This window comes from Janthinobacterium pasteuri (genome assembly GCF_051380775.1).
Lineage (GTDB): Bacteria > Pseudomonadota > Gammaproteobacteria > Burkholderiales > Burkholderiaceae_D > Janthinobacterium.
Genome location: NZ_JBNYXS010000029.1, coordinates 1 through 56,864 on the forward strand (window position 1 = coordinate 1; position 56,864 = coordinate 56,864).

A 56,864-nucleotide genomic window follows, 5' to 3' on the forward strand; every position below is an offset into this window, starting at 1 on the left:
ACGCTGGCTCAGTGCGGTGAACTGGGCGATGAAGGTTTTCCACTGGGCTGGCTGCATGGAAGACTCCCGTTTGTCTACTATGTACCGTCAGACAGCAGGGCCCCAGGAAAATTCTCGCAATTCCCCTACTTATCGGGGACAGAGCCAAAGAAAAAGCGGCTGCGACAAAATAACAACGTTGGTGCATTCGCCATGAAATGCGGTTGACGCGCTGCAGCATACGGTGCAGAATCAGCTTCCGCAGGGAAGATCAACCATCAAATAGAAAGGAAACCCATGTTCGAGCAGGCTGGCAGCAAGTCGACTTAGCACTAGCCCCGCGCATGACGCTCGGGGTCATCGGCAGCAATGCCGATCCCGAGCCGGTGTCCTTCAAACCCCGGTGAGGAAACTCGCCGGGGTTTTTTGTTTTGGACGACCGGGTTGAAAGGAAACACCATGAAAATCAAAGTGAAAGCCACGCCCAAGCCGCGCAATCCGCTGGTGGCGGCCGCCAGGTTGCGCGGCGGCGCCGGTGCGCACCAGTCGGAGGCATCGCCGCGCGCGGCGCGCCGGGCCGGCAAGCACCGCCTGCAGCAATGGCTGGCGGGCCGGCTCAAACCTGACGATTAGCGAGCCGGTAGCTCGACGATGAAGTTCGGGTTGAATTGCGGATTTTGCGGCGTGCCGCCGCGCGTCTTGTAACCGCAGGGATTGGATACGACGCGGCACGGGCCGATACGGTAGTCGCGTGAAGCATGGATGTGGCCATGCACCCACAGGTCCGCCTGCGCGACCAGCTCGTCCAGGCGCGAGGCATAGGCGGGCGAACACCCTTCGTTGCCATAGGCATCATCGACCGAGAGCAGCGACGGCGCCATGTGGCTGATGACGACGGTCGCGCCATCGAAAGGCTGCGCCAGTTCGCGCGCCAGCCAGGCTTTTTGCTGCGCGTGGAACATGGCCGTATCGGCCGCGCGCAGCTTGCGAAAGCCCATGTTGGCCAGGCGAATGCGCTTGTAGTCGTTCATGACGGCTTCCGCGTCGCGCATGGCCGACTGGCGCGTATCGTCGCCCAGCAGGCGGAAATCCGTCCACAGAGTCGCGCCCAGGAAGCGCACGGCGTTGCCAGCCTGATCGGTGATGACGTGGCGATCGGCGTCGAGAAAATGCACGTTGTCCGTGGCGGCGCAGGCGCTGCGCAGCTCCTGGCGCACCTTGTCCAGATGGTGGCCATAGCCTTCGTGGTTGCCATGCACGTACAGCACCGGCAGTCCCGCAAACGTGCTGGCGGCCCAGGCGACGGCGCGGGGGCCCGTGTCGATGTCGCCGGCCAGGATGACGGCGTCGGGACGGCTGAGTGCGAGGTCGCCCTGTGGCGCGTCGTCGCGCCATAACTCATGGTGCAGGTCCGACAAAATCAGTAAACGCATGCGGTGTCCAGGCGATTCGAGAGTACGCCATCGTACCTGAAAACCCTCACTCTTCCTCCAGCGCGGCGAAGCTGTGCGCCAGGTAGTCGATCAGCGCGCGCACGGCCGGCAGCAGGCCGCGCCGTGAAGGAAACATGGCGTGGATGATTTCACGCATCAGCATGGCGCGCGTGACGCAGGCTGGCGCCGTGCCGATCGACACGTATGCCGTGCTGGCTGAAGTGATGGGCACCTGGAACCGCGCCGACGCGATGGAGTTCGCGGACATCATGACTGACCATATCGTGGCGCCGTACCGCGCGCTGATCGAAAACTATGACAAGGCGCAGGGCGTGCAAAAGCATGGCCGCGAAACCAAGCTGGAGATGCTGGAGTCGGCTGCCAGGGCGTGATCGTCACTGCGCCGCTACGGCGCTTCGTAGCTGTGGCGTATCGCCGTCAGTACGCCGCGCTGTTCCAGGTGCGTGATGGCGGCGTTCAGGCGCGCCAGGTCGGCGGCGCTGGTCGTGCGCGTATTGAGCATCAGATGCACGGGGGCGCGCAGGGCCAGGAAGGGCAGGGCGGTCAGGGGGACGCCCTGCAGGCGCGCTTCGTGGCGCACGGCCAGCACGTCGCCCAGCAGCAGGTCGGCGCGGCCCGCGTCGAGCATGCGCACGCCTTGCTGGAAGCTGCCGAACGTATTCAGGCGGCCTGCCTTTTCCAGCGCCGGCCGGATCGCCGCGTACTGCGCGCCATACCAGCCCACTTTGGGCGCCAGCAAGGTCGACTTGCCGCGCGCGAGCTGCTCGAAGCTGCCGATCTGACGATGGTCGGCGGGCGAGCCCGATTTGCTGAAGAGTCCCACTGCTTCGTCGCGATACGAGATGGAAAAGCGGGCATAGGACCGGCGTTCCGGTGTATCGGAGGCGGCCAGCATCAGGTCCAGTCCCCCTTTCTGAAACAGCAACTGGCGCCGCGCGGTGGGCAGTTCCGGCAGGGTGACCAGGGTACAGCGGGCTTCCTTGAAAATGGCTTTCAGCAACTCCAGGTCCAGGCCCGTATAGCGGCCCTGGGCATCGCGGTAGACATACGGCGGCCACTGCTCGAGCGCCATCGTCATGCGGCAGGCCACGGCGGGCAGGGCAGATAGGCCGAGCACTGCCGCAAACAGGAAATGGCGCATGCGCATACGGGGGTTCCTGGAGTTTAAACGTGATATTCAATTTGCCAGAATGGCCATGGAAGTCAAGGGCTGCGGCTGCTGAAGGCCGGTCTGGAGCACATTTCCTGGAATTTTGCACGTTTCCCCCCTTGCCCCATTGGTTTTGCCTCCGGTACGGTGAACACCGTGCAGTGTAATCGGCTATAGTGGCGCGGTGCCACCACTGCCCCGCAAAGGAAGACCGCTTGACTGCCCCGCTCGAGATCGCCGCCAATGTACTGATGACTGCCTCCATCATTCTGGCCGGACGCAATAATATTCATTCCTGGTGGATCGGCATTGTCGGCTGCGTGCTGTTTGCCGTACTGTTTTTCCAGGTTAATCTGTATGCCGACGTGATGCTGCAGCTGTTTTTCATCGTCACCTGCGTCATCGGCTGGCTGCAATGGCGGCGCGGCGCCGGCGGCAAGCCGTTGCCGATCACGCGCACGGGCTGGCGCAGCCTGGCCTGGGTAGTGCCGGCCGGCATCGCCTGCGTGGTCATCTACGGCATGTTGCTGCACCGCTTTACGAATGCCTACGCGCCCTTCATCGATTCGGCAGTGTTGGTATTTAGCATCATCGCGCAATTCTTGCTGATGAGCCGGCGCATCGAAACCTGGGTCTTTTGGCTGCTGGTCAACACGGTGGCCGTGCCGCTCTACTACAGCCGCGGCCTGCACCTGACGGCCGTGCTGTATGCGGCCTACTGGGTCAACGCCCTGATTTCCTGGTACTGGTGGGGCGTGCAGGCGCGCCGCGCGGCGCTGGCGCCCGTGGCGATGGCCGACGCCTGATATTGCCAAACCCCAAATCCTTAGATTCAAATCATATATACAATCAATTTTTAATTCGTTCACGCCATAAAGACACCGAGATATAGTGGCCTTTCCCCGCTTACCGGTGTCTTTTATGTTGCGCTTTAGTCTTTCTGCCTATTTTTACGCCGCCCGGCACCAGCTGACCATGCAATGCATGGCGCAGTCGATGCCGATGCGTGCCCGTCCACGCATCCCGTAAGTCATTCCCATCCGTTTCATTGTCGTTTGCCCGCTGGCCTACCCGGTCCGCGTGCCCCAGCTCGGCCTTTTTTATCTGAAAAAGGCTGCAATCCCAATAAGAGGAAACCATGTTCAAACCACTCGCCATCAGTCTCGCCATCGCCGCCGCCTTTCCCGCTTTCCCCACGCTTGCCCACGCCGAGGAGGAACTGCTGCGCGTCAACGTCACCGGATCGAATATCCGCGTCAGCGAAAAGGAGGGCGCCAGCGCCGTGCAGGTCATCACCGCCAAGGAATTGAAAGCCAGCGGCAAGACCAGCGTCTCGGAGGTGCTGCGCGCCATTTCCGCCAACAGCGGCAATAGCTACAACGAACAATATACGGGCAGTTTCTCGGCCGGCACCTCGGGCCTGTCGCTGCGCGGGATCGGCCAGCAAAATACCCTGATCCTGGTGAATGGCCGCCGCGTGGCCAGCTATGCCACGGCGCAGGATTTGCAGCAAACCTTCGTTGACCTGAACAGCCTGCCGATGGCGGCCGTGCAGCGCATCGAAGTGCTCAAGGATGGCGCCTCGTCCGTGTATGGCTCGGACGCCGTGGCTGGCGTGGTCAACATCATCCTGTACAAGGAATTCACGGGTACGGACATCACGGCGCAATGGGGGGGGTCGACGCAAGGCACGGGCCAGCATGAAAAGAGCGCGGCGCTGCAAACGGGTTTCGGCAAGCTAGAAGAAGATGGCTACAGCGTGGTCTTCTCGGTCGACGCGCAGCAGCGCGACAAGCTGCAGCAAAGTGACGTGGCATGGCTGCGCGATGCCGATTACCGCAAGCAGCAGCGCGGCAGCCTGGGCTGGACCGCCACGAATTATGCCGGCAACGATCCCACGCAGACCCTCGGTGGCGTGCGTGGCCCGCTGCAACTGGTGTCGTACAAGGATATCAATCCTGATCGCAGTGGCCAGGTGCAGGCCTACAATCCGGCGCCATATAAAACGCTGATCCCGGGCATCCAGCGCATTCATTCTTCGCTGCGCGGCACCCTCAAGCTGAACGCGGACACGCAAGCCTATGTCGACCTGCTGCACAGTTATTCGCGCGCCGACCAGACCTTCAGCGCGCCACTGACGGTGAATAACGCCACGCGGGTGTGGAACAACAGCACCAAGCTGCTCGACACCATCCCCGTGGTGCTGCCCGTGGGCCACCCGAACAATCCAGGCACGACACCCTTGCCGTTTACGGCCACCCTGTTCGACCTGGGGCCGCGCCTGAAGCAGGACCGCGTCACCTTCTACCGCGCGCTGGCCGGCGCCAAGGGTACCTGGGCGGGCTGGGACTGGGACACGGCCGTTGCCCATTCCAGCAGCAAACTGGAAGAAACGGTGCAGAACTTCGTCAACCGCTATGCATTCCAGAAAGTGCTGGCCGAGGGCAGCTACAATTTCTTTGACCAGTCGCAAAACAGCGAAGCGGTGCGCAACCGCCTGCGCCTGTCGACCCTGCGCCCGGCCGAATCGACGCTCGACACGCTCGACTTCTCGGCGGCCAAGGATATCCTGGACTTGCCGGCGGGCCCGTTGGGCTTTGCCGCCGGCTTTCAATGGCGCCGCGAAAAGATGGATTCGCAAACCTCGACGGCCGTGCTGTCGGGCACGGAACTGCGCCCCGCACTCAATATCATCGACGGCTCGCGCAATGTGTCGGCCCTGTTTGCCGAATTCAATGTGCCCGTGGTGAAGGACCTGTCCGTCAACGTGGCGGGCCGCGCCGACCATTACAGCGACTTTGGCAATGCGTTTTCGCCCAAAGCCAGCGCCCGCTATCAGGCGGCGCCGTGGTTGCTGCTGCGTGGCACCGTTTCACGCGCCTTCCGTGCGCCGTCGCTGCCGGAAATCACCGACAGCACGGCCGTCAGCTATACCAGCGTGATCGATGCCCGCGATCCCTTGACGCCAACGCAGTCGCGCGGCGTGACGGTCATGACCATCGCCAATCCGCACCTGCGTCCCGAGCGCTCGAACAACCTGAACCTGGGCGTGGTGGTGTCGCCCACCAGCAGTTCGAGCATCGGCCTCGATTACTACCGCATCAAGCAAGATGGCGTGATCGGCACGGCCAGCGCCACCACCATTCTGAAGAATGAAAACACGGCGCCGCAACAGATCACGCGTGGTGCCGATGGACGCATCACGACCCTGTATCGCCAGTTCCGCAATCAGGGTCAGCGCGAAGTGTCGGGCATCGATATCGACCTGCGCCAGCGCTTTGCCGATAAGGACTGGGGCAAGCTGACGCTGGCCGGCCAGCTGAGCCGGGTGCTGCGCTTTGCCGAACCGCTGTCCGACGGCGCGCCCCTCACCGATGGCGCCGGCACCAATTATTTCGGCTCCATCCCGACATGGCGCGGCGTCACCTCGGCCACCTGGGAGCAGGGCAAGTGGTCGTCCACGCTCACATGGAATTACGTGGGCAGCTATGCGCAAAACACACATCTGGATGAATCCGTGGCCGCCTTCAGCACCTTCGACGTGACCAGCAGCTGGCAGGTGACACCAAAGGCGAACCTCACTTTCATCGTGCAAAACCTGGCCAACAAGCGCGCGCCCTGGGACTATGCCTCCACCGGCTTTGATTTTACCCAGGCCGATCCCCGTGGACGCTTTGCATCGCTCAAGCTGAACTACAAGTTCTGAGCGCGCGTCACAGGTAGCGTTAGCCGCCGCCCGCCGCCTGCCGCTGTCCTGTCTGCTCCTGCAGGCGCTGGCGGTAGGCGCTGGGCGTGATGCCCATGCGCTCGCGAAAGGCGGTGGCGAAGTTGCCCGCGTTGTGAAAACCGATCAGCAGGGCGATATCCTGCACGTCGATGTCCGTCTGCTGCAGCAATTCCACACCGCGGGCGATGCGCGCTTCGCGGATGAAGGCGAAGACCGTCATGCCCGTTTGCTCGCGGAACATCAGGGTCAGCTTTTCGCGGTAAGTGCCCACGCTGCGGGCGATGTCGGACAGGTTGGGCAGGCTGCCCAGATTGTCGACAATGAGCTGTTTGACCGCATTGACGAACACCAGGTCGGGATGCTGCAGCTTGTCGCTGGCCGACGTCGTTGTGGGCAAGGTACTGTTGCTTTTACGCATCAAACCCAGGTGGATATGGATGCGCGCGGCCAGTTCTTCCGGCGTGAACGGCTTCGAAATGTAGTCGACGCCGCCCACTTGCAAGCCCATGATGCGTTCTTCGGCAGCATCGGCGGCGCTGAGAAAAATCACGGGTATCTGTTCCGTTTCGGGATTGGCCTTGAGCAAACGGCATGCCGTGTAGCCATCCATCTCGGGCATGCGCACATCGAGCAGGATCAGGTCGGGATGCGTGGCCAGTGCCAGCTGGTAGCCCTGATAACCGTTGAAGGCGATGCTGAAACGGTAGGGTTGTTCGCTGAGCAGCCCTATCAACAGGCGCTGCTCGAACGCGGAATCATCCACGATCAAGATGTTTTTTTTGACGGTTTCACAGGTCAGTGGCATGGCAGGGGAGACTTAATTAAATAGCAAGTTGTGGCTCATTATGCCTCGCTTTTTCTTTTTTTTCAGCTTTTCTCGTATTTTAAAAGATGTTTCTCCGCAAGAAGAAGCGGCGATTTCCCAGATCGCTAATAATTAATTCATGCATTGATTTTAAGCAATGTCGATTATTAAAAAATCTGCTTTGCCAATGCGGCAAAAAAGCTGAAGGCCCCCGCTTCCTGGCTCTTGGCGCTGATATTTTGTTGTCCTGGTTTGCGTGCCCCAAAAAACGCCGGCAATACCGTGACTATCCTCGATGCCCTTCATATTGGCGGGCGCATTAATGATGTTTTATCATCAGGAGGTATCATGTTGCGAGCTATTTTCCCCCGCCTGATAGTTGCCGCCAGCGTCGCCGTTGCCAGCACGGCACTCGTGCCTGGCGTCGCCGACGCGGCCGTGTATCTGAACGGCAGCAACACCGCAACCTTTGACGTCACCTTGAAAGTCGTCGCTAATTGCACCATCCTGGCGGGCAATCTCGACTTCGGTCAAAGTCAGGGTGTACTGGCTACTGCCGTTAACGTCAATACGACGGTGAATGTCACCTGCACCAATACCACGCTGTATAACGTGGGCCTGACGGCGGGCACGGGCACGGGGTCGACCGGCACCACGCGCTACCTGAGCGGCACCGGCGGCAACCTGGACAAGGTCCAGTTCAATCTTTACCAGACGGCTGGCAGCACCTTGTGGGGCGATATCCAGGGCACGAATACCGTCGCTGGCACCGGCAACGGTTCATCGCAGCCGATCACGGTGTACGGCAATATTCCGCCGCAAACGACTCCGGCGCCCGATACCTACAAGTCGACTATCACGGCCACTGTTTACTTTTAAGCCAGGCGCTGCGTGAAGGCCGGTTTGACTTCCCTGATGAAAAGCGTGCTGGCGCTGCTGGCCTGCTGCGCGGCGGGCGTGCAGGGCGCCAATCTGCAGATTTCGCCGGTGACGCTGACCCTGCGCGCAGCACAGAGCGCGGTCGCGATCAACCTGCAAAACCTGGGCGACCAGCCCATGTATGGGCAGGTGCGGGTGTTCGCCTGGGATCAGCGTGATGGCGAGGAAACGCTGGCGCCGACGCAGGAATTGGTGGCCAGTCCGCCGATCGTGGAAATCGCCGCCAACAGCCGGCAGACCATCCGCCTGGTGCGTGCCCAGGCTGGCTCCATCGCGCAGGAAAAGACGTATCGCGTACTCATCGATGAAGTCAGCCGCGAAGATGACCCGGGCCGCAGCGGCGTCGATATCCGCCTGCGCTACTCGGTGCCTGTGTTCGTGTTGCCGGCCGGTGCACCCGGCAAGGAAATGCTCGACTGGCAAGTCTTTCGCGAGCAGGGCGCATGGATGTTGCGTATCAAGAACAGCGGCAACCTCCATGCGCAGATCGGTGCGATGACATTCACGAATCAGGCGGGCAAGGAGTTTGTCATCAGCAAGGGGCTGTTTGGCTATGTCCTGGCGGCACGCATGCGCGTATGGCGCTTGCCCGTTGCCAGGGAGGCTGAACTGGATGGGCCGTTGAGCATTGCGGTGCATGTGAATGCAAAGGCGATCGTGGCCACGAATTCGACACCTTGAACATGGCCACCATGGCGGGCAAGCTTGTCGCGCGCCTTCGGCATGGGCGCAACCGGCTTAAACCATGAGACGCGAACTGAGCTGGCGGACTTGCTGGACCCTGCTGCTGCTGGCCATGGCGGCGCTGGCCAGGGCCGATGGATCGGCTGCCGTGACGGGCGCCGACCCGGGGCCGGCCAGCTTGCCCGGCGATCCGATGGCACCGAATGAACTGTATCTGGAGGTAACCGTGAATGCTGTATCAACCGGGCTGATCTTGCGTTTTACCCAGGTGGGTAAAGGCTTGCGCAGCAGCGTGGCAAACTTGCAGCAGCTTGGGCTGGACCCGGCGCGCCTGGGCGCGCCCGCTTTGGCCGATGTGGCGCTCGAGGCGATTCCGGGACTCAGCTATGAATATGATGCGACGCGCCAGAGCGTGTCGCTGCAGGTCGCGGACGACTTGCGCTCACCGTACCGCATCAATGCACGCCTGGCGGCGCAGACGCCGCCGTCGCGCGTCACACCTGGCGCCGTCCTCAATTACGAAGCCTATGCGGAACTGGGGCAGACGCGGCGCGTTGCCATCTTCAACGATTTGCGCTATTTCAATGACAGCGGCGTCTTCAGCAGTACCGGCACCGTGAACCTGGGGTCGGACCAGCGCAAGTACATGCGCTTTGACACCTTCTGGAGCCGCGCCGACCCCGATACCCTGCAAACGTGGCAAGTGGGCGACCTGATTTCCTCTTCGCTCAGCTGGAGCCGCGCCGTGCGCGTCGGCGGTGTGCAGTGGCGCAAGAATTTCCAGCTACGCCCCGACCTGCTGACCTTTCCCGTCGCCTCCGTCGATGGCACGGCGCTGGTGCCTTCGTCGCTGAGCCTGTACGTCAATGGTGTGCAGCAATATGCTGCCAGCGTGCCCAGCGGTCCGTTTGTGCTGAACCAGGTGGCTGGCATCAATGGCGCCGGGCAAGCCACCGTCATCACGCGCGATGCTCTCGGGCGTAGCGTGACGACCGTGCTGCCCTTGTATGTCGATACACGCATGCTGGCCAGCGGCTTGAGTGATTACTCGGTCGAGGCGGGTGCCGTGCGGCGCGACTATGGCCGCCGCTTGTTCGGTTACGAACGGCAACTGGTCGCCAGCGCTTCCGGCCGCCATGGCGTCAGCGACAACTTCACTCTCGAAGGCCACGCGGAACTGGCCGCCGGCCTGTATCAGGCGGGGGCGGGCGCGCTGCTGCGGCTGGGCCAGGCCGGCGTGCTGAGCGGCTCGCTGTCGGCCAGCGCCGGCCAGTACCGCGGCGCGCAGCTGGGTGCCGGCTACCAGTACATGGGGCCGCGCTTCAGCGTCGATGTGCAAAGCGTGCGCGCCAGCGCCGGTTTTGGCGACCTGGCCTCGCGCGATGGCAGTGCCGTGGTGCGCGCGGCGGATAGATTCACCGTCAGCTTGCCATTGCCGGCAGGAAGCAGCATCAGCAGCAGTTATATCAGTTACCGCACGCCCGGCGCGCCACCGTCGAAGCTGGCCACGATGGGCTTTTCGGCCCCCCTGTTTCACGGCCTGTTCTTCAACGCCAGCCTGTTCCAGGACTTGCGGCAACGCGAGAAGCGGGGGTTTTACTTCGGCCTGAGCATGGCCTTCGACAACAATCTGGCCATCAGCACGAGCAGCAGCCGGCAAAACGGCGAGAGCGGCCGTAGCATCAGCGCGCAGCGCGCGGCGGACTTTGGCGGCGGCTTCGGCTGGGGCTTGCAGGCGGGCACGGCGGGCGGCAATGCCTACCGGCAGGCGCAACTCGAGTACCTGGGCAATGACGGCCGCCTCAGCGCGCGCACGCAAAGCAGCAGCATGGGCAATGCTTCCTCGCTGGGCGCGGCCGGTGCGCTGGTGCTGATGGATGGCCATGTCGAGACGGCGCGCCAGGTGGGTAACGGCTTTGCGCTGGTGTCCACGGGCGGCGTGGGCAATATTCCTGTGTTGCATGAGAACCGTCAGATCGGCGTGACGGGCAGGAGCGGCTATCTGCTCGTGCCGAATTTGAATCCCTATGGCAATAACCAGATCAGCATCGCCACGGAGGAACTCGATGTCGACGCGCGCGTCCCCGTGACAAATATCAATGTCGTGCCGCAACAGCTGGCCGGCGTGCTGGCCGCCTTTCCCATCGAACGCTACAGAGCGGCCACTGTCATCGTGCAAGGCACCGATGGCAAGCCGCTAGCCATGGGCTTGCCCGTGCTGCATGTGCAAAGCGGCAAGCAGACGGTGGTGGGATTTGACGGCATCGTTTTCGTCGACGATCTGCTGGAGCAGAATCAGTTGCAAGTCGGCGAGGGCGACAGCGCATGCACGGTACGTTTTGCCTATGCGCGTCCGGCGGCGGGCGGCTTGCCCGTGATCGGCCCGCTGCGCTGCGCTGCCGCTACTGTCGGCGCCGGGGCAGACCGCTGATGCGCCGCCTGCTGCTATGGCTGACCCTGTTGCTGGGCTGTGCCTGGGGCAGTACGGCGCAGGCCGATACCTGCTCGGTCAGCATGACAAATATCGATTTCGGCGCCGTCAGCCCGATTTCCGGCACCGATTACCTGGCGCAGGCAACGGGTACCTTCAGCTGCGTGTTTTCCTCGCTGAGCCTGGGGCAGTTGCTCACGCCGAATGCGCAAGTGTGCATCTCGCTGGGGCTGGGCACGAATTCCACCTCGGCCTTGCCGCGCAAGCTGGGTAATGGCAGCAATCGCATGGAGTACAACGTGTATGTGGACAGTTCCCATGCCACGGGGAAGATATGGGGCGGCGCCGGCGTTGCGGGCGCGCCGTCGACCTTCGGCATGATTCTGTCGGCCGGCTTGCTGGCGCCGCCCGGCACGTATTCGACGACGTTCACCGTGTACGCGAAGATCCCTGCCGGCACCGCCCTGGCGGCCGTGCCTACGGCGGGCAACGCGAATACCGTGTATACATCGAGTTTTGCCGGGCAGGGCACGTATACCTACACCACGTATGGCCTGGCCAACCTGCAAGGTTGCACGGCCAACAGCGGCAGCTTCGGTTTTACGGTGAATGCTACGGCCGTCAACGACTGCACTATCACCGCCACGCCGATGGCGTTTGCGAACGCCTCCATCTTGACGGGCAACCTGCGCAGCACCAGCACCTTATCGGTGCGCTGCGTCAATAACAATGCCTACCAGATTGCCCTGAACGGCGGCAGCGTGGCACTCAATGTGGCCAACCGGCAAATGAAGAATACGGTGACGACGGACAAGGTCAGTTACCTGTTGTCCGCCACCCTCGATGGTGCGCCGTGGGGCGATGGCACGGCAGGCACCAGCATGGTGACAGGCACGGGCACGGGTGCCAGTGCGCCGCTGACGATTTACGGCCGCGTGCCGGCGCAGGTGTCGCCGCGCCCCGGCGATTACAAGGACACGGTGACGGCAACGATTTATTTTTAGAACGTGACGGTGACGAGGCCGGCGCCTGCTGGTGTTGTCTGCTGGAGCAGCAGATACGGCGTGTTGTGCTGGCAGCGTACCTGGGCGCTGTTGCGCTGCGTAACGATGGTGCACGCTTCCTGGACGACGAAAGTGGCCTGGAGCGTCGCGGAAGACACGCTACCGGCGGTGGTGGTCTGGCAAAGGGACAAGGCGAGCAGGGCGGGCAGTACGGCAAGCTTCAAAGGGGTCATCGTGAACGCAGTGAGTGAAAAACGGGCGTGGGCAGCAGCGTCGGAAGGCGTGGCTGGCACCGTTTTTCGCACCGGGATTGGGAGAGCAGAACCAGCCATGATTGTACTTGAAGAAGGAAAGTGTGAGTTTTCGCGTATTTTCAGTCCCTCGGCATAGTGGGCAAGTAACTTTGCATTTGATAGTAACTGATGTTTCCGTATTGCAACTGAAATATTTTCTATTGTTGTGTTGAATCAACGTGAGGAGATGGTCATGAAACATACCAACTTTAACAATTTGCCATGCCCGATCGCACGCAGCCTGGGCAAGGTGGGCGAATGGTGGAGCATCCTCATACTGCGTGAAGCGTTTTATGGCAAGACGCGCTTCGACGAATTTGAAAAAAGCCTCAAGATCGCGCCCACCATCCTGACGCGCCGGCTGGCCGACCTGGTGGAGGGTGGCTTGATGACGCGCCGCCTGTATTGCGCCAAGCCGCCCCGCTACGATTATGTGCTGACCAAGTCCGGGCGCGCCTTCAAGCCCGTCTTGCTGGCTTTTATTGCCTGGGGCAATGAAAACTTCGCGCCGGAAGGCGCCAGCCTCGTCATCGCCAGTCGCGACACGGGCCTGGCCGCCGATCCCGTGCTGGTCGACGCCATGACGGGCTTGCCCATCAATGATGAGTACTACGCGTTTGCGCCGGGCCCGGCCGCCAGCGACAGCATGCGCAGCATCATTCTCGATGCGGAGAAAAGCAGCGGCATCGCGCCCAAGCCGAAGGCCGCACCCGCCAACCGCGGCTGGGTGGCGGAAGGGCATCTGGCTTGAAGGGGCGACGGTGGGCGCGCATCAGGTTTGGTGAAAAGCAAAGCGGACAAGGCGGTATGGCCTTACTGTCGCACTATGCAACACCCGTGTGGCGCAGGCCCGGTTGTGCGGGGCCGGCCGCCCTCCGTCGTCCGTTACTGTCCGTTGAAGGAGATCTGCGATGAGCACATTGCAACAACACTTACGCCGCGCCGCCACCGTGCTGGCGCTGGCAGCCCTGTTGGGCGCCTGTTCCCATGGTCCGCATCATCCGGGCGGCCATGACGTTACCTTGACGGGCGCGCAGGAGGTGCCGGCCAACACCAGCACGGCCAGTGGCAGCAGCACTATTCGCGTTGCCCACGACCGCAGCGTCAGCGGCGGCGTGCGCTATACGGGCATGCTGGCCACCGTCGCACATCTCCATGAAGCGCCGACCGGCGCCAACGGCCCTGTCATCTTGCCGCTGGTGAAAACCGCCGAAGGCATGTTTGCCGTGCCGGCCGGCACCCTGCTCACGCTGCCCCAGTATGCGAGCTACCAGGCCGGCAAGCTGTACGTCAACGTGCACAGCGCCGCCTACCCGGCGGGCGAGATCCGCGCCCAGCTAGAGCCCTGACCGGCTGCCGGCGTTTTTCCAGAAACCTCCTTGGGCCGCGCGAGCGGCCTTTTTTTACGCCCGGCGGCCAGCCCGTGCAGCGCGCTGCAAGGGCGTTCCATGCTGACCATCCTTGCCATCACCTTTCCTTCTTCGCCCTGGTGCTGTGCGGTTATCTGGCGTGCGCAATGATCATGGCGGGCGTGACCATGGACATGACTCTCAGCCATCGCATCGACTGGAACAACTGCTGCTGCATCCGCTGCTGGTGTGGGCCATTGGCCACGCGGCCATCGCGCTGGGTGCACCGCTCGATCCGTTCGCGCTGACCTGCATGGTGCTGGTGGCTTGCCTGCCCAGCGCCAGCAACGTGTCGCTGCTGTCGGAACGCTTCGGGGCCAACACGGCGCGCATCGCCCGCATCATTTTAGTGTCGACGGCGCTGTCGTTTTTGACGTTTTCGGCGGCCGTCAGCTGGCTGGCGTGACGTTGGCGGCGATCAGCGCGCCCAAGGCCTGCGCCGCGCCGGGTTGATTGTCCAGCGCCAGGCCATGCGCCATGCTGGCCTGGTCTTGCATGCTGCGGTTCTGTCCCAGCTTCCATTTGCCCGTGATGCGCGTGAGGGGGATTTCGATGCCCACGATGGCTTTCAATAGCTTGTCGATATAGTCGGCCGGCGCATCGCTCACCCTCCACGGCGCAGCTTGATTTGCCTCATGGCGCGCCGTCAGCCGCTCCAGCAAGTCCATCAGCCACGCGGCATCGTCGATGGCGCGCAGGGGGCCGTGGGCGTGCACCACCGCGTAATTGAAGGTCGGCACTTCCTTGCCGCTGCGCTGCTTTTCCGCGTACCAGGCGGGCGTGATGTAGGCGTGCGGCCCCTGGAAAATCACCATACAGTCATCGTCCCCGCCGGCGCGCCACAGCGGGTTGGCGCGCGCCACGTGGGCGCGCAGGATGCCGAACGGGGCCGCGGGCGTGGGCGCGGCGATTTCGAACGGCAGATGGTCGGCGCATAAGCCATCCTCGCCGTGGCGCACCAGCGCGCCCAGCGGATGGGCCTGGATCAGGCCATGCAGTACGTCGAGGCGCTCTTCGCGAAAACTGGCGGGCGTGTACATCTAGGCCGCTCCTTCCACGACCATATCGGCCGTCAGCGAATTGGCGATGTAGCAGCGCTCGTGCGCGTCGTGGTGGAGGGCGGCCAGCACCTCGGGCGAGGGCGGTGTTCCCGCGAAGGCGATGCGCGGGCGCAGCACGATGCGGGTCATTGCCAGCCGCCCCGCAGCATTTTTACCCAGCACGCCGACGGCCTCGTCGCGGTAGTCATCGATGACGTAGCCGCGCTGCGCTGCCAGCGACAGAAAGAACAGCATGTGGCAGCTCGACGTGGCGGCCACCAGTGCTTCTTCCGGATCGATATTTTCCGCCACGGACATGGGCAGCGGCACGGACAGGGGCGACGACGAGGCGGGCACGCGCAAGCCGCCGTCGAACTGCCATTCATGGCCACGGCTGTAGCGTTGGCCGGCGAAATCCTGGCCGTCGCGCTGCCAGGCCACGGTGGCGAAAAACTGATGCATGGGTGCTCCATGGGAGTAATTGGGGATGCCTCATCTTAGCGTCAGTCTTGGCTATTTAAAACAGCCAATAAGTGCTATCTTGAAGCTACCAATTTGAGGATGCTCCATGCCCTTGCCTGCCACGCACCTGAACCAGATCATCGCTGCCTTGCCGCTGCAGCGCGGCGCCATCGAACCGCTGTTTCGCCAGTTGTATGCGGCCATCAAGGCCGCCATCCTCGATGGCCGCATGAGTCCCGGCATGCAGTTGCCGCCCACGCGCGACTTTTGCCGCCTGCTGGCCGTGTCGCGCCAGACGGTGCTCAATGCGTATGCGCTGCTGGTGGCCGAAGGCTATCTCGATGGCGCCGTGGGGCGCGGCACTTTTGTCAGTCGCGACGTTCCGTTGCCCGTACCCATGGTTGCGCAGGCCGGCAAGGCGGAAGCGCCCGGCCTGCTGCGGCCCCTGTCGGCGCGCGGGCAGGGCGTGGTAGCGGCCATGCGCCAGGTGGCGTTCCACCGGGGGCCGCTGCGCGCCTTCCGCGTCGGCATGCCGCGCATCGACCATTTCCCGTTCGACGTGTGGAACCGTCTGGAAGCGCGCCGCTGGCGCCGCCCCGACCACCAGCTCGGCTACAGCGACCCGGCCGGCTACTTGCCGCTGCGCGAGCTGCTGTGCGTGTACCTGAAGGCCTCGCGCGGGGTCCAGTGCACGCCGCAGCAGATCGTCATCACCTCCGGTTCGCAGCAGGCGCTGTTCATGCTCTCGACTATTTTGCTGTCACCGGGCGATGCGGCCTGGATGGAGTCGCCCGGCTACCGGGGCGCCAGCGGCCCATTGCGCGCGGCCGGTGCGCGCGTGTTTCCCGTTCCAGTCGATGCGCACGGACTGGACGTGGCGTATGGCGTGGCGCACTGTCCGCAGGCGAAGCTGGTGTACGTGACGCCATCGCACCAGATGCCGCTGGGCGTGAGCATGAGCTTGCCGCGCCGCCTGGCCCTGCTGGCCTGGGCCGCGCACAACAAGGCCTGGCTGGTGGAAGACGATTACGACAGCGAATACCGCTACGCGGGCGCGCCACTGGCCTCGCTGCAAAGCCTGGACCGCGATGGCTGCGTGGTCTACGTGGGCACCCTGTCAAAAGTGCTGTTCCCCGGCCTGCGCCTGGGCTATATGGTGGCGCCGCCCGCGCTGGCCGGGGCGCTGGTGCAAGCCAAGGCCGTGATGGACCGCCACACGGCCATCGTGCCGCAGATGGCGCTGGCCGACTTCATCGCCGAAGGGCACTTCGGCCGGCATATCCGCCGCACGCGCGACAGCAATGCGGAGCGGCGTGACCTGCTGGTGCGCGGCATCGCGCGCGAGCTCGACGACCAGCTCGCGTGCGGCCCGGCCGACAGCGGCCTGGAACTGTGCGCGTATTTTCGCGGCGGCCACGATGAAGAAACGGTGGCGCGCGCGGGCGTGGCGCGGGGCATCGAACTGCGTCCGCTGGGGCACTATGCCGACCCTGACGCCGGCGATGCCTGCGCCACGCCGCCCGGGCTGCTGCTGGGCTTTGCGGCGATTCCCCCGGCCGAGATGGCGCACGGTCTGCTGGAACTGGGGCGCATCCTGCGCGGCCGATAAACTATACTGAGACTTGCCCGCATATGAAGAACACGACCATGACCGCCATCCGCTGCACCTGGGCCAATCCGGCCAATCCCCGCTATCTCGACTACCACGATACGGAGTGGGGCGTGCCCTGCCACGACGAGCGCCGGCTGTTCGAGATGCTGAACCTGGAAGGCGCGCAGGCGGGCCTGAGCTGGGAAACCATCCTCAACAAGCGCGACACCTACCGCGCGGCCTTTGACGGCTGGGACGCAGAAAAGATCGCTGCGTATGGCCCGGAAAAGGTGGTGCAGCTGCTGGCCGACCCCGGCATCGTGCGCAACCGCCTGAAGGTGGCGGCAGCCATCACGAATGCGCAAGCCTACCTGCGCCTGCGCGCGCAAGGCCAGACCCTGGACAGCTTTTTGTGGGCGTATGTCGATGGCCAGCCCATCGTCAACAGCTGGCAGCCGGGCGAATTCCCTGCCAAGACGGCCTTGTCCGACACATTGTCGAAAGACTTGCTCAAGCTGGGCTTCAAGTTCGTCGGCTCGACCATCGTCTACGCCTACATGCAGGGAATCGGCATGGTCAACGACCATGCGCCGACCTGCTTTTGCCGCGCGGGGCGCTGATGCGCCGCGCGCTGGTTCTGCTTGATACGGATTTTGACGGCGCCCGCTTTGGCGCAGCCTGTGCGGCGCATGGCGGGCGCCGCCTGCATTACATCGCGCTGGCGCCGCGTCCCGTCGATGCCAGCCACTTGCCCGAAGAGTGGCGCATGCAATGGCCGCCTTGCGTGCCTGGCTTGCACCGCATGGTTTCGCGCGATGGCTTGATTACCCTCGATGTGCTGATCGGCGAGCCCGATGCCTGCCTGGCGCAATTGTCGGCGCGAGTCGATGAAGTACACCTGGCCTGGATACCGGCAGCCACGCCGGTGCTGGCGCGCCTGATGGTCGATGGCGCGCGCCTGCAGGCCGTGCACCTGGACGAGGCGCAGCGCGCGGAGTTGCAAAAAAACGGCTTTGTTTTTGACGAGAGCCGTTTGCGCGCCGTGTTTTATGCGCGGCGCGCCGAGCACGCGGCCGTCACCGCGCCCGAACGTCGCGCCATCGTCATCGGCGCGGGCGTGGCCGGCGCGGCCGCCTGCGAACGGCTGGCCGCGCGCGGCTGGAAGGTGACATTGATTGAACGCCACGCGCAGCCGGCCAGCGAAGCGTCGGGCAACCTGGCCGGCATCTTCATGCCGCTGATGTCGAAGGATGACAATATCGCCACGCGCCTGGTGCGCGCCGCCTACCTGTATTCGCTGAGCCGCTGGAAAGACCTGGGCGGCATCGGCGCCGCCATCGAGGGTGTGCAAAGCGGCGTGCTGCACCTGCCGCGCGACGGTGCGCATGCGCAGGTGCAGCGGCAGATCGCCGCCAGTGGCCTGTATCCGCGCGAGTTCGCCCGCTGGCTCGAAGCGCCCGAGGCGAGCGCCATGCTGGGCGCGCCGGCGCCCGATGGCGCCTGGTGGTTCGAACAGGGCGGTTGGGCGCGACCGTCTTCCGTCTGCGCGGCCATGCTGGACGCCTGCGGCGCCTTGCTCACGCGGCGCTTTTCCAGCAGCGCTCTGTGCCTGGAGCGTGGCGATGAGGAATGGCTGGTGCGCGATGCGGACGGTGCCCTGATCGCGGCGGCACCCACCGTCATCCTGGCGGCAGGCACGGGTGCCGTGGATTTCGAACAGGCGGCCGGTCTGCCGCTAGACGCCGTGCGCGGCCAGGTCACGCACCTGGTCGAGGGCAGCTTGCCCTCTTTGCCGTTCGTCGTCTGCCGCGAAGCCTACATGACGCCGGCGCACCAGGGCATCGTGTGCGTGGGCGCCAGTTACGATGCGGACGCGGATGCCGAGGTGCGCGCGTCGAGCCAGCACGACAATATCCACAAGATCGCCGCTATCCTCGATGTGCCTGCGTTTGACGCGCCGCTGGCCGGGCGCACGGGCTTTCGCTGCATGGCGCCGGACCGTCTGCCGCTGGCGGGCGCCTTGCCCGACCCGGGCGTGCCGGGCCGCTGCGAACGCTTGCGCGACGTACCCCGCTGGCCCGGCCTGTTTGGCTTGCTCGGCTACGCCTCGCGCGGGCTGATCTGGGCGCCGCTGGCGGCCGAGCTGCTGGCTTGCCAGCTGGAGGGCGAGCCGCTGCCGCTGGAGAGTCAATTGGCCGCTGCGCTTGACCCAGCGCGCTTTTTATTACGAGAGCGCCGTAGAGCATATTGATTCTGGTCTTTTTCTAATTCACCCCCCAAACAAGTTCTGGGGTCAGACCCGGCGGGTCTGACCCCGGCTTGACGCTGCAATATCTCCATATACGTTTTTCAGCTTTCCAAACTCTTTTTAATTTGTTTTCCGAACAACACAAGTTCGCTACAGTGGACTCGTGCTGATTTTTTGACGACGGAATAAAGAGGTGGACAGATGGCTGCTGCAGAACTGATTTTCGACCCCCGCGCCGCGCACGGCGAGGCGGCTTTTGACGAAGTACTCCATCTCGCGCGCGCCCAGGCGCAGGCCCAGGGCTTGCCGTATGCGGGCATCGTCAGCGCGCAGGATGCATGGCAGCTGGTGCAGGCTGGCAAAGCCGCACTGGTCGATGTGCGCACCAACGAGGAACGCACTTTCGTCGGCTACGTGCCCGCTTCGCTGCATGTGGCGTGGGCGACCGGTACGGCCATGCACCGCAATCCCCGCTTTGTGCGCGAACTGGAAGCGAAGGTGGGTGGCAAGGATGCCGTCGTGGTGCTGCTGTGCCGCAGCGGCAAGCGCTCGGCGGCAGCGGCCGAAGCGGCCGCCAAGGCCGGTTTCACGCACGTCTTCAATATCGCGCAAGGCTTCGAGGGCGATCTCGACGATCAGCAGCAGCGTGGCCATAGCGGCGGCTGGCGCTGGCATGCGCTGCCTTGGCTGCAAGATTAAATCTCTTCCCGGGACCACCATGAACCAGCGAGCCCTTCCCCCTGCCTCCCTTGTCGCGCAGCCGCAATGGGAACTGCACCAGATCGTCGATGAATTGCGCGCCGTGCGCGCGCAGTGGCGCGAAGGATTGGCCAGCAACCAGGAGTGCGGCGCGCGCGAATTCCCGTCGCGCCAGCATTTGCGCGATATCGTCGGCGCCCTGTGCGCAGCCCTGTTTCCCATGCGTCTTGGGCCACTCGACCTGCAGCAGGAGAGCGAGGATTTCTTTGTCGGCCACACGCTCGACACGACCTTGACGGGCCTGCACGAACAGGTGCGGCGCGAACTCAGTTACCACGCGCGCCAGCACGGCTTGCAGCAGACGGTGTCCATCGAGCAGCAGGCGCTGGCCATCGTGCAGCGCTTCGCCCGCGCGCTGCCGCGCATCCGTGCCCAGCTCGACACGGACGTGGCGGCCGCCTTTCATGGCGACCCGGCCGCGCACAGCGTCGATGAAGTGCTGCTGTGCTATCCGGGCATCCTGGCCATCATCCACTACCGCCTGGCCCATACCTTGTATGCACTGGGCGCGCCGCTGGTGGCGCGCATCATCGCCGAAGTGGCCCATTCGCAGACGGGCATCGACATTCACCCGGGCGCCATCATCGGCAGCAGCTTTTTCATCGACCATGGCACGGGCGTGGTGATCGGCGAGACGGCCATCATCGGCGAAAGGGTGCGCATTTATCAAGCGGTCACGCTGGGCGCCAAGCGCTTTCCCGCTGGCGCCGACGGCGTGCTGAAAAAGGGCCTGGCGCGCCATCCCATCGTGCAGGACGACGTGGTCATCTACGCGGGCGCGACGATCCTGGGACGGGTGACCATCGGCCAGGGCTCCGTCATCGGCGGCAATGTCTGGCTGACCCGCAGCGTGGCACCGGGCAGCCATGTCACGCAAGCGCATAACCAGCAGGAGGCAGCGGATTTTCCAGCGCCATCCCACCCCGCTTTTGCCCACCACCCATGAGGACAGCATGTTGATCAAACAGTTTGGACTGGCCGTGCGCCAGTTGCGTGAAGGGCATGGCTGGTCGCAGGAGCGGCTGGCCGAAGCAGCCGACTTGAACCGCTCCTTCATCGGCGAAATCGAACGGGGCGCCGCCACGCCGTCGCTGCTGACGGTGGAAAAGCTGGCCGGCGCGCTGGGCATCGGCCTGGCGGGATTGATGGCCCGCTGCGAACCGGAGCTGGTGGATTAAAACGCCGCGTTGATGGCGATAGCATGTTGAGAAGACTGGGGAGGCGTCCGATACTTTATTCGTTTTTCAGATAAGCAAATTCACTTTTCTCATCAGGAGTAGTCATGGCAGAAGCAACAGAGAGCCAGTTCGCGCTGGGCGATAACGCCGCGCGCCAGCTGGCCAATGCAAGCAAGAGCGTCCCCCAGTTATCCACGATCACGCCGCGCTGGCTGGTGCACCTGCTGCAATGGCTGCCCGTGGAAGCGGGTATCTACCGCCTGAACCGCGTGAAAAATCCGAAGGATGTGCGTGTGGCCTGCTCGCAGCGCGACGAGTCGGAACTGCCGCAAACCTTTGTCGACTACGACGAGCAGCCGCGCGAGTATTTTCTCAATGCCGTCAGCACGGTGCTCGACGTGCACACCCGCGTGTCGGACCTGTACAGCAGTCCGCACGACCAGATCAAGGAGCAGCTGCGCCTGACCATCGAAACGATCAAGGAGCGCCAGGAAAGCGAATTGATCAACAATCCCGATTACGGCCTGCTGGCCAGCGTGCATGACGACCAGCGCATCTTCACCCTGACGGGCGCGCCCACGCCGGACGACCTCGACGAACTGCTGACGAAAGTGTGGAAGGAACCGGGCTTTTTCCTGGCGCACCCGCTGGCCATTGCCGCTTTTGGGCGAGAGTGCACGCGCCGCGGCGTGCCGCCACCCACCGTCAGCCTGTTCGGTTCGCAGTTTTTGACGTGGCGCGGCGTGCCGCTGGTGCCTTCCGACAAACTGCCCATCGAAGACGGCAAGACGAAGATCATTTTGCTGCGCGCGGGCGAACAGCGCCAGGGCGTGATCGGCCTGTTCCAGCCTGGCCTGGCGGGCGAGCAAAGCCCGGGCCTATCCGTGCGCTTCATGGGCATTAACCGCCACGCGATTTCGTCCTATTTGATTTCGCTGTATTGCTCGCTGGCCGTGCTGACCGACGATGCGCTGGCCGTACTGGAAGACGTGGAGATCGGTAAATACCATGACTACCCAGACACCTACAAGTGATGGCGCGGCGGGCTTGCCTGCCGTCCCGTTTTTACCCGATGAAGCGACCCTGAACCGACTTGCAGGCGAATTCTTCGCGCGTTTGCCGGGGTTGCCCCCTGCGTTGGATAAATCGCCCAGCCTCGGTGGTTCCGGCAGCGTGCTCGATGCGGCGCCCCGCTATGCCAACCGTCCGCCGCCGCAGCCCGGTCCTTCGTTCGCGGCCATCGCCCCCGGCGTGGCGACCGCGCAAGTGCCGCCCGTGACGGCGCCACTGGAGTCGCCGATTGCACCGGCGCCTGCTTCCGTGCCGACGCCACGGCTATCCGCCCTCAGTGCACCGTCGCCCTACTATTTTGTCGGCGGCGCGCATGGCTATCCTGTGTCGAACGGCAAGCTCGATGGCCTGGCACAGCAGGGCTTGGGACAGGCCGCTCCCGACGATTTGCGGGGACAGTTTGCTACGCCGCAGCGCTCGCCCGCGCGCCAGCTGCCGGCATCGCCGGCTATCAGCCCGCCCGCGTTCTATTTCCAGACCGAGCTGTCGTCCGCGACGAAACCGGGCCAGCACCAGGCGTCGGCGCCATTCGACGTGCATGCGGTACGGCGCGACTTTCCCGTGCTGGCCGAACGGGTCAACGGCAAGCCGCTGGCCTGGTTCGACAATGCGGCCACCACGCACAAGCCGCAGTCCGTGATCGACCGGGTGTCGTATTTCTACGCGCACGAGAATTCGAACATCCACCGCGCCGCCCACGCATTGGCAGCGCGCGCCAGCGATGCGTACGAGGCGGCGCGCGCCAAGGTCGCCCATTTCCTGGGCGCCGCCTCGGCCAATGAAATCATCTTCGTGCGCGGTGCCACGGAAGGCATCAACCTGATCGCCAATACCTTCGGGCGCAAGTACATCGGCAGCGGCGACGAAATCATCGTCTCGCAGCTCGAGCACCATGCCAATATCGTGCCATGGCAGCAGCTGGCGGCGGAAAAGGGCGCGACCCTGCGCGTGATTCCCGTCGACGACAGCGGGCAGATCATCGTCGATGAATTCCGCAAGCTGCTCAACGGGCGCACCAGGCTGGTGTCCGTGACGCAGGTGTCGAATGCGCTGGGCACGGTGACGCCCGTGGCGCAGATCATCGCGCTGGCGCATGCGGCCGGTGTGCGCGTGCTGGTCGACGGAGCACAGGCGGTGTCGCATCTGCGCGTGGACGTGCAGGCGCTGGGTGCGGATTTTTACGTGTTTTCGGGGCATAAAGTGTTCGGCCCGACGGGCATTGGCGCCGTGTATGGCAAGGCCGACTTGCTGGAGCAGCTACCGCCATGGCAGGGCGGCGGCAACATGATCGCCGACGTGACGTTCGAGCGCACCGTCTACCAGGGCGTGCCGAACCGTTTCGAGGCGGGCACGGGCAATATCGCCGATGCCGTGGGCCTGGGCGCGGCCATCGATTACGTGCAGCGCATCGGCCTGGAAAACATTGCCGCCTACGAGCACGCGCTGCTGGAATATGCCACGCAGCAGTTGCAGGCGATTGCCGGCGTGCGCCTGATCGGCACGGCATTCGAGAAGGCCAGCGTGGCGTCGTTCGTGCTGGCCGGTTACGAGCCGGCGGAAGTGGGGCGCGCCCTGAACGACGAGGGCATCGCCGTGCGCTCGGGCCACCACTGCGCCCAGCCGATTTTGCGCCGCTTCGGCGTGGAAGCGACCGTGCGGCCATCGTTCGCCTTCTACAATACGTATGAGGAAATCGACCGCATGATCGCGGTGGTACGCCGCCTGGCGGGTGCGCGCCGCTGACCTTGCCAACTTGTCATCCTGATGCCGCCCCGGCGCAAGCGGGGCGGCATTGTTGCGTCAAGTCACCGTCTTTGCGCGCGGCTGGCTGGCATCGGCATGCTGGCGGTATAATTTATCCTTGGCAATATTGAAGCTGCGGCCCCAAGGAGATATCCGGTGGAAGATCAACACAGCTCGCCCGAGCTTTTCCTGTTCCTGGCGTCGACCGTGCACGACATGAAAAATTCGATCAGCGTGGTCAGCGGCACGCTGGAATCCTTGCTTTCGGCCGAGCAGGCCAAGCCTGGGCCACAGGCCGACCCCGCCTACCTGCAAATGGCGCAGATGTTGTACCAGACCAAGCGCCTGAACGATAACCTGATCCAGCTGCTGGCCCTGTACAAGGAAGTGGGCAAGCCCGGTTACCCCTTCGACGTGCAGCCGCAACTGATGAGCCAGGTGGTCGACCAGGTGGTGGACCAGGAAAAGATCCTGCTGGCCTCGAAAGGCATCCGCCTGGAGACGGCTTGTCCGCCGGAGCTGATCTGGACCCTGGATGAAGACCTGGTCATCGGCGTGCTGGCGCATGCCATCAACAACGCCATCCGCTACACGAAGGACACGATCCGCCTGTCCGTGCGCCAGGTGGACGCCCTGCTGGAGCTGCGCGTGGAAGACAATGGCGACGGCTATTCGCAGGCCTTGCTCGATGCGGGCAGCGCGGCTATGGATGGCATGGCGGCCGGCGTGAATTTTTCCACCAACAGCACGGGACTGGGCCTGTATTTTTCCAGCGAAGTGGCAAAGATGCACAAGCACCGGGGCAGTAGCGGCAGCATCGCCCTGGAAAATGGCGGCGCGCTGGGCGGCGGCTGTTTCATCCTGCGCCTGCCCTGAACGAGGAATTCATGACGACAGACAGCCACGCCACTGCCGCCGAAGCGGGCAGCACCGACTGGGCCGACAAGCATTATCTGCTGGTCGATGACTTCATCGGCATCCGCATCCTGCTGCGCGAATCCTTGCGCAACCTGGGGGCGCGCCATATCGACCAGGCGGCCAGCGGCGGCGAAGCCATGAAGCTGCTGACCAAGACGCGCTATGACGTGGTGCTGTGCGATTACAACCTGGGTGAAGGCAAGAATGGCCAGCAGGTGCTGGAAGAGACGCGCGTGCGCAACCTGACGGCGCCATCGAGTGTGTGGCTGATGGTGTCGGCCGAGAAAAACGTGGAATCGGTGATGGGCGCGGCCGAGCATCAACCCGACGCCTACCTGATCAAGCCTATCACGGAAGGCGTGCTGTTGACGCGGCTGAACCGCGTGTGGCACAAGAAGCAGGTGTTTCGGGAAATCGACCAGGCCTGCATGGAAAAGGACTACCTGCGTGCTGCCAAATTATGCGACGCACAGATCGAGGTCAACAAGCTGCACGAGCTGGAACTGCTGCGCATGAAGGCCAGTTTGCTGCTGAAAAGCGGCGAGCCGGAAAAGGCCCGTGCCGTGTACGAAAAAGTGCTGGCAGAGCGCGATTACAGCTGGGCCAGGGCTGGCCTGGGCAAGATCCGCATGAATAACGGCGAGCACGAGGCGGCGCGGCAGATATTCCAGGGCGTGATTGTCGAAAACAAGTACTACATCGACGCCTACGACCAGATGGCCGTCGCCTATCAACTGATGGGCCAGCACGAGGAAGCGTGCGGCGTGCTGGAAAAAGCGGCACGCCTGTCGCCCAATTCCGTGCCGCGCCAGCGCAACCTGGGGCTGGCGGCCTTGAAGGTCGGCAATATCAGCATGGCGGAAAAGGCTTTCCGCAAGTGTATTTCCATCGGCGAGTTTTCCGTCATGAAGACGCCCGACGCCTACCTGGGACTGGCGCGCGTGTGCGGCTTGAAGAAGGATGCCAAGGAAGCGCTGCAATGGCTGCTGCTGGCGCAGCGCGAATTCTCGCCCGAGCAAATTGGTTTACGGGCGAAAATCACGGAAGGCATGGTGCACCACGAAACGGGCGATTACCGGCGCGCGCGCAAGTGCGGCGACGAACTCGAAGCCATGCTGCTTGACGACCCGGCGCGGCCCGACAAAAGTATCTGTATGGAACTGGCCACCCTGCTGTTCGCCGTCGGCGTGAAGGATGCGCCGTCCGGCCTGCTGTGCTACGTGGTCAAAAATAACCACGACAACCAGGTGGTGCAGGATGAGGTGCAAAAGATCTTCGACAAGGCGAAGATGGGTGACGAAGGCACCAGCCTGATCATCGCTTCGCGCAAGGAAGCGTCGGACTTGATGAACAAGGGCGTGCTGCTGTGGAAGACGGACAAGCTCAACGAGGCGGTCGCCTGGATGCGCGCGGCGCGCGAAAAACTGCCCAACAACCTGCGCATCCTGTTCAATTCTGCGCAAATCATCGTGTCTTTCCTGGAACAGCGTGGCTACCAGGCGACATTGGCGGCCGAAGCCATGGGAGTGTTGTTGTATGTAGACAAAATTGCACCAGGACAGCAGCGCTTCGCGCAATTGATGGAGCAACTGGTGCAACTGACGCCGCCGCCCGGGCCGGAAGTGGCCGTCGAGGTGACGGAAAAAGCGCCGCCGGCGCCGGAAAAAGGGGGAAAATCCGTGCGCGAGCGTGCTGGATGATAAACTAGGGGCCAGCGTGGGTTCGCCCGTGCTTGAGTTGCTTTACAACAATAAGGAAGAAACTATGCGTGATGTGGTCAATGAAGTGTACAAAAAAATGAAGGTCGGCAGTATTGCCTGGGTACGCCCGGTCGCCGCCAAGGGAGACACGCTGGAAACATTCCAGTCTTCGTACGAGCACGCCAAGGCGCTGGCCGACGAAGGCCTGATCACGATCGGTGACGTAAAACGCCAGGCCGACAACATGATCGAGGCGATCCGCATTCATCGTATCGCCTGATCATATCGCCGGCTTGACGCGTCAGGCCTTGCCTGGTGCTTTGGACTTGGGCGCTGCGCGTTTCGCTGGCGCCTTGCGCAGCGGGGCCTTGGCCTTGGCTGCCGTGCCTGCTTCTGCAGGCTTGGTGGACTTGCTGGCCGCTGGCTTGGCCGTCGCGCCAGCCGCTCCACCGCCAAAACTGGCCGCTGCCGCGCTGGCGGCGTCGGGCGACATTGCCGTCGACACCGCCTGCTTGAACTGATCTTGTAACAAATTCCACCAGGCACTTGGATTGGCCAGCTGGGCTGCTGCCTGGCTACCGGCATCGCTGGGCGCTGCCCCAGCCGGTTCTGGCGCGGGAGCAGGTGCCGGTTTCGGTGCCGGCGCTGGCGCTGGCGCCGCAGGTGTCGCCTGCTGGAAAAACGCGGAAGCGTAGGGCACCGATTCAAACACGGTTTTCTCGCTGGCGCCCGGTTGCGTGATGGCTGCCGCCAGCGAAGCACCCATTGATTTCAGGGTGGCGATGGTGCCGCGCTGTACTTCCAGCGCCTGGATACTGCCGCGCAGCATGCTGGTATTGAGGTTCAGCCATGCTTCGACGGCTTTCAAGTCGCTGATTTTCTTGTCCAGTTCTTCCACCGACATGGTGGGCGCCGTGATGCCTGGCATGCCCATGCCGGGCACGCTCATGCTGCCCCACAGGTTCTTGACGAAGTCGAGGGTATCGGTCACAACTGCTGCGCCCGGTATTTGGGGCATTTGTGGATTTGCCATGCGAAATCTCCTGGTAGGTGGATGTCCCTAGCGTAGCAGATATCAGCTTGCAACTGACGCAACGCTGCCAACATTTTCTTACATAAAACATCAGGAGTTGAGCGCGGGCAAGAAGCGGAAAGCGGAGGGAAAGCGTTACACTACGGCCTATGATGCCTGACTCCTTCTTTTCGCGCCCGCGCCGCCGTACCGTCATTTTTGTCGCGGCCATCGGCGCACTGCATTATGTGGCGCTGGAGTGGCTCACCTCGCATGCGAGCATGGTGCCGCTGGGACAGGACCATACGCAGGTGGTCAGCATGGCACTGATCGCCGAGCCACCCAAGCCCCGGCCGGTGCAGGCACCACCGCCGCCGCCCGAACTGCTGCCCGTGCCCAAGCCCAGGCTGCCGCCACCGCCGCCACCGACGGAGCTGGCGTCGAGCGACGCGCCCCAGTGGACGGCGCCCGCCAGCGATGTGCCGGAAGGCCCGGCCACGTCCGAGCCGGCCGCGGTGGCTGCCCCTGCCATGACGGCGCCCGCGCCAGCCGTGGCGGCCGCGCCCGCGCCGGCCAGCGCGCCGCCACCGGCCGTCGAGCAGGCACGGCACTACAAGACGAATGCGCCTGCTTCGGCCCAGTTCGACCTGCATGTGGACCGGCGCGATGCGGACGGTACCAAGTGGCAGGGCGTGGCCTCCATGGCGTGGGAAAACCGGGGCGATACGTATCAGCTGAAACTGGAAGTGGGCTTGAGCATGCTGATCACGCGCATCAACCTGCTGGTGCTGACCAGCGAGGGCATGATCGATACCAGCGGCATCGTGCCCGTCACGGCCACGGAGAAACGCAAGGGCCGCGCGCAAACGGCCACGCATTTCAACCGCGACGCCAAGAGCATCACGTTTTCGGCCTCGACGGCCACGGCGCCATGGCAGGAGGGGGCGCAGGACAAGGCCAGCGTGCCGTTCCAGCTGGCTGCCATCGGCCGCGCCGACGTCAACCAGCTGGCCGGCAATATCGATATCCTCGTCGGCGAGGAAAAGGAAGCGACCGTGTTCCGCTTCCAGCTGCTGGGCGAGGAAGAACTCGACACCAAAATGGGCCGCCTGGTGACCTGGCATTTGCGCCGGCCACCGAAGCCCGGCACCTATTCGTCGCAGCTCGATATCTGGCTGGCGCCGTCCATGCAATGGTATCCGGTACAAATACGCAATACCGAAGCGAGCGGGGCGCTGACCACGCAAACCGTGACCCAAATTCGCGTCAATGACGCTACAGGAAAATAAATGACTACTTTGACTACGTTGAAACGCGTTTTGCTCGCCAGCTTGCTGGCCGCCACCTTGTCTCCCGCCATGGCCGACGCGCCTGTCGAGCATCCCGTCATCAAGCGCCCGTACAAGCTGGCGCCATCGGCAGACCTCGTCTACTCGATCAAGGCCAGGCAGCGCGGCATCGGACTGTCCGGCGAATCGGTCAGCAACTGGCGCGTGGGCGAGGGCAAGTATTCACTGCTGGCCGAAACCAAGGCTGCCCTGTTCGGCAAGATCCTGGAGCAGCGCAGCGAAGGCACGGTGGACGATTATGGCCTGGCGCCCTTCCAGTTCGTGGAAAAGCGCTTCCGCAAGGATGCCGTCACGACCACCTTCAAGCGCGACAGCAAGACCATCGTCTTTGGCGAGGGCGATGAAACCTATCCGCTGAAAGGCGGCGAACAGGACCGCAACAGCGCCGTCTGGCAACTGGCCAGCGTGGCGCGTGCCGCGCCCGAGAAATTCGTCCCCGGTTCGGAATGGGCTTTCTTCGTGGCCGGCGCGCACGATGCCGAACCGTGGACTTTCAAGGTCGTCAAGGAAGAGCCGGTGGCCACGGGCATGGGGGAAGTCGCCGCCATTCACCTGGTCAAGGCGCCGCCGCCGGACAAGAAGGGCCAGCAAGTGGACCTGTGGCTGGCACCGTCGCTGGAATGGTATCCCGTGAAGGTGACGTTCGCCGATGCGGATGGCGGCGATTATGTCGAGCAAACCTTGCAGAAGATCATTAAAAAGTAAGTGCTTGCTGTCATATCAAATATCGTTTTTATCTATTTTTCACCCCTAACGGCAAATGCTGGGGTCCGTCCTGACAGATTGGAATGCCTTCCATTGGAAGGCATTTCCCCAGCCGGGTCTGACCCCGGATTTCCGCCGCTGGCCAACAGTCAAATTGCATGTCAGAACTGATATACTGACGCCCCCGCCCCGCAGCGCCGCGTTAGCCCGCTGCGTCGCCCGCTGAACACTCATCCGGAAAAGAATGATTGATATAATGGCAAGTGCAGCCGTGGCTACGGATGCAAATCAGACAGAGCAAGAGCATCACGATTCCTTGCAGGCGCATTTTCAGCCCAATATTTCGGCCGATGAAATCGAGCAAGTTTTTCATTTGAAGCGGGCGCAGCCCTTGCTGCAAGTGTTTACGGCTCTGTTTCACGGCGGTTTCGATGGCGTGCTGGTGCGTCTGCTGGTGTTGCGCGAGCTGGCGTCCGATGCGGCCACGTCTGCCTACACGCGCGCCGATATCAACACGAAACTGGCGTATCTGTTGCCGGAAAGCCTGGAAACGGTGTTGCTGCGCCTGCGCTCGAACCAGTTGCTGGCCTGGGATGCGCAGCAGGGCGTGTACCGCGTCACGCCCATGGCGCGCAATGTGCTGTCTGCCATCGACAGCTTGCTGGGCCTGGGCCAGACGGAAGACGAAGCGGAAATGGGCTTTTTATTGTCGCAGGTGGCGGGTGCGCAAGCCGTGGGCGGCGTGTCGGTCGAGCAACTCCAGCATTTGCTGGGGCGCCTGGTGGATTTGACGGAAGAATTCTCGGACGCCATCGCTTCCGGTTCCGAATTCCGTCTGCGCACGGCGCAGGCGAAGTGGAACATGGCGTGCGACTGGGTGGAGAAGGGTTCCGAGATTCTCGTGGCGATCACTTCCGATGAAAATGCGGACAGCGCCACGCACAAGGCGGCGCAGGCGATCGGCCGCGCGCAAAGTAAATTGTTGAACATGCAAGGCATGTTTTCGCGCGCGCTGAACCAGATCGAGCGCCAGCGCGTGCACCTGGGGCAGTCCGGCCTGTCGACGACCGACATCAAGCGCTGGCTCTTGTTGCATGAAGATCTGGCCAGCCTGGCCGAGGGCGCCATCGACCAGCCTGTCGTGCCCCTGTTCTCCACGCCGGCCGAGATGATCGACGTGGCCGAAACGGAACTGCTGTCCGAACGGGCCGCAGGCGTGATCAACACGGGCCTGCCCAGCGGCGAAGATGCCCCAACCACCATCAGCGACGGACCCGTCATGCAGCTTGAACTCGATGACTTGCTCGAACGCCTGTCGAACTTCGCCAGCCTGGGCAATTTCCCCAGCATAGTCGAAGAAGGGCCGAAGTCGGTGCCCGTGCAGGATTCCCTGCTGCCGGCCAGCTTTGCCGTGGCGTCCTACCGCGCATCCATGCTGCCGCTGCTGGGCGATGTGTCCGAAGCGAGCTTGCAAGGCTCGACGGCCGAACTGGCCCGCTTGCCGATTACCTTTACACCGACCGACGAGATGGTCCAACTGACCGACCCCCACGTGGCGGCCATGTCGATCGCCTCGCTTTCACTGAATGTTTCACTTGATTTAGATAGCGGCACAGCCGATGAATGACGATTCCCAAATCCTGATTGCGCGCCTGCTCACGCATCAAACCCTGCGCCGCGACGACAAGCTCGTCAAGCGTGTGCTGTCGGACGAACTGTTCCGCGCCGAAATCGATGCGCGCCTGCTGGCCTGCGGCTTGAAACTGCTCGACAATGTGTATGCCGACCATGTCACGCTGGCCCTGACGCGCACCATCGAGCCGAAGATTTTCGGCGCGCGCGACGTGTGGCAAAACAATAATTTCGGCCTGGCACGCGATGGCGTGGCCTTGCTGGTGGTGCTGTGGGCGCAGATTATCCTGCCCAAGCGCGAACGCCAGGAAACGCACCAGCATGCGGATGATGACCAGAACGATATGTTTGGCACGGAAAAGCCGCTGCCGCGCGCGGAAGACGCATCGATCGGCATTTCCTACAAGGCGCTGCTGTCCGACTTCGGCGACAAGCTGGGCAAAAAGACGCGCATGGACATGAATTTGGGTACCCTGGCCAAGCTGGGCTTCATCGAGCGGCGCGGCGACTTTATCCTGGAAGGTCCGCTGCTGGATCTGATGATGGATACGGACGTCCTGAAAGAGCGCATCATCAACGGCGCCCTGGCCGACGTATTCAAGCGGGCGCCCGCGCGCCTGGTGGCCGTCGACCCCGATGCCGACCTGGCAGACGACCTGTCCGCCGACATCGGCGACTTGCCCGACGCCAGCGACGAGCCCGCGTCCGACCTTCCTCACTGAAAGCCCCCATGTTTCATATCAAATCACTTGAACTGGTGCACTGGGATTACTGGCAGCGCATCAAGAATATTCCGCTCGACGCGAAGATCATCACCATCGCGGGGCAGAATGGCTCGGGCAAGACCACCTTGCTTGACGCCTTGCGCACTTTGTTCGGCCTCGACTGTTCGATGGGCCGCACGTACAAGCACTATGCGCGCCACTCGGGTCAGCAGACGGCCTGGCTGCGCGCCGTGGTCGACAACAAGAACGTGGGCAAGCAACTGTCGAACCGCCCGTTCCGCAGTTCCGGCTTCTTCAGCGACGATGAAGTGACGCTGTTTTGCCAGATCCAGAAAAATGGCGGCGACTGGAAGCGCCAGTATCTGATGCGTCCGGGCAATGTGCAGATCGAAGACATCACGGACGCCAACGACTGGCTGGGCGTGGAAAATTACCGCAAGCGCCTGGCCAATGCGGGCCTGTCGCCCGCCATGTCGAAAGTGCTGGCGCTGGAGCAGGGCGAAACGGACAAATTGTGCGAATACGCGCCGCGCCAGCTGCTCGACCTGGTGTTCCAGGTGTTTGGCGACAAGGAAGTGCTGGACGCCTACGATGAAGCCAAGCGCCACCAGCGCGATACGGAAGTGGAGCTGAAGCGTTTCGAGACGGAACTGGAAGCGTCCAAGACCAACCTGGAAGGCTTGCGCCTGCGCGTGGCCAATTACCACCAGTGGGAAAGCCTGCACAAAGAGCGCCGCAACCTGCTGGAAGAAGTGCTGCCCAGCCTGCAATACCACGAGGCGCGCGAGAAGGCGGCCACGGCCAGCCGGCAGTTGCGCGATGCGCGCAAACCGATGGCGCAGGCGGACCAGCAACTGACCGACAAGCGCAATGCGCTGGCCGCGCAAGCCAAGGCCCTGTCCGACGCGCAGATGAACGAAACCCTGCTGGAGCAGGAATCCATTGGCCTTCAGAGTCGCCTGTCGCTGATCAATGCCAAACTGAAACCGCTGGACAGCCTGCTGGAACAGAAGGACCGCCTGCACAAGCTGGCGGCCGACTCGGGCAGCGATATCGCCGAAGTGGCGGCCCAGCTGGAACAGAAGGAAGCGCAATTGCTGCAGCAGCGCCAGCAGCGCGACGCCCTGTCGGCGCGCATCGCGGGCGAGCAGGCCACGATTGCCGCACTGCAAGGCAAGACGGCCATGCCGGAGCCGGACAATGTGCGCGGCATGCGCCGCGCGCTGCGCGACGCGGGCATCGCCCATGCCATGCTGTCCGACATCGTCGAAGTGACGGATAGCCGCTGGCAGGGCGCCGTCGAAGGCGTGCTGGGCGGTTACGCCTCGGTGGTCTTGCTGGACAAGGCCAAGGATGCGGCCGCTGCCTACCGCCTGGCCGAGAAGGAACGCTATCGCCACTTCATCGTGCCCGAGCTGGTCACGGCGCCGGTGGCGAAGGACGAGAGCTTGCTGGCCGTGGTGAAATTTTCCGCGCCCGTGCCAAGCTGGCTGATCGAGCAGCTGTCGCGCATCGCGCGCGTCGATTCCGTGGAAGCGGGCTTCAAGCTGGGCAACCACGAAGAGTGGATCACCCCCGAGGCGTATCACCGCGAACGCCGCGGCGGACGCTCTCTGTTCGTGGAAGCGTCGCGCTACCGCTTCGGCCAGGCTGGCCGCAGCGGCCGTCTGGAAGCGCTGTTGCGCTCGCTGCCGGGCCTGGAAGGCCAGGAAGACACGCTCACACTGGCGATCTCGAAACTGGCGGCCGAAGTGGGCGCCTTGAAGGCGCGCATCGCCGGCGTCGACGCGGCCAAGGAACTCAGTGCGCGCCAGGATGAATTCGCCGAAGCGCTGCGCAATTCGAAGCCGCTGAAGGAAGAGCGCCTGGAAGTGGGTGGCCGTTTGGGCGAGTTGCAAAACCTCACCAAGAACGCCACCGTGGCGCGCACGCGTGCCGATACCGTGTGGCAAAACGCGCGCCTGGCCCTGTCCGAAGCGGAAGCCGGTTCGCGCCTCGGCTACAAGAAGCAAATCGAGCAGCGCGCCGAGCATGCGCGCGCCTTGCTGGCCTTGCGCCATGCGTGGCGCCACTTGCCGAAAAGCTGGCGTCGTCCCGCGCGCCGCGCGGCGCTCGTGGCCGAGCACCAGAATGCGCACCAAGTCGACCTGCGCGTGGCCAGCCTGCAAAACAGTCTGGCGCGCGACGACTGGGAACTCGACGCCACCGTCATCGACCAGCATCACCGCCTGTCGGACCAGCTGCATGGCCGCCAGTCGGAAACGGACGAGCGCCGCTACCAGAACAACCGCGCCATCGAAGCGACGGGCAATGCGCGTGGCGCCTACATGGAACGCTTGCGCTACACCATCAAGACTTACAGCAAGAACATCAAGGAGCTGGGCGAACTGGCCGGCATCGAAGTGCATGCCGACCCCGTGCGCCTGGAAAATGACGATGTGCAGCTGTCGCAGGCGGGCTTGCACGTGCGCTTCAAGTTCGACGGCAAGGGCGTGATCGGCATGAACGATGGCGAAGCGTCGGGCGGCCAGCAGGTGATGAAGTCGCTGGTGCTGCTGATCGGCTTGCTGAAATCGGAAGACGGTTCCGGCGGCTTCGTCTTCATCGACGAGCCGTTTGCCCACCTCGATATTCGCAACATCCAGCTGGTGGGCGAATTCCTGAAAAACACGGAAGCGCAATACCTGATGACGACGCCGTTGACGCACAACACGGATGTCTACGATCCATCGGAGCTGACTTTGATTACGAGCAAGAAGAAAAAGGATACGCAATGGGCGCAACCGATTTTCGTGCTGCAGCGCCGGGTCGATCCCGTAGCGGGCAAGGCGGCGTGATGCGCTGCTTGCTGCTCTCGGCCGCGCTGGCGCTGGCGTACTCGGTGCCAGCGATGGCCAATGACGGCATCGGCTCGGTCAGTGCCGGCGGCATTATCGTCGGCAAGACCGATGCCGTAGCCATGAAAAAGGAAGTGCTGACTGTCAGCACGGACTTGATCAAGGTCGAGTACGAGTTTCTCAACGAATCGAAAAGCGATGTGGAAGAGACCATTATCTTCCCGCTGCCTGCCTATGAGGCCGGCTACCACCAGTCGCCCACGTACTATGGCCAGCCGCAGCAGTTCTCGATCGAGGTCGACGGCAAGCGCAAGGATTACCAGACGGTGCTGGTCGCCAGACTCGACGGCCGTGACGTGACGGCGCGCCTGGCGCAGCTGGGCCTGTCGGACGCCCAAGTCGCTTATTTCCCGTCGTTCAGCCCGTTCGAAAAAAAGGTGGCGCCTTTGAGCGCCGCGCAGAAAAAAGCCATGATCGCCGACGGCTTGCTGGCCAAGCTGTCCGAAGACGAAGAATGGGTGCCGGCCTGGTCAGTGACGGTGGTCTACCAGTGGCGGCAAACATTCCCGGCCGGCAAAACGGTGCGCGTGCGCCATCAATATGCCCCCTTCGTGGCCGCCGGCCCTGGTGCCTCCTACTTGGGTGAAGGCAAGGAGTTCGAACAAAAATATTGCGGCGACAAGGCTTTTTATGCGAGCTGGAACCGGCTGGCGAAAAAGCAGGGCGAGAGCGGTTTCGTCAATGCCAAGTGGGTTTCGTATATCCTGAAGACTGGCAACACCTGGAAGAACGGCATCGAAGACTTTACCTTGAATCTGGTCAAGGGCAAGCCGGATGAGCTGATCAGCCTGTGCTTTCCCGGCACTTTCACGAAGACCAATCCCACCACCTTGCAAGTCAAGCTGCGCAACTTCCGTCCGCAGCAGGATCTGAACGTGTATTTCGGCAATGTCGAGAATGGCAGCGAGAATACGGGCGAAGCGCCTGCGCTGCGCACCCCTTATTTGCTGAAGAAATAGAAAGATATCGCCTTGCCAACTGCAACTCTCAAGCGTCCTCTGCGTATCCTGTTGCTGGGGATGCTGCTTGCCGCGCCCGCCGCCTGGGCTGATAGCTATACCGATTTCCAGCAAGCCAGCGGCCAGCTGGAAGCGCTGATGGACAAGGCGACGCCGCAAAGCGGCTTGCCGCGCCTGGGCGACCCCGAGGTGGCGCAGTTGTTTGCGCACATCGCCGACCGCCCGCGCCTGCTCCAGGCGCCCGTCGCGGCGCTGCAGGACATGAACCAGAGCGTGGCCGTGTGCGAGCAGGTCATGCGGCTGGGCAAAGCATACTATGCGTTTGGCCTCTCATGGCCTTTGCCGCTGTCCGGCGTTGAGCTGCTGCAGGCGCGCAAGGACCAGATGACGCGGAACCTGACCAATTATGGCGATGAAATGAGCACCTTGTTTGCCTTTGGCATGCATTGCCATGCCCATTTGATAGCGCTGATTGAGCAGGAATTCAGTGCTCAGCCGGCCGATGCGGTGAGCGGGCCCGAGCGTGTGCGCGCGCGCGCCTTCAGCAAGGGTTCGACCAGCCTGTATGCTAGCGTGGTGCAGTTCGTGCTAGGGCCGTCCTGGAACGTGGCGCAAAAGAAGCGGATGCTGGAAGCGGCGGCGCAGCACGCCACGGCGAATGCCAATCTGATGGCGCCACCGTTGCGCGAGCGCATGCTGACCAGCCTGGCCGATGCGGACAAGGACCTCGATCCGGCCCTGGCGCCTGCGCTGGCGACGATACGCCAGGCGCTGGCGGCGACGACCTGTGAAGGCCTGTGCCAGTACTACTGACGGGATGGCTTACTCGGGCGCCTGCAGTGGCTGGTTGCGCTGGCGCCAGCGCAGCAGGCCCCACGCATACACGGCGTAGTAGCCGATGACGAGGCCGTAGGCAGCCATGGTCAGCGGGCTCTGGCCGAACGGTGGCGGCGGCACGGGCACGTCCTGGCGCGTGTTCAGGTAGATTTCCATGCCGCGGTACAGCAAGCGGGCGATGAACAGCATCGTGATCGTCAGGCCCAGGTAGCGGTGCTGGGTAAAGAAGAAATCCTTGCCAACCTGTTCGAAGCGCGTCAGTTTCAAGCCCAGCACGCCCAGCCAGCCACCGGCCAGCGCAGCCGCGCCCAGGCTGGACAGGGGCAGGACGTCGAATTTCGTCGTCGTTGCCAGGAACAGCAGCAGCGCGGGCAACGCGATCGCCGCGCTCCAGTGGCGCCACAGCTGCGATTTCTGGCGCGCCACCAGTTTCTTCAGGCGCGAATAAATGCGCCAGACCAGCAGCGGGACCAGGAGCAGCAGGGCGAGGGTGGTGGTTTCCATGTAGGCAATCGGGTACGGGTAAAACAGCGATTGTAAGCGAGATGGGGGCGGGCGGCGATGCTTGTCAAACAGCAAAAGTTGCTGGTTGACATTTACTTGACATGAACGCACTATGCCTTGTCACAAAATGCCGCCATGAGCGGCGCGCTCGCTGCTTGTCACCACCTTCCTGTACTGGAGTTTCATGTCTATTCGTTTGCCTTTGCTGCCTATCACTGTTGGCCTGATGGCCTCGTCCTCTCTGGCCATGGCGCAAGATGGCGGCTATCAAATGCCACCGGCGCCCCTGCAAGCCATCGTCGATGCGCCGCGCGCGCCGACCCTGAGCCTGAGCCCGAAACGCAATCTGGCCGCCGTGCTGCCCACGCCATCCTTGCCCAGCATCAGCGAAGTGGCGCAGCCAGAACTGAAGCTGGCGGGCCTGCGTATCAATCCGCGCACGTATGCGGCCAGCCGCTTCAGTTTCCACACGGGACTGGGATTGCTCGACATCGATACGCAGAAGGAGATCAAGGTCAGCGGCTTGCCCGCGTCGCCCCGCATTGCCGACCTGGCCTGGTCGCCCGACCAGCGCTACCTGGCGTTTACGCACATCGCCTTTGCCGATCCCGCCAGGGGCGTGAAGGAGTCCGGCGTGGAGCTGTGGCTGCTCGATGTGCAGACAAAAGCTGCGCGCAAGCTGGCCAATCAATCGCTGTCGGCCGTGTATGGCCGCGGCTTTTCCTGGATGCCCGACAGCAAGACCTTGCTGGTGCAGCTGAAGCCGGCCAAGCTGGGCGCGGCGCCCGTGGCGAGTGGCATTCCGGCGGGGCCGTCGATCCAGGACAGCGTGCCGGGCGGCGGAGTCAAGCAATTGCGCACCTATCCCGACTTGCTGAAAAACGAACAGGATGCGCAGCTGTTCGAACACTACATTACCGTGCAGCTGGCCTTGCTGGACGTGGCGGGCAAGCAGCGCCTGGTGGGCCAGCCGGGCCAGTTCTCGCGCGTGTCGGCCTCGCCCGATGGCAAGCACCTGCTGACGACCAGCATCGTGCGTCCGTATTCCTATATCGTGCCGGCGCATGACTTCGGCCACAAAATCGACGTACGCGACCTGAATGGCAAGGTGGTGCATGCGGTGGCGGCCCTGCCGCTGGAAGAAGGGCTGCCGCCAGGCAATGATGCCGTGTCCGCCGGCGTGCGCTCCGTCAGCTGGCGCGTCGATGCGCCAGCCACCCTGGTGTGGGCCGAAGCGCAGGATGGCGGCGACCCGGCCAAGGCGGTCGAGATCCGCGACATCGTCTACACACAGGCGTCACCGTTCACCAACAAGCCGGCTGTGCTGGCCAGGCTGGCTTCGCGCTATGCGGGTGTGGCCTGGGGCCGCGGCGACCTGGCCCTGCTCAGCGAAGCGTGGTACAAGACGCGCGCCGTCAAGCAGTGGCGCATCCAGCCGGATCAGCCGTCCGCCGTGGCGGGAACGCCTGGCGACCTCGTGTATGCCGGTTCCTTCGAAGACCGCTACAACGATCCGGGCCAGCCCGTCATGCGCGCGGACGCTGCCGGCTTGCCGCGCCTGCTCATCGCCGCCGATGGTTCCATTCTGCTTGACGGCCAGGGCGCTTCGAAGGAAGGCGACCGTCCCTTCATTGACCGCCTGAACCTGGCGACGAAACAGAAGGAGCGGCTGTTCCAGAGCGCCGCGCCGTATTATGAAAACGTGGTGGCCGTGCTGGACGAAGATGGCAGCCGTTTGCTGTCGACGCGCGAATCGCCGACCGAGCAGCCGAATTTCTTCGTGCGCAACCTGAAACAGCAGGGCGCCGCGCAATTGACGGCCCTCACGCATTTCCCCCATCCGTTGCCGCAACTGAAGGACGTGCAGAAAGAGCTGATCCGCTACAAGCGCGCCGATGGCGTGGACTTGACGGCCACCCTGATGTTGCCGCCAAACTACGACGTCCGCCGCGACGGTCCGCTGCCGACCCTGATGTGGGCGTATCCGCAGGAATTCAAGACGGCCAGCGCGGCCAGCCAGACCAAGGGTTCGCCGTACAAATTCAATGCCGTCAGTTACTGGGGCCCTGCCGCCTTCCTGTCCATGGGCTACGCCGTGCTCGACAATCCATCGTTCCCCATCGTCGGCAATGGCGAGCAGGAGCCGAACGACACCTATTTGCCGCAACTGGTGGCCGATGCCGAAGCGGCTGTCGATGAAGTGGTGCGCCGTGGCGTATCCGACCGCAACCGCATCGCCATCGGCGGCCACTCGTATGGCGCCTTCATGACGGGCAATTTGCTGGCGCACACGCGCTTGTTCCGCGCCGGCATCGCCCGCAGCGGCGCCTATAACCGCACCCTGACGCCGTTTGGCTTCCAGTCGGAAGAGCGCTCATTCTGGCAGGCGCCGGCCGTCTACCAGGCCATGTCGCCGTTTAACTACGCGGACAAGATCAAGGATGCGCTGCTGATGATCCACGGCGAGCAGGACAACAACTCGGGCACTTTCCCCATCCAGAGCGAGCGCATGTTCCAGGCCGTCAAGGGACTGGGCGGCACGGCGCGTCTGGTGATGCTGCCGAACGAGAGCCATGCCTACCGCGCGCGCGAATCGATCATGCAGATGCTGTATGAAAGCAACAACTGGCTGGAAAAATATGTGAAGAACGCCCCGCCGCCGGCCGCCGACGTCAGGCCGGCAGCGAAATAAGGGGTGCGCAGGGCGGGTGGCGCACATCTCGTGGTATGGTCTTCCTTTGTCTGCAGGGAGGCCAGCCATGTCCGTCATCCATGCCCACCGCGCGCCCGATCCGGCGCCCGTCGATGAACCCATGCCGGCACCGGAACCGCAGGAAGCGCCCGGGCACCATCCGGGGCCCGAGCATCCGGTGCCGCAGGACGATCCGGTACCGCACCCGCATCCTCAGTAACCCCCAATAAATTATTATGATTTCTGACTTCCATAACCTGCGCTCTGCGGCGTTGCCCGCTGCTAGCAGTGCTCGCACTGCGTCGCAGCGGGCGCCTTGCATAGCATCCGGTTCTGTTCGTCATAATTTCATAATAATTTCCTGAGGATTACTTAGTTAATCTCGTCAAGAAAGGCTGTTTCAGATGGCAATTGTCAAGGAAGTCTACACACGCAAAGTCAGCGGAGAATCGTTCGACTATGAACTCGATTACACCCAGGGCACGGACGTGGCCTGGATTGCGCGCGTGTCTCACGACGGCGTGCTGAAAGGCTCGCCGCACGGCGCGCTGACGGCCAACGTGCTGTCCGGCCCCGCGCTGGAACAATATCTGCGCGCCTACGTCGAGGGCATGATCGAGCGGGGGCTCGACGTGGCCGAATAAACTGTTTGTGGTAGAGCAAAGAAAAGGGCGCCGAGGCGCCCTTTGTTGTTTGTTGGTCCAACGTCTGACTAGTCAAACGCCCAGGTGTACAAAACGTCCAGCGCATTGTTGGTACCCGTCTGGAATTGCAAAGTGATGCGGCGGTTCAGCTTGTAACGCAGCTTGACCAGGCTCGTTGCCGTGCTGGTGCCTTGCTCGAACGTCAGGTAGGCGCGCGAGGACAGGCGCTTGCCGACGGTGACGACCGTGCTTTCCAGCCCTTGCGCCTGCGACAGGCCCACTTCGTCGAGGCCCAGCGAATTGGCCAGCTTGCCTTGCAGGCCGCCGCCGGAGCCTCCGAAGAGGGCGCCTGCGGCCGTCGTCAGCAGGGCCATTTCATCGCCGGCCGCCGTTTCCGCGCCATGGCCCAGGATCAGCCAGGCCAGCTTGTCGCTGTCTGAGACGCTCGGCGTGGAGACCAGCTTGGCCGTCGGCGCCTGCGCCGTGCCGCGCACTTCCACGCCCGCTTCCACGTTCGTTTCCGACAGCGCTTCGCCCTCGGGACGCTTGCGCACGGCCAGGATGTTCAGCGACGGGTTGTCGTAGGCGCCCGCGAAGGCGATCAGGCCCCGTTCGATCGACAGCTTTTGCCCGTAGGCCGCGTACTGGCCATTGCTGACTTTGATGCTGCCCGTCACGCGCGGCGCGGCGCGGTTGATGACGCGGGCGCGCACATTGCCCGCCAGGTCGGCATCGAGACCCATGCCGCGCAGGTGGAAGGCATTGCCCAGGTCAAATTCCAGGTCGATATTCAGAGGCAATGACGGCGCTTCCTTGCTGCCCTTGACTTCCTTGCCCAGCACTACCACGTCGCTGCTTTGTGTCGGCGTGTCTTGCGGCGCCAGTTCGATCAGCGCGCGGTTGGCCTTGAACTTGCCCTCAAAACTGAAACGCTTGTCGTTGCGCACCAGGGTGCTGTTGCCCGACAGGATCAGGGTGCGGTCGGGGCGCGATAGCGCCTGCAGGCGGTCGGCCATCAGTTTCAATTCCAGGCTCGCTTCGCCATTCGCGAAGCGTACCCAGCCATCTGCCTGCACCTTGCCATCGCCGCCGTCAAAGCTCAGGCGCTGCAATTGCAGTTGGTCGCCGGCCAGCTTGGCTTGCAGCACGCCATTGCGCAATTTCAAGCCCTGGTCGGCCCAGTTCACCAGCAGCTTGCTGCCGTTGATGTCGCCATTCAATTGCGGCGCGCCGATGGTGCCGCTGCCAGACAAGGCCACCTTCAAGGCGCCACCCAGCTCCAGGCCTGGCTGGCCCGTCAGCGGCGCCAGCCAGGCCAGTGTATCGATATTGGTGGTGCCCGTCAGTGAGAGGGCGCTGTCGTTGCTGATGCGTCCGCCCAGCATTTGCACGGTGGCATTGATATCGCTCTGGCCCGCGCGTGCGCCATCGAGTTTCACGGCCAGGCGCAGTTGCTGGTTCGCTACATCCACGCGGGCATCGAAGGTACGCAAGCCCAGCGCCAGCGGCTGTTCCACGCCCACCGTCACGTCGCCTTTTTCGCGGTAAATGTGCAGCATGCCGGCCAAAGACGGATCCTTCTGTTTCGCCGTTGGCACCTGCATGTCGAGCGACCATTGCGCGCCCAGGGTCAGGTCGCTGCGCGCATTGGCTTGCAGCGAGGGAATCACTTGCGCCAGATACGTCAGCGCCACGCCGGCCGCCTGGCCGGAACTGGTCCAGCGGGGGCCGTTCTTGACCAGGCTTTGCATGGTGATGCTGCCTGCCGGTAATTTGATGACGGTGTTGCCCACGCTGATCTGTTCAGGCTGGCCCAGGCCCGCCACGCCACTGCCGGCAGGACCGGCCACTTTCACGGGCACGGGCGCTTGCAGCACCAGCGCATAACGGCCCTTGTTTTGCAGGCTGTCGATCATGCCCGTCCAGCTGGCACCGCTCTGGCTACCCCGGATTTGCACGCTGGCATCGAAATCGTCATTGCGCGCCGTTACACTGAGCGTATGGCTGCCGCGCGTGCCCGTCGTGCCCAGGCGGGCGCTGGCCAGCTTGAAGGTGGGCGTGCTGTAGCCCGTGATGTCGAGGCTGCTGACCATCGGGTCGAGTGCGCCCTGGCCGGCGCCCACGCTGGCGCTGCCTTTGACGGCTTTCAATTGCTGGTCGCCAAAGAAGGTCAGGTCACGGCCATCGAGGCTCAGTTGCGCGGCCGGCGCGTCCATCTTGCCCGAGACGGAGCCGGACGCATGCAGCACGCCGGCAAAGCGGGGGCCCAGCGTCGACAGTTGCGGCGCATCGAGTTTCCACGTCAGCTTGTCGGTGGCGCCGCCCAGCGCGCCCTTGGCCAGCAGGCTGTTCGGTCCCAGGCGCAGTTCCGCATCGACGCTGTCGACCCGTTTCGCGTTGGCCGACAACTTGGCGTAACCGGCCAGCGGCGCGTTTTGCAAAGTCGATTCGCGCAAACCGAGGTTCAGGGCCACCTGCCAGTCGCTGGTCAGGCGGCCGCTGCCGTTGAAGTCCGCATTCACGCTGCCGTTGGGTAATGTCGCGCCAAAGGCGGCGGGGTTGATCTTTTGCAAGGAACCCGCCATTTTCAATTCCGCTTCCTTCTTCGGACCCGTCAAGCCCACTTCGCCGCTGGCGTGGATGGCGCTGTCAGGCGCAGGTCGCCTGCCGCTGGTCAAGCCCAGACCCTTCGCATCGGCAACAAACGTCGTGCGCGGCTGCTGCAGGGTGCCTTGCACCACGCCGCTGGCCAGCACGGCGCCCAGCAAGTCGCCCTGCAGGGCAGAGAGCTGGCGCGCATCGACATTCCAGTGGAGTTTTTCGCCGGTGCCGCCAAAGTTGCCGTTGGCCGTCACGTTGTTCTTGCCCAGCGCCAATTGCACGTCGATGCCGCTGAAGTGGGCTGCATCGGCCGTCAGCTTGCCCTTGCCCGACAGGGGCTGGTCGAGCAGCTTGCTGGGGCGCACGGTGAAGTCCGCATTCGCCAGCCATTGCGGCGCCACGTGACCATTGGCGCGCACGTCGAGGTTCAGGTCGGCCACGGGGAAGGCGCCAAAGTCTGCGGGATTGAGGCGGCTGGCATTGGCCACGGCCTTGAATGGCTGTTCATCCTTCAGACTGATCTGGCCCGTCGCGTTGACGCTGCTTTTTCCTGCTTGCAAGGTCGCCTTGCGCAGTTGCACCAGGGAATCGGCCAGCGTGGCTTCCACGTCCAGGCGCAGCTTGGCTTCGCCCAGTTTGGCGCGCAGGGTTTGCGCCTTGCCGTCGCTGTCGAGCACGATATCGCCGACGATCTTCGTGCTGTTGATGCTGCTGTAAATGTGCTGCAAGTCGATCTTGTCGGTGTGCAAGGTCAATTGCGCATTGCCGATGGGCGCATCGACGGCGTCGCGGTTGAGCTTGCCGCTACCCGTGAATTTGCCCGCGTTGCCGAAATCGATGATGGCCGATTCCAGCGTGGTGGCCGTCAGGGTGCCGCCCAGGCGCGCTTCGAACTGGCGCAGCGGCAGCCTTTGCTGGTCGATGGGGCCGGGCGTGGCATGGTTGAGGATGGCCAGCTTGCCCGACACGGTTTGCGCATTCGGGCGCGTGTCGATGGCGGCATCGAGCTCCAGGCTCAGGTCAGCCTGCGGCAAGGTCGCGTCAAACTTGCCCGGATTGATGTTGCGGCCTTTGATGCTGGCCGAGCGCAGGATGATGACGGGGTCGAACGGCGCCAGCGCCAGCTGGGCGTCGGCCGTCGCTGCGCCCGCGCTGCCCTTGGCTGTCACGTTCAGCACATTCAGGTCGCCGCCCAGCTGCAGGGTCAAGGCGGCCGGTTTTTCACCGGCGGCGGCCTTGAGCTGCGTCAAGCTCGCCTTGCCGCTGAGCTTGAACGGCTGCGTGGCGGCAATCGTCGCGCTGGCCGTGGCCTGGCCGAACGGCGTCAGCGCCGAGGCGTCTTCCAGCTGCCATTGCGTCTTGTCGCCCGACAAGGTGAAATGAATTTTTTCAAATACCGTGTTGCCGCCCGCGCTGATGAGGGTGACCTTGTCGAGGCGCGCGTCGCTGATGCCGATTTTAAAAGGCGAGGCCAGGCTGGCCGGCATGCTCGACGGCTCTTCGGAGGGCGCCGTACTTTCCACGGACAGGCTGGCTACGTGCAGTTCGCTGATGGCGATGCCTTCCGAAAAGAATTGGAAGGGTGACCAGTTGATATCGATATTGTCAGCCGTGATGTGCTGCGTCTTGCTGCGGTAACTGACGTGGCCCAGGTGCATGCGCTTGTACAGCGAGCCGGACACGCCCGACACTTCGATTTCGCCGCCGCTGGCACTGGCCACTTTTTGCACCAGCATCTGCAAGGTCGATTCGCGGCCCAGGAACCAGAAGGCGGCGCCCAGCAGCACGGCCAGGCTGGCGACGGCGATCAGCACATAGCGGGGCCAGCGGCGCGGTTTTTTTACTGGAGGCGGGGGCGCGGCGTTCGGCGCCTCGGTAGTCATATCAGACATCAGAAAGTGAATCCCAGAGAGAAGTGCAAACGGTATTTTTGGACGGCATGGCCATATGCCACGTCGACATTGATGGGGCCGACGGGGCTCTTGTAGCGCCCGCCCAGGCCGTAGCCCGATTTCGGCGTCATGGCCGCTTTCACCGTGTCGGCCGCGTTACCGGCGTCATAGAAGGCGGCAATCGCCCATTTCGGCTTGAACCAGTACTGGTATTCGGCGCTGCCAGTGAGCATGTAGCGTCCGCCGACGGTGGCGTCGCCTTCCTTTACGCCCAGTTCCTGGTAGCCATAGCCGCGCACCGACTGGTCGCCGCCCGCGCGGAACAGGTAGACGGCCGGCACGCCGCGTTTTTCCTTCGAACCGAGCGCGCCCATTTCGCCGCGCACGATCAGCTCGCCTTTTTCGCCCAGCGGACGGTAATACACGGCCTTGCCGGCCACGCGCACGAAGCGCTCGTCCGTCAGCACGGGCAGCAGGGCGCCGCCCACCTGGGCATTGATGACATAGCCCTTGGTGGGGAACAGCAGGCTGTCGAGGCTGCGCTTGGTGATGGCATAGGTCAGGGGCAAGCTCTTGCTGCGCGTCTGTTCCAGGCCGACGACGGTCTTGTCTTCGCTGAGGAACTCGAACGTCAGGCTGCGTTCGAGGTTGGTGCCGCCCCAGTTACGCTTGGCCGAGATGGTGGTGACGGCCGTGATTTCATTGGAAATGTCGCTGCGTTCGAACGAAGCGCCCGCGCTGTCGTTGTAGCCGCGTTCGGTCGTTGGAAAGTAAAAATTGGCGTGCGCCGCCTGTTTCTTCGTTTCCATGGTGAGGGCGCTCTTGAAGCGCGTGCCCCACACATTCAGGTTGTCGTAGTTGAGCTGGGCGCGATTGCCCGTATTCGTACTGAAACCGAGGCCGGCGCTGACGTTCTGCTGCTTGTTTTCCGTCACGCGCACCACCAGCGGCAGCTGCGGCGCGGGGCCGCGGTTGACGGGCTTGGCTTCAGGGACGGCGCCGGCGGCCTCGGCTTGCTGGCTGTCCTGGCCCGCCTCGATCTGCTCGCCCAGGATGCTGCTCATGTCGGCGCTCACTTCCACGCTGGCAAAGTAGCCCGTGTCCTGCAGGCGCGCCTGCAACGATTGCAGTGCCGATTCGCTGTAATAGTCGCCCGGGCGTATCTTGTCGAGGTTGCGGATGATGGCTTCCGGGTAGCGTTTCAGGCCTTCGATGCGCAGTTCGCCAAAGCGCAGTTCAGGGCCGCTGTCGAGCACCACCAGCAAGGACACCTTGTGCGTTTCCGGGTCAACCACGGCTTGCGTATCGACCAGTTGGGCGCGCGGATAGCGCGTCTGCACCACTTCGCGCAGCAGCGCGCGCTTGGCCGATTCCCAGTCGGCCTGGCGAAACACGCTGCCCGTCTTCAGTGGCCAGCTGCGCTTGAGCGCTTCCGTATCGTACGGTTCGGAGGCGGCCAGCGGCGGCGTGGGATCGAAGCCGCGCAATTCCAGCTCGACCTTGTCGATGGTCACCGGTGCGCCCGGATCGACGTCGACGATGACGACGGGCTTGGCGCCCGTCGTATCGACGCGCACCGTGACGACGGGCGTGTAGTAGCCGGCCGTGGCGACGAGGTTTTTGGCTTGCTCAGGCGTATCACGCACGAGGCGCTGCAATTGCTCGCGGTCCATGCGCGGGTTGCCGCGGAAGCGTTCCAGGTCCAGGTTTTTTTCGAGCAACTCATCGAGGTCGCCGGGCGCGTTGACCTTGACTTCGTACTGCAGCGGCGCGGGCGCCGCTTCCGTGCTGACGGGGCTGTCTGCAACGGCGTCTTGCGGGGTCTCCTGGGCGCCGGCATGGGCGATGGGGAACAGCAAGATGGCACCGCCGGCGGCCGCCAGTGTCAGTTGACCCATTACTTTTGTCACTACTTGTGCCAAAATTCGTGGTCGTATCGCCTTGCCGGCAGCTGTATGCCGTATGGGTCGTGCAGAAAACATGGTGCTCCAGATGAGTAAATGCTGACTGCATGTTACCGGAATAGGTAAACTGATGGCGGACGAATAAGTATTTTTTGCGCGGGGAATCACGTTTCCGCGCGCACGATTGCAACAGAGTAAAACTGAAAAGAAAGAAATTATGCTAGCAACTGACTCCGCACTGGTGCTCTTTAGCGGTGGGCAAGATTCCACCACCTGCCTGGCCTGGGCCTTGAAGCACTATAGCCGCGTGGAAACCATCGGCTTTGACTATGGACAGCGCCATGCGATCGAGCTGACCGTGCGTCCCGGCGTGCTCGAGCAGATGCGCCAGCAATCGTCTGAGTGGGACAGCCGCCTGGGCCAGGACCATATGATCGACCTGTCCCTGATTTCCGCCATTTCCGATACGGCCATGACCCAGAACGTCGAGATCGTCATGCAGGAAAACGGCTTGCCGAACACCTTCGTTCCTGGGCGCAACTTGCTGTTCATGACGGTGGCCGCCACCGTGGCGTACCGACGCGGCTTGACGGTGCTGGTCGGTGGCATGTGCGAGACGGATTTTTCAGGCTACCCGGATTGCCGCGACGATACGATGAAGGCGCTGCAAGTGGCGCTGAACCTGGGCATGAACACGCGTTTGAAACTGGAAACGCCGCTGATGTGGCTGGACAAGGCGCAAAGCTGGGACTTGGCGGAAGACCTGGGCGGCCAGCCGCTGGTCGACCTGATCCGCAGCGGCACGCACACGTGTTACCTGGGTGAACGGGGCGAGCTGCACGACTGGGGTTATGGCTGCGGCACCTGCCCCGCCTGCGCCCTGCGCGCCAACGGCTACCAGCAATACGCGGCGCGCAAAGCCCTGAAGTAAGCAAGTTGTAAGCAAGTTGCCCCGTTTCTTCAAGCGGCGCGGCCACGATGGCATGCGGGCGCAGGCTGCCGACCAACAAATGCCGCGCCGTCTGGATGATGCCGTCGAGCTCGGCCGTGAACGGCGCCCCGGTGCTCAGCATCAGCGGGTGCGCAGAATGGGCCTGGCTATGTGGGGCGCTCCTGCCTGCGGACGGGGATGGTTTTCACGGCATCGAATTTTCCCGGAGTACGCATCATTGCATTGGCGAAATATGTGATCTTTTTAATACAATATTCAGCATTGCAAGGGCGTCCGCTGTAACGTACTATCATTCTCATCGACTACCGATGGTAATCGTGCAGTCCGCTGCCAGCCATGCTGCTGGTCGTGTAGCGGTTGGATAACTGTTCTGCTTTTCCGCCTGTCATGCCTACACGCGCGTCTACGTCGTGGTTTGCTCGCTCAGTGTCGCACTGGGTGGGGCCGCGCGTGCTGGCCGCGCTGGTGCTGGCGCTGTGTCTGGGCCTGACGTATGGCGCCTGGCGCAATGCCCATGACGCCAGCGAACAGCAGGTGCAGGCCGATTTTGACTTCCGCGTGCGCCAACTGGTGGGCAACATCGTCGTCCGCATGCAAACCTACATCCAGGTGTTGCACGGCGTGCAGGGGCTGTATGCCAGTTCGCAGGGCGTCACGCGCAGCGAATTCCATGCGTATCTGGCGGTGCAGCAGGTGGATCGCCAGTTTCCCGGCATCCACGGCATCGGCTACCTGCCGCTGTTGCCCGGTGCCGGGCTGGAGCGGCACGAAGCGAGCGTGCGCGCGGAGGGCTATCCCGGCTATGTCGTGCGCCCGCCGGGCCAGCGCGCCTGGCATGCGCCCATCACTTATCTGGAACCTTTAAGCGAAAGCAACCTGCTGGCGTTCGGCTATGACATCTGGTCCGAACCCGTGCGTCGCGCCGCGCTCGAACAGGCGCGCGACACGGGCCAGGCCGCCATGACGGGCAAGATCCACCTGGTGCAAGATGGTGGCAGCGCCCAGGCGCATGGCTTCCTGGTCGTGCTGCCCGTGTATGACAATGGCTTGCCGCATGCGGGCGTGGAACAGCGGCGCGCCGCCTTGCGCGCCTGGCTGTTTGCGCCGTTCCGCATGGGCGACCTGATGGCGGGCGTGGGCGGCGAGGGGGCGCGCCAGCTGGACCTGGAAATCTATGATGGCGCGCAACTGGCCGAGGCGGCCCTGATGTATGACAGCTTGCCGGGCACGCAGTCGTCTGCCGCGTCGGACAGCCTGTTGTCGCAGCAGGCGATCAGCATCGCCGGCCATGTCTGGACCTTGCGCGTGCGCGCCATGCCGGGCTTCGATGGCGAGCTGCTGGCGCGGCCCCGCCTGATGGCCTGGAGCGGCTTGCTGGCCAGCGTCGTGCTGGCGCTGGCGGCCTGGCTGCTGGCGGCGGGTCGCGCCCGCGCCCAGGCGGCGCTGGCGCACTCGAGCGAGCTGGCTGGCCAGCTGGAGCAGGGTCAGGCGAGCGTGCTGGCGATGGCCGAGGCAGCGCAGCGCAGCCAGGCCATGCTGCGCAGCATCCTCGATTCGACCATCGACGGCATTCTGGTCGACAATATCGATGGCCGCATCTTCATGTCGAACCGGCGCTTCCGCGACCTGTGGCAAGTGCCCGATGCGCTCGACTGGCAAGCCGATGGCGCGGCGCTGGTGCGCCATGTGCAAAGCCAGCTGGAGCAGGCGGCGCCTTTCCTGGGAGCACGCGCCCGCGCGCCGCACGGCCACCGCGAACGGCGCGATGTGCTGCACCTGCGCGATGGACGGATGGTCGAGCAATATGTGCGTAGCATGCAACTGGGCAACGAACAAGCACGCTTGTGGACCTTCCGCGATATCAGCGAGCGCAGTCAGATGGAACGGCGCGAGCACACGCGGCGCCAGGTGCTGGAAATGCTGGCCACGGGCGCGCCGCTGGAACGGGTGCTGGAAAGCGTGGTGCTGAGCGTGCAAGCCGACCATCCCGCCATGCTGTGCAGCATCTTGCTGCTCGATGAAAGTCGCCACCGCCTGGTGCTGGGCGCGGCGCCGAGCTTGCCCGCGTTTTTTAACCTGTCCAGCCATGGCCATGACCTCGACACCCTGCAGGGCGTGCATGGCATCGCCGCGCAAGCGCTGCGCGACGGCCAGCGCGTGATCGTGGGCGACCTGCATGCCGCTGCCAATGTGCAAGAGACGATGGAACTTGCATGGCGAGCCCAGCTGCAATCGTGCTGGGCCGAGCCGGTGCGTGGCGGCTCGGGCAAGCTGCTTGGCGTCATGATGGCGTATCACCGCCAGCCCACCCTACCGGGCGCGGCGCATCTGGCGCGGCTGAGCGAGGCGGCGCACCTGGCCGGCATGGCCATCGAACAGGCGCAGGTGGCGCTGGCCCTGCGCGCCGGCGAAGCGCGTTTCCGCAGCCTGTATGACCATGCGCCCGTGGCCCTGTGGGAGCAGGACTGGTCGGCCGTGCGCGCCGCGCTCGATGCGCTTGAGCAAGCAGGCGTGCGCGACCTGCGCGCCCACTTTCACGCCAATCCGGACGCGCTGCAGCGGCTGGCGGGGCTGGTGCGCATCATCGATGCGAACGGCGCCGCGCTGGCGCAGGTGCGTGCCAACGAGGACGACCAGCGCCGCGGCGCGCTGGGCCTGGCGCAGAATTTCGATGACAGTGCCTTGCCCCGTTTCGGCGATGCACTGCTGGCGCTGGCTGGCGGCGCCCACTTGTACGAGTGCGAGAGCAGCTTCGTGCGTCTCGATGGTGCGGCGCGCCAAAATGAATTGAGCTTGCTGGTGATGCCCGGCCATGCGGACAGCCTGGACTTTGTCATGGTGTCGACGCTCGACATCACCGAGCGCAAGCGCATGAACGCGGAATTGTTGCAGCTGGCGACCACCGATTTTTTGACCGGCTTGCCAAACCGGCGCCACTTCATGGCGGCGCTGGAAAACGAGCATGCACGGTTGCAGCGCGAGCTGGCCAGCAGCGCCAGCGTGCTGATGCTCGACATCGATCACTTCAAGCGCGTCAACGACGAGTATGGCCACGCGGTGGGCGATACCGTACTGCGGCACCTGGGCGCGTTGATGTGCCAGGCGCTGCGCAAAGTCGACGTGTCCGGCCGCGTGGGCGGCGAAGAATTCGCCATCTTGCTGCCGGGCACCGACCTGGCGGCGGCGGCCGTGTTTGCCGAACGGTTGCGCCGGCGCGTGGCAGAAAGTTCCTTGACCACCGATGGCGGCATCTTGATTACCATCACGGTGAGCATCGGCATGGCCGCCATGACCGGTACCGATGCCGATGCCGATTCCGTGCTGGCACGCGCCGACGAGGCGCTGTACCGTGCCAAGCGGGGCGGGCGCAACCGCATCGAACAGAATGACGGCGGCAGCGACGGCGTGCTCAGCAAGTTCATGGCGCAGTGATTACAGGCTGTGCTGACGCGCTTGCGCCAGCTTGCGGTTGCGGCTGACGATCAGCCAGACGATGGCGACGGGAATCAGCAGCGGCAGCAGCACGGGCGTGCTCAGCGCCAACGCCAGCACCACGCACAAGGCCACCACGGCGATCAGCACCACGCCTACGCCGGCCAGGACTACTCCTGAGATGACGGCGGCGCACACCAGCGCAATGGCGGCGATCAGCAAGCCGCCGCCGGCAAACACCAGGCCGAACAGCCACTCCAGCGGCCCATCGATATCGTCGCCGTGGAACTGCATGTGCATGTCGCTGCCGTTTATCTTGTCGAGGAACAGGCAGGCGAGCATGACGATGAGGATGAAGGTGAGTAATTTTTTCATGATGGGCCTCTGTGGATGGGTGACTGGGTATTGCATGGTCACACTGTAGCGGCGCGCGGCAGGCGCTGCCAGCGGCGTGCGACAGGCGGTTATTTTCACGGTATGGGAGGTCTGTACGGGCCGAAAACGCTGATCTGGAACAAGATTTCTTTTCTTGTAATACGCGCAAGCCGTCCTATACTGAACACCTCAGTCTCGCAAGGAGGGCAACATGCTTTTGTTTGCAGATACCGGGGATCAATCGCTATCCCCTTCTGGTCATCAAATCACGCGCCAGCGTAGCGCCCCGCAGTCCTGCGCCGAACCCGTCGGCGCGCCATCGGCGATACCGCCGATCATCATCAATCCCTTTAATTACCATGCGCCACTGCCAGCCATCGACCCGCGCTGGGTGCCGCCCGGTCCACCGCTGACCTGGCCCAACCGGCCTGCCATGTCCATGTGCTGATGGTTGGCCATTGAAAGAAATGACCAGCCTCAGCCTGGTAGTGAAAAAAGCCCGCAAAAGCGCGGGCTTTTGTTGGTGCTTGCATGGCATCAGGATTGTTTGCGGCGAAGCATGAAGCCCAGCAAGCCCAGGCCGGCAAGCAGCATGGCATAGGTTTCCGGTTCGGGGACGGCGGTGATGAAGGCGTGGTTATCGCTTTCAAAGGCATCCTGGCCTGTTGAGTGGAAGGCGATCGAGGTAAATTTTTCCCCTTCGCCCGCCCACGCATTCACATACAGACCGACCGATTGATCACCATTGGCGCCGATATCGCCCAGCGTGGCGATTTGCGATCCCGTCAGCGTGACCGTGCTCTGATTGTCCATGGTGAAGACGACGCTGTTATACGTATCTGGCGAGCCCATGTAGAAACCAAAATAGCTCAGTCCTCCACCGAAGGTGGCGACGCCAGGGGTGATCTGGCCATTCGTCACGCCGACGGAATAGAAGGCCGTCAAATCGTTCGGTGGCTGCGCGGCGTAGCTTGGGTGATCGCTGGTAAAGACGCTACCCGTGTAATTGCCGGGCACTAGTCCATCATTGAAATTGATGGTGGTGGCGCCCGCGACCGACGTGACCAGCCCCTCGCCTGCCAGTACCGTACCGCCGGTAGTGAAGGTGGGAACTGCGCTGGCGCTGCCTGCGGCGATGGCGAGCGTGGCGCAGGCCAGAGTGGACAAGATTTTCATGTTGATACCCTCGAATGTGTATAGGTGTATGCAGCTATTTTTATCAGGAACGACGAAAGTGCCTGGCGTGGCGAGGCAGCGCGGCGTGCAGGGATGAGGGACGTCGCATGATAAAAAGAGTCTCTTGTAACCAGGCATTACTAAATGCAATTTTTGAATATAAAAAACACAATTCAGATTGCAAAATAATAATAGTATTACTTGAGAAATATCAAAGCTCGATTGCTAGAATAAAGCTACTACATTGTTAGCTTGTCATATCGCCGAGATCGGCTATGGCGGGCGCGCCTTACCTTGCGGCAAGGCGGCACGGGAGGGCGTTTTCGACTATCATGCTAGCCCCGACCTTCCATCACGAGCACCGCCATGAGTACCGATTTCCCCGACTTTTCCGACGAAGCAGCCGAGCAAGACAATGACGCCCCGATCCAGGAGCCGCGCCTGTGGGTAGGCAATGGCTGGACGGCGCGCGTGATCAAGAACGAGGAAGATGAAGGCTGGGCCGTGGCCATGATCAAGGATGGCGAACCGGAGCCGGCGCTGGTGGGCCCGTGGACCATGGGACGCGACAAGAAAAACCCGAAGCCGCTCGACGTCAACGCGTTTAACACGCTGGTCAAGACGGCCTCGGAAGTGTTGCGCCGCCACGAGCAGCAGTTGCATGCGCAGTTGCACAAGTACCTGTTTGTCGCCACCGACGAGGGGCAAATCAAGGTGATGTTCGACATCGTGCCCGACGAAGACCACCCGTACGCGGAACTGAGCGCCTACGACGCCGATGGCGAGCAGATCGCCAAGGTGCGTACCTCGGCCGCGTTCAAATTCAATGCCACGTCTGCCGCGCACTGGATCGAAGGCGGCTATCGCAAGCCGGGTTAAGCCCATGCGATAGCGCGCGTCTCCAGCGTCTTTATTTACTCAGCTGTACCGCCGCGCCTTCGGGCGCGGCTTGCATTTCCACCTCCTCTTCCTTGCGGTACGCCAGCCGGTACAGCAGCGGCAGCACCAGCAAGGTCAGGGCGGTCGACGACAGGATGCCACCGATTACCACGGTGGCCAGCGGACGCTGCACTTCGGCACCCGTGTCCGTGGCGATGGCCATCGGCACGAAGCCCAGCGACGCCACCAGCGCCGTCATCAGCACGGGCCGCAGGCGGGTGATCGCGCCTGCACGGATCGCTTCCTGCAGCGGCATGCCTTGTTCGCGCAGCTGGCGGATGTAGGCGATCATCACCAGGCCATTGAGTACCGCCACGCCGGACAGGGCGATGAAGCCCACCGCTGCCGAGATCGACATGGGAATGTCGCGCAGCCACAGGGCGACGATGCCGCCCGTCAAGGCGAACGGGATGCCGCTGAACACCAGTAGCCCGTCCTTTACGTTGCCGAACATGGTGAAGAGCAAGACGAATACCAGCGCCAGCGCCACGGGCACCACCAGCTCCAGGCGTTTCGTGGCCGACTGCAACTGCTCGAACTGGCCGCCCCAGCTGGTCCAGTAGCCGGCGGGAATGGCCACCTGCGCTTGCAACTGCTGCGTGGCGTCAGCCACGAAGGAACCGATATCGCGCCCGCGCACGTTGGCGCTGACGACGATGCGGCGTTTGCCGTCTTCACGGCTGATCTGGTTCGGCCCCGGCGCCACTTGCAGGCTGGCGACTTCACCGAGCGGGATGAAGCGCGCGCGGCCCTCCGCCGCCGCCCCCAGGGGCAGGGCGATGGGCAGGCGCTTTAATTGCTCCAGGTCGTTGCGCAGACTGTCGGGCAGGCGCACGACGATGTCGAAGCGGCGGTCGCCCTGGAAGAGAGTGCCTGCCTCTTGCCCTCCGATGGCCGTGGCGATTGCCGATTGCACGTCAGCAATGTTGAGGCCGTAGCGGGCCGTCTGCTCGCGGTCGATCTGCACCGTCAGCATGGGCAAGCCCGTCGTTTGTTCCACTTTCACTTCGGTGGCACCCGGTATCTTGCCCAGCACGCCCGCGATCTTCGCTGCCGTGCTGTCGAGCACGGCCATGTCGTCGCCGAACAGTTTCACGGCCACGTCGCTGCGCACGCCGGAAATCAATTCATTGAAGCGCAACTGAATCGGTTGCGAAAACTCGTAGTTGTTGCCCGGCAAGCTGGTGGCCGTCGCTTCGATTTCCGCCAGCAACTGTTCGCGTGATTTGTTCGGCTCTAGCCACTGATCGCGGGGCTTGAGCATGATGTAGCCATCGGAAATATTCGGCGGCATGGGGTCCGACGCGATCTCGGCCGTTCCCGTGCGGGCGAACACGCGCGCGATTTCCTTGTGGTTACTCATCAGCTTGCGTTCCAGCTGCTGCTGCATGGCCAGCGATTGCGTCAAGCTGGTGCCGGGGATGCGCAAGGCCTGGATGGCGATGTCGCCCTCGTTCAGGCTGGGCACGAATTCGCTGCCCATGCGCGTGGCCAGCAAGCCTGACAGCAATACGGCCACCGCCGCGCCCGTCAGCACGACGGGCGTATTGCGCATCACCTTGCCCAGCAGCGGCGCATACCAGCGCTTGGCCGCGCGCATGATGGCGTTTTCCTTCTCCGCCACCTTGTCGCCAATAAACAGCGCCACGGCGGCAGGGATGAAGGTGATCGACAGCAGCATGGCACCGAGCAGGGCGATCACCACCGTCAGGGCCATTGGCGTAAACATGCGGCCTTCCACGCCCGTCAGCGCGAAGATGGGCAGGTACACGACCATGATGATCAGCTGGCCATACAGCAAGGGCCGGCGCGCTTCCTGCGATGCCGCAAACACTTCCTGAAAGCGTTCCTGCAAGGTCAACGGCCGTCCCAGTTTTTGCTGCGCATGGGCCAGGCGGCGCACGCAGTTTTCCACGATCACCACGGCGCCATCGATGATGATGCCGAAGTCCAGCGCCCCCAGGCTCATCAGGTTGGCGCTCACATGGTATTGCACCATGCCCGTAAACGTGAACAGCATGGCCAGCGGAATCACCATGGCCGTGATGACGGCCGCGCGGATATTGCCGAGGAACAGAAACAAAATGGCGATCACCAGGACCGCGCCTTCGAGCAGGTTTTTCTTCACCGTATTGATGGCCTTGTCGACCAGCACCGTGCGGTCATACACTGTGACGGCGTGCACGCCTTTCGGCAGGCTGCGGTTAATTTCCAGCATCTTCTTGTCGACCGCTTGCGAGACGGCGCGGCTGTTCTGTCCGATCAGCATGAACACCGTGCCCAGCACCACCTCGCGGCCGTTTTCCGTGGCCGCGCCCGTGCGCAGCTCGCGCCCCAGCACCACATCGGCCACGTCGCGGATGCGGATCGCCACGCCCTGCACATTGGCGACGACGGTGTTGCCGATGTCGTCTTTCGATGCTACCTGGCCTGGCGCGCGTATCAGCAGCTGCTCGCCCTGCCGTTCGATATAGCCGGCGCCCACGTTGCTGTTGTTGCGCTCGAGCGCCGTCACCACGTCTTGCAGGCTGATGCCGTAGGCGGCCAGTTTTTCAGGGTAGGGCGCCACCTGGTATTGCTTGGCGTAGCCGCCGATGGCATTGATTTCCGTCACGCCCGTGACATTGCGCAACTGCGGCTTGATGATCCAGTCCTGGATTTCGCGCAAGTCCGTGGGCGTGTACGGCGTGCCATCGGGCTTCTTTGCGCCGTCTTGCGCTTCCACCGTCCACAGGTAGATCTCACCGAGGCCCGTGGAGACGGGCCCCATCTTTGGCGTGATGCCGGCCGGTAAGCTTTCCTTGGCTTCCTGCAAGCGCTCGTTGATCATCTGGCGCGCAAAATAAATGTCCGTGCCATCCTTGAAGATCACCGTCACTTGCGACAGGCCATAGCGCGACAGCGAGCGCGTCTGTTCCAGGTTCGGCAAGCCGGCCATGGCCGTCTCGATGGGGAACGTCACGCGCTGCTCGGTTTCCAGCGGCGAATAGCCGGCGGACTGGGTATTGATTTGCACCTGCACATTGGTGATGTCGGGCACGGCGTCGATGGG

At 63.3% G+C, this 56,864-nt stretch carries 49 protein-coding genes and 2 pseudogenes (1 of these 51 running past the window's edge); 37 read left to right on the forward strand and 14 right to left on the reverse strand.

The window, feature by feature from the left end; all coding sequences use genetic code 11:
* A partial coding sequence (locus ACQ4WN_RS22760; protein ID WP_436553577.1) for a hypothetical protein occupies positions 1–207 on the forward strand: 207 nt, incomplete at its 5' end.
* Between the two features lie 231 nt (positions 208–438).
* Positions 439–612 carry a hypothetical protein gene (locus tag ACQ4WN_RS22765; protein WP_436553578.1) on the forward strand — a complete coding sequence of 58 codons (174 nt, stop codon included), beginning with the start codon at positions 439–441 and terminating at the stop codon, positions 610–612.
* Here ACQ4WN_RS22765 and ACQ4WN_RS22770 read toward each other — a convergent pair.
* Together ACQ4WN_RS22770 and ACQ4WN_RS22775 are read right to left on the reverse strand one after the other, a co-directional pair.
* Complete coding sequence (locus ACQ4WN_RS22770; protein ID WP_436553579.1) at positions 609–1,412, reverse strand: metallophosphoesterase; 804 nt, start codon at positions 1,410–1,412, stop codon at positions 609–611. The genes ACQ4WN_RS22765 and ACQ4WN_RS22770 overlap by 4 nt on opposite strands.
* Positions 1,413–1,458: 46 nt before the next feature.
* Positions 1,459–1,566 (reverse strand): annotated as a pseudogene (locus ACQ4WN_RS22775) (LysR family transcriptional regulator); the annotation flags it as partial.
* Between ACQ4WN_RS22775 and ACQ4WN_RS22780 the strand changes: the two are divergent.
* A complete protein-coding gene (locus ACQ4WN_RS22780; RefSeq protein ID WP_436553580.1) occupies positions 1,556–1,804 on the forward strand; it encodes a hypothetical protein in 249 nt (82 codons plus the stop codon). The pseudogene ACQ4WN_RS22775 and the gene ACQ4WN_RS22780 overlap by 11 nt on opposite strands.
* 14 nt (positions 1,805–1,818) lie before the next feature.
* Here the strand turns inward: ACQ4WN_RS22780 and ACQ4WN_RS22785 are convergent, their stop codons facing one another.
* On the reverse strand, positions 1,819–2,580 hold the full coding sequence (locus ACQ4WN_RS22785) for a substrate-binding periplasmic protein (protein ID WP_436553581.1): 762 nt from the start codon (positions 2,578–2,580) through the stop codon (positions 1,819–1,821).
* 218 nt (positions 2,581–2,798) lie between these two features.
* Between ACQ4WN_RS22785 and pnuC the strand changes: the two genes are divergently transcribed.
* On the forward strand, positions 2,799–3,389 hold the full coding sequence (gene pnuC / locus ACQ4WN_RS22790) for a nicotinamide riboside transporter PnuC (protein ID WP_436553582.1): 591 nt from the start codon (positions 2,799–2,801) through the stop codon (positions 3,387–3,389).
* A gap of 332 nt (positions 3,390–3,721) precedes the next feature.
* Positions 3,722–6,289 (forward strand): TonB-dependent receptor, encoded by a 2,568-nt coding sequence (locus ACQ4WN_RS22795; RefSeq protein ID WP_436553583.1) that lies wholly within the window; start codon positions 3,722–3,724, stop codon positions 6,287–6,289.
* Between the two features lie 19 nt (positions 6,290–6,308).
* On the opposite strand, the gene ACQ4WN_RS22800 is transcribed toward ACQ4WN_RS22795, so the two are convergent.
* Positions 6,309–7,115 carry a response regulator transcription factor gene (locus ACQ4WN_RS22800; protein ID WP_436553584.1) on the reverse strand — a complete coding sequence of 269 codons (807 nt, stop codon included), beginning with the start codon at positions 7,113–7,115 and terminating at the stop codon, positions 6,309–6,311.
* Between the two features lie 348 nt (positions 7,116–7,463).
* Between ACQ4WN_RS22800 and ACQ4WN_RS22805 the strand changes: the two genes are divergently transcribed.
* From ACQ4WN_RS22805 to ACQ4WN_RS22820, 4 genes are all read left to right on the forward strand, one after another.
* Positions 7,464–7,994, forward strand: a complete 531-nt coding sequence (locus ACQ4WN_RS22805) for a Csu type fimbrial protein (RefSeq protein ID WP_436553585.1) — start codon at positions 7,464–7,466, stop codon at positions 7,992–7,994.
* A 45-nt stretch (positions 7,995–8,039) separates the two neighbouring features.
* Entirely contained in the window at positions 8,040–8,735 is a 696-nt protein-coding gene (locus ACQ4WN_RS22810; protein WP_436553586.1) for a fimbrial biogenesis chaperone, read from the forward strand.
* Between the two features lie 64 nt (positions 8,736–8,799).
* Positions 8,800–11,169, forward strand: a complete 2,370-nt coding sequence (locus tag ACQ4WN_RS22815; RefSeq protein WP_436553587.1) for a fimbria/pilus outer membrane usher protein — start codon at positions 8,800–8,802, stop codon at positions 11,167–11,169.
* Positions 11,169–12,173 carry a Csu type fimbrial protein gene (locus tag ACQ4WN_RS22820; protein ID WP_436553588.1) on the forward strand — a complete coding sequence of 335 codons (1,005 nt, stop codon included), beginning with the start codon at positions 11,169–11,171 and terminating at the stop codon, positions 12,171–12,173. The genes ACQ4WN_RS22815 and ACQ4WN_RS22820 overlap by 1 nt, the downstream gene beginning before the upstream one ends.
* Here ACQ4WN_RS22820 and ACQ4WN_RS22825 read toward each other — a convergent pair.
* A complete protein-coding gene (locus tag ACQ4WN_RS22825; protein ID WP_436553589.1) occupies positions 12,170–12,406 on the reverse strand; it encodes a hypothetical protein in 237 nt (78 codons plus the stop codon). The genes ACQ4WN_RS22820 and ACQ4WN_RS22825 overlap by 4 nt on opposite strands.
* A 253-nt stretch (positions 12,407–12,659) precedes the next feature.
* On the opposite strand from ACQ4WN_RS22825, the gene ACQ4WN_RS22830 reads away from it, so the two are divergent.
* The 3 genes and pseudogenes from ACQ4WN_RS22830 to ACQ4WN_RS22840 all read left to right on the forward strand — a co-directional run.
* Positions 12,660–13,217, forward strand: coding sequence for a winged helix-turn-helix transcriptional regulator (locus ACQ4WN_RS22830; RefSeq protein WP_010394680.1), 558 nt, complete (start codon positions 12,660–12,662; stop codon positions 13,215–13,217).
* Positions 13,218–13,377: 160 nt separating this feature from the next.
* Positions 13,378–13,815, forward strand: coding sequence for a CHRD domain-containing protein (locus ACQ4WN_RS22835; RefSeq protein WP_436553590.1), 438 nt, complete (start codon positions 13,378–13,380; stop codon positions 13,813–13,815).
* 217 nt (positions 13,816–14,032) lie between these two features.
* Positions 14,033–14,281: pseudogene (locus ACQ4WN_RS22840) on the forward strand (AEC family transporter); the annotation flags it as partial.
* Here ACQ4WN_RS22840 and ACQ4WN_RS22845 read toward each other — a convergent pair.
* The gene (locus ACQ4WN_RS22845) at positions 14,265–14,915 is read right to left on the reverse strand and encodes an FMN-binding negative transcriptional regulator (protein ID WP_436553591.1); all 651 of its coding nucleotides are present in this window, start codon (positions 14,913–14,915) and stop codon (positions 14,265–14,267) included. The pseudogene ACQ4WN_RS22840 and the gene ACQ4WN_RS22845 sit on opposite strands and share 17 nt — an antisense overlap.
* Positions 14,916–15,377 (reverse strand): OsmC family protein, encoded by a 462-nt coding sequence (locus ACQ4WN_RS22850; RefSeq protein ID WP_436553592.1) that lies wholly within the window; start codon positions 15,375–15,377, stop codon positions 14,916–14,918.
* Between the two features lie 106 nt (positions 15,378–15,483).
* Between ACQ4WN_RS22850 and pdxR the strand changes: the two genes are divergently transcribed.
* The 11 genes from pdxR to ACQ4WN_RS22905 all read left to right on the forward strand — a co-directional run bounded on the left by pdxR (position 15,484) and on the right by ACQ4WN_RS22905 (position 26,865).
* On the forward strand, positions 15,484–16,986 hold the full coding sequence (pdxR, locus tag ACQ4WN_RS22855; RefSeq protein ID WP_436553593.1) for a MocR-like pyridoxine biosynthesis transcription factor PdxR: 1,503 nt from the start codon (positions 15,484–15,486) through the stop codon (positions 16,984–16,986).
* Positions 16,987–17,024: 38 nt separating this feature from the next.
* A complete protein-coding gene (locus ACQ4WN_RS22860; RefSeq protein ID WP_436553594.1) occupies positions 17,025–17,588 on the forward strand; it encodes a DNA-3-methyladenine glycosylase I in 564 nt (187 codons plus the stop codon).
* The gene (mnmC1, locus tag ACQ4WN_RS22865; protein ID WP_436553595.1) at positions 17,588–19,219 is read left to right on the forward strand and encodes an FAD-dependent 5-carboxymethylaminomethyl-2-thiouridine(34) oxidoreductase MnmC1; all 1,632 of its coding nucleotides are present in this window, start codon (positions 17,588–17,590) and stop codon (positions 19,217–19,219) included. Before ACQ4WN_RS22860 ends, mnmC1 begins: the two co-directional genes overlap by 1 nt.
* 198 nt (positions 19,220–19,417) lie before the next feature.
* Entirely contained in the window at positions 19,418–19,915 is a 498-nt protein-coding gene (locus tag ACQ4WN_RS22870; protein WP_436553596.1) for a rhodanese-like domain-containing protein, read from the forward strand.
* 19 nt (positions 19,916–19,934) lie between these two features.
* Positions 19,935–20,921 carry a serine O-acetyltransferase EpsC gene (gene epsC / locus ACQ4WN_RS22875; protein WP_436553597.1) on the forward strand — a complete coding sequence of 329 codons (987 nt, stop codon included), beginning with the start codon at positions 19,935–19,937 and terminating at the stop codon, positions 20,919–20,921.
* A 7-nt stretch (positions 20,922–20,928) separates the two neighbouring features.
* On the forward strand, positions 20,929–21,153 hold the full coding sequence (locus ACQ4WN_RS22880; protein WP_034784364.1) for a helix-turn-helix domain-containing protein: 225 nt from the start codon (positions 20,929–20,931) through the stop codon (positions 21,151–21,153).
* A 104-nt stretch (positions 21,154–21,257) separates the two neighbouring features.
* The gene (locus ACQ4WN_RS22885; protein ID WP_426073255.1) at positions 21,258–22,187 is read left to right on the forward strand and encodes a family 2A encapsulin nanocompartment shell protein; all 930 of its coding nucleotides are present in this window, start codon (positions 21,258–21,260) and stop codon (positions 22,185–22,187) included.
* Positions 22,162–23,967: a family 2A encapsulin nanocompartment cargo protein cysteine desulfurase gene (locus ACQ4WN_RS22890; RefSeq protein WP_436553598.1), complete on the forward strand. Its 1,806-nt coding sequence runs from the start codon at positions 22,162–22,164 to the stop codon at positions 23,965–23,967. Before ACQ4WN_RS22885 ends, ACQ4WN_RS22890 begins: the two co-directional genes overlap by 26 nt.
* A 156-nt stretch (positions 23,968–24,123) precedes the next feature.
* Entirely contained in the window at positions 24,124–24,843 is a 720-nt protein-coding gene (locus tag ACQ4WN_RS22895; RefSeq protein ID WP_436553599.1) for a sensor histidine kinase, read from the forward strand.
* A gap of 11 nt (positions 24,844–24,854) precedes the next feature.
* Positions 24,855–26,585 (forward strand): response regulator, encoded by a 1,731-nt coding sequence (locus ACQ4WN_RS22900; protein WP_436553600.1) that lies wholly within the window; start codon positions 24,855–24,857, stop codon positions 26,583–26,585.
* Positions 26,575–26,865: a hypothetical protein gene (locus ACQ4WN_RS22905; RefSeq protein ID WP_244517498.1), complete on the forward strand. Its 291-nt coding sequence runs from the start codon at positions 26,575–26,577 to the stop codon at positions 26,863–26,865. Before ACQ4WN_RS22900 ends, ACQ4WN_RS22905 begins: the two co-directional genes overlap by 11 nt.
* 21 nt (positions 26,866–26,886) lie before the next feature.
* Here ACQ4WN_RS22905 and ACQ4WN_RS22910 read toward each other — a convergent pair whose 3' ends face one another.
* The gene (locus ACQ4WN_RS22910; RefSeq protein WP_436553601.1) at positions 26,887–27,618 is read right to left on the reverse strand and encodes a PhaM family polyhydroxyalkanoate granule multifunctional regulatory protein; all 732 of its coding nucleotides are present in this window, start codon (positions 27,616–27,618) and stop codon (positions 26,887–26,889) included.
* Positions 27,619–27,767: 149 nt separating this feature from the next.
* Here ACQ4WN_RS22910 and ACQ4WN_RS22915 point away from each other — a divergent pair, with 149 nt between their 5' ends.
* The 7 genes from ACQ4WN_RS22915 to ACQ4WN_RS22945 all read left to right on the forward strand — a co-directional run bounded on the left by ACQ4WN_RS22915 (position 27,768) and on the right by ACQ4WN_RS22945 (position 36,677).
* On the forward strand, positions 27,768–28,886 hold the full coding sequence (locus tag ACQ4WN_RS22915) for a DUF3108 domain-containing protein (RefSeq protein WP_436553602.1): 1,119 nt from the start codon (positions 27,768–27,770) through the stop codon (positions 28,884–28,886).
* A complete protein-coding gene (locus tag ACQ4WN_RS22920; RefSeq protein ID WP_436553603.1) occupies positions 28,887–29,651 on the forward strand; it encodes a DUF3108 domain-containing protein in 765 nt (254 codons plus the stop codon).
* A 244-nt stretch (positions 29,652–29,895) separates the two neighbouring features.
* Positions 29,896–31,278, forward strand: coding sequence for a hypothetical protein (locus ACQ4WN_RS22925; RefSeq protein WP_436553604.1), 1,383 nt, complete (start codon positions 29,896–29,898; stop codon positions 31,276–31,278).
* Positions 31,271–32,005 carry a hypothetical protein gene (locus ACQ4WN_RS22930; RefSeq protein WP_436553605.1) on the forward strand — a complete coding sequence of 245 codons (735 nt, stop codon included), beginning with the start codon at positions 31,271–31,273 and terminating at the stop codon, positions 32,003–32,005. Before ACQ4WN_RS22925 ends, ACQ4WN_RS22930 begins: the two co-directional genes overlap by 8 nt.
* Before the next feature lie 8 nt (positions 32,006–32,013).
* Positions 32,014–34,845, forward strand: coding sequence for an ATP-binding protein (locus ACQ4WN_RS22935; protein WP_436553606.1), 2,832 nt, complete (start codon positions 32,014–32,016; stop codon positions 34,843–34,845).
* A complete protein-coding gene (locus ACQ4WN_RS22940; protein WP_436553607.1) occupies positions 34,845–35,864 on the forward strand; it encodes a DUF4424 family protein in 1,020 nt (339 codons plus the stop codon). Before ACQ4WN_RS22935 ends, ACQ4WN_RS22940 begins: the two co-directional genes overlap by 1 nt.
* A 12-nt stretch (positions 35,865–35,876) precedes the next feature.
* On the forward strand, positions 35,877–36,677 hold the full coding sequence (locus ACQ4WN_RS22945; RefSeq protein WP_436553608.1) for a hypothetical protein: 801 nt from the start codon (positions 35,877–35,879) through the stop codon (positions 36,675–36,677).
* 9 nt (positions 36,678–36,686) lie between these two features.
* Here ACQ4WN_RS22945 and ACQ4WN_RS22950 read toward each other — a convergent pair whose 3' ends face one another.
* Positions 36,687–37,205 carry a CcdC protein domain-containing protein gene (locus tag ACQ4WN_RS22950; RefSeq protein WP_436553609.1) on the reverse strand — a complete coding sequence of 173 codons (519 nt, stop codon included), beginning with the start codon at positions 37,203–37,205 and terminating at the stop codon, positions 36,687–36,689.
* A gap of 184 nt (positions 37,206–37,389) precedes the next feature.
* Between ACQ4WN_RS22950 and ACQ4WN_RS22955 the strand changes: the two genes are divergently transcribed.
* From ACQ4WN_RS22955 to ACQ4WN_RS22965, 3 genes are all read left to right on the forward strand, one after another.
* On the forward strand, positions 37,390–39,897 hold the full coding sequence (locus ACQ4WN_RS22955; RefSeq protein ID WP_436553610.1) for an alpha/beta hydrolase family protein: 2,508 nt from the start codon (positions 37,390–37,392) through the stop codon (positions 39,895–39,897).
* A gap of 67 nt (positions 39,898–39,964) precedes the next feature.
* A complete protein-coding gene (locus ACQ4WN_RS22960; RefSeq protein WP_436553611.1) occupies positions 39,965–40,117 on the forward strand; it encodes a hypothetical protein in 153 nt (50 codons plus the stop codon).
* 184 nt (positions 40,118–40,301) lie between these two features.
* Positions 40,302–40,541: a hypothetical protein gene (locus tag ACQ4WN_RS22965; protein WP_436553612.1), complete on the forward strand. Its 240-nt coding sequence runs from the start codon at positions 40,302–40,304 to the stop codon at positions 40,539–40,541.
* Positions 40,542–40,609: 68 nt separating this feature from the next.
* On the opposite strand, the gene ACQ4WN_RS22970 is transcribed toward ACQ4WN_RS22965, so the two are convergent.
* Entirely contained in the window at positions 40,610–45,034 is a 4,425-nt protein-coding gene (locus ACQ4WN_RS22970; protein ID WP_436553613.1) for a translocation/assembly module TamB domain-containing protein, read from the reverse strand.
* Complete coding sequence (locus ACQ4WN_RS22975; protein WP_436553614.1) at positions 45,034–46,932, reverse strand: autotransporter assembly complex protein TamA; 1,899 nt, start codon at positions 46,930–46,932, stop codon at positions 45,034–45,036. The genes ACQ4WN_RS22970 and ACQ4WN_RS22975 overlap by 1 nt, the downstream gene beginning before the upstream one ends.
* Before the next feature lie 223 nt (positions 46,933–47,155).
* Here ACQ4WN_RS22975 and queC point away from each other — a divergent pair, with 223 nt between their 5' ends.
* Positions 47,156–47,869: a 7-cyano-7-deazaguanine synthase QueC gene (queC, locus tag ACQ4WN_RS22980; RefSeq protein ID WP_436553615.1), complete on the forward strand. Its 714-nt coding sequence runs from the start codon at positions 47,156–47,158 to the stop codon at positions 47,867–47,869.
* A gap of 447 nt (positions 47,870–48,316) precedes the next feature.
* Positions 48,317–51,322 carry a sensor domain-containing diguanylate cyclase gene (locus tag ACQ4WN_RS22985; protein WP_436553616.1) on the forward strand — a complete coding sequence of 1,002 codons (3,006 nt, stop codon included), beginning with the start codon at positions 48,317–48,319 and terminating at the stop codon, positions 51,320–51,322.
* Here ACQ4WN_RS22985 and ACQ4WN_RS22990 read toward each other — a convergent pair whose 3' ends face one another.
* The gene (locus ACQ4WN_RS22990; protein ID WP_436553617.1) at positions 51,323–51,697 is read right to left on the reverse strand and encodes a hypothetical protein; all 375 of its coding nucleotides are present in this window, start codon (positions 51,695–51,697) and stop codon (positions 51,323–51,325) included.
* Between the two features lie 211 nt (positions 51,698–51,908).
* On the opposite strand from ACQ4WN_RS22990, the gene ACQ4WN_RS22995 reads away from it, so the two are divergent.
* Positions 51,909–52,145 (forward strand): hypothetical protein, encoded by a 237-nt coding sequence (locus ACQ4WN_RS22995; protein ID WP_436553618.1) that lies wholly within the window; start codon positions 51,909–51,911, stop codon positions 52,143–52,145.
* A gap of 89 nt (positions 52,146–52,234) precedes the next feature.
* Here the strand turns inward: ACQ4WN_RS22995 and ACQ4WN_RS23000 are convergent, their stop codons facing one another.
* A complete protein-coding gene (locus ACQ4WN_RS23000) occupies positions 52,235–52,873 on the reverse strand; it encodes an Npun_F0296 family exosortase-dependent surface protein (RefSeq protein ID WP_436553619.1) in 639 nt (212 codons plus the stop codon).
* A 366-nt stretch (positions 52,874–53,239) separates the two neighbouring features.
* Here ACQ4WN_RS23000 and ACQ4WN_RS23005 point away from each other — a divergent pair, with 366 nt between their 5' ends.
* On the forward strand, positions 53,240–53,752 hold the full coding sequence (locus ACQ4WN_RS23005; RefSeq protein WP_436553620.1) for a hypothetical protein: 513 nt from the start codon (positions 53,240–53,242) through the stop codon (positions 53,750–53,752).
* Positions 53,753–53,783: 31 nt separating this feature from the next.
* Here the strand turns inward: ACQ4WN_RS23005 and ACQ4WN_RS23010 are convergent, their stop codons facing one another.
* Positions 53,784–56,864, reverse strand: the 3' portion of a protein-coding gene (locus tag ACQ4WN_RS23010; protein ID WP_436553621.1) for an efflux RND transporter permease subunit. Its footprint extends 102 nt past the window's final position; the window shows 3,081 of its 3,183 coding nt (coding positions 103–3,183); its start codon lies beyond the right edge, outside the window — the gene reads right to left on this strand; it ends in the stop codon at positions 53,784–53,786.

Bases quoted from the DNA above. Each gene is read 5' to 3' on its own strand.
- ACQ4WN_RS22800 (WP_436553584.1), bottom strand. From the start codon at position 7,115: ATGCCACTGACCTGTGAAACCGTCAAAAAAAACATCTTGATCGTGGAT.
- ACQ4WN_RS22780 (WP_436553580.1), top strand. From the start codon at position 1,556: ATGATTTCACGCATCAGCATGGCGCGCGTGACGCAGGCTGGCGCCGTG.
- ACQ4WN_RS22845 (WP_436553591.1), bottom strand. From the start codon at position 14,915: ATGTACACGCCCGCCAGTTTTCGCGAAGAGCGCCTCGACGTACTGCAT.
- ACQ4WN_RS22795 (WP_436553583.1), top strand. From the start codon at position 3,722: ATGTTCAAACCACTCGCCATCAGTCTCGCCATCGCCGCCGCCTTTCCC.
- ACQ4WN_RS22965 (WP_436553612.1), top strand. From the start codon at position 40,302: ATGGCAATTGTCAAGGAAGTCTACACACGCAAAGTCAGCGGAGAATCG.
- ACQ4WN_RS22850 (WP_436553592.1), bottom strand. From the start codon at position 15,377: ATGCATCAGTTTTTCGCCACCGTGGCCTGGCAGCGCGACGGCCAGGAT.
- ACQ4WN_RS22890 (WP_436553598.1), top strand. From the start codon at position 22,162: ATGACTACCCAGACACCTACAAGTGATGGCGCGGCGGGCTTGCCTGCC.
- ACQ4WN_RS22805 (WP_436553585.1), top strand. From the start codon at position 7,464: ATGTTGCGAGCTATTTTCCCCCGCCTGATAGTTGCCGCCAGCGTCGCC.
- ACQ4WN_RS22900 (WP_436553600.1), top strand. From the start codon at position 24,855: ATGACGACAGACAGCCACGCCACTGCCGCCGAAGCGGGCAGCACCGAC.
- ACQ4WN_RS22920 (WP_436553603.1), top strand. From the start codon at position 28,887: ATGACTACTTTGACTACGTTGAAACGCGTTTTGCTCGCCAGCTTGCTG.
- ACQ4WN_RS22975 (WP_436553614.1), bottom strand. From the start codon at position 46,932: ATGGGTCAACTGACACTGGCGGCCGCCGGCGGTGCCATCTTGCTGTTC.
- ACQ4WN_RS22970 (WP_436553613.1), bottom strand. From the start codon at position 45,034: ATGTCTGATATGACTACCGAGGCGCCGAACGCCGCGCCCCCGCCTCCA.
- ACQ4WN_RS22915 (WP_436553602.1), top strand. From the start codon at position 27,768: ATGATGCCTGACTCCTTCTTTTCGCGCCCGCGCCGCCGTACCGTCATT.
- ACQ4WN_RS22820 (WP_436553588.1), top strand. From the start codon at position 11,169: ATGCGCCGCCTGCTGCTATGGCTGACCCTGTTGCTGGGCTGTGCCTGG.
- ACQ4WN_RS22835 (WP_436553590.1), top strand. From the start codon at position 13,378: ATGAGCACATTGCAACAACACTTACGCCGCGCCGCCACCGTGCTGGCG.
- ACQ4WN_RS22930 (WP_436553605.1), top strand. From the start codon at position 31,271: ATGAATGACGATTCCCAAATCCTGATTGCGCGCCTGCTCACGCATCAA.
- queC (WP_436553615.1), top strand. From the start codon at position 47,156: ATGCTAGCAACTGACTCCGCACTGGTGCTCTTTAGCGGTGGGCAAGAT.
- ACQ4WN_RS22990 (WP_436553617.1), bottom strand. From the start codon at position 51,697: ATGAAAAAATTACTCACCTTCATCCTCATCGTCATGCTCGCCTGCCTG.
- ACQ4WN_RS23005 (WP_436553620.1), top strand. From the start codon at position 53,240: ATGAGTACCGATTTCCCCGACTTTTCCGACGAAGCAGCCGAGCAAGAC.
- ACQ4WN_RS22925 (WP_436553604.1), top strand. From the start codon at position 29,896: ATGATTGATATAATGGCAAGTGCAGCCGTGGCTACGGATGCAAATCAG.
- ACQ4WN_RS22935 (WP_436553606.1), top strand. From the start codon at position 32,014: ATGTTTCATATCAAATCACTTGAACTGGTGCACTGGGATTACTGGCAG.
- ACQ4WN_RS22910 (WP_436553601.1), bottom strand. From the start codon at position 27,618: ATGGCAAATCCACAAATGCCCCAAATACCGGGCGCAGCAGTTGTGACC.
- ACQ4WN_RS22815 (WP_436553587.1), top strand. From the start codon at position 8,800: ATGAGACGCGAACTGAGCTGGCGGACTTGCTGGACCCTGCTGCTGCTG.
- ACQ4WN_RS23000 (WP_436553619.1), bottom strand. From the start codon at position 52,873: ATGAAAATCTTGTCCACTCTGGCCTGCGCCACGCTCGCCATCGCCGCA.
- ACQ4WN_RS22955 (WP_436553610.1), top strand. From the start codon at position 37,390: ATGTCTATTCGTTTGCCTTTGCTGCCTATCACTGTTGGCCTGATGGCC.
- ACQ4WN_RS22825 (WP_436553589.1), bottom strand. From the start codon at position 12,406: ATGACCCCTTTGAAGCTTGCCGTACTGCCCGCCCTGCTCGCCTTGTCC.
- ACQ4WN_RS22995 (WP_436553618.1), top strand. From the start codon at position 51,909: ATGCTTTTGTTTGCAGATACCGGGGATCAATCGCTATCCCCTTCTGGT.
- pdxR (WP_436553593.1), top strand. From the start codon at position 15,484: ATGCCCTTGCCTGCCACGCACCTGAACCAGATCATCGCTGCCTTGCCG.
- epsC (WP_436553597.1), top strand. From the start codon at position 19,935: ATGAACCAGCGAGCCCTTCCCCCTGCCTCCCTTGTCGCGCAGCCGCAA.
- ACQ4WN_RS22880 (WP_034784364.1), top strand. From the start codon at position 20,929: ATGTTGATCAAACAGTTTGGACTGGCCGTGCGCCAGTTGCGTGAAGGG.
- ACQ4WN_RS22765 (WP_436553578.1), top strand. From the start codon at position 439: ATGAAAATCAAAGTGAAAGCCACGCCCAAGCCGCGCAATCCGCTGGTG.
- ACQ4WN_RS22860 (WP_436553594.1), top strand. From the start codon at position 17,025: ATGACCGCCATCCGCTGCACCTGGGCCAATCCGGCCAATCCCCGCTAT.
- ACQ4WN_RS22960 (WP_436553611.1), top strand. From the start codon at position 39,965: ATGTCCGTCATCCATGCCCACCGCGCGCCCGATCCGGCGCCCGTCGAT.
- ACQ4WN_RS22870 (WP_436553596.1), top strand. From the start codon at position 19,418: ATGGCTGCTGCAGAACTGATTTTCGACCCCCGCGCCGCGCACGGCGAG.
- ACQ4WN_RS22770 (WP_436553579.1), bottom strand. From the start codon at position 1,412: ATGCGTTTACTGATTTTGTCGGACCTGCACCATGAGTTATGGCGCGAC.
- ACQ4WN_RS22830 (WP_010394680.1), top strand. From the start codon at position 12,660: ATGAAACATACCAACTTTAACAATTTGCCATGCCCGATCGCACGCAGC.
- mnmC1 (WP_436553595.1), top strand. From the start codon at position 17,588: ATGCGCCGCGCGCTGGTTCTGCTTGATACGGATTTTGACGGCGCCCGC.
- ACQ4WN_RS22940 (WP_436553607.1), top strand. From the start codon at position 34,845: ATGCGCTGCTTGCTGCTCTCGGCCGCGCTGGCGCTGGCGTACTCGGTG.
- ACQ4WN_RS22950 (WP_436553609.1), bottom strand. From the start codon at position 37,205: ATGGAAACCACCACCCTCGCCCTGCTGCTCCTGGTCCCGCTGCTGGTC.
- ACQ4WN_RS22785 (WP_436553581.1), bottom strand. From the start codon at position 2,580: ATGCGCATGCGCCATTTCCTGTTTGCGGCAGTGCTCGGCCTATCTGCC.
- ACQ4WN_RS22885 (WP_426073255.1), top strand. From the start codon at position 21,258: ATGGCAGAAGCAACAGAGAGCCAGTTCGCGCTGGGCGATAACGCCGCG.